This window comes from Agromyces binzhouensis (assembly GCF_042672355.1).
Classification (GTDB): Bacteria; Actinomycetota; Actinomycetes; order Actinomycetales; family Microbacteriaceae; genus Agromyces; species Agromyces binzhouensis.
The window spans coordinates 219715-276064 of record NZ_JBHXVJ010000001.1; the positions used below are offsets into that span (position 1 = coordinate 219715).

Below are 56350 nucleotides of genomic sequence, written 5' to 3' on the forward strand. Positions count from 1 at the left end.
GAGCTCGTCGACGAAGGTGATGATGCGCCCCTCGGCCTCGTTGATCTCCTTGAGCACGGCCTTGAGCCGCTCCTCGAACTGGCCGCGGTACATGGCGCCCGCGACGAGCGCCGAGATGTCGAGCGCGACGAGCTGCTTGTCCTTCAGCGAGTCGGCGACGTCGCCGGCCACGATGCGCTGGGCGAGCCCCTCGACGACGGCGGTCTTGCCGACACCGGGCTCGCCGATGAGCACGGGGTTGTTCTTGGTGCGCCGGGTGAGCACCTGGCTGACGCGGCGGATCTCGGCGTCGCGACCGATGACCGGGTCGAGCTTGCCCTGGCGGGCGATCTCGGTGAGGTTGACGCCGTACTGTTCGAGCGCCGACTTCTGCTCCTCCTGAGAGCTCGGCGCGCCCTGCATGTTGGCCACGGGGCTCCTTTCGACAAAGTTGAGTCTACTACGCTCAACTTGCGCACCGTGAGCGGCATTCCGGATGCCGCTCGCGTGCGGCCCGGGAACGGCACCGGGACGCACGGGAATCACGACGCGGACGCGCGCGTTACCGTGGAACGACACCCGAACAAGGAGGAACGGATGCCGCTCGAGGGCGACTACGCACCCAGCACGGCCAAGTGGGCACGCGACCAGGCCGAGACCTACGAGGCGACGGGAGGTCGAGAGGCGAACTCGCTGCGCGGCAGGCCCGTCATCGTGCTGACGACGGTCGGCGCGAAGAGCGGGAAGCTCCGCAAGACCGCGCTCATGCGCGTCGAGCACGACGGCGAGTACGCGGTCGTCGCGTCGCAGGGCGGCGAACCCGTCCACCCGGCGTGGTACTTCAACATGAAGCAGCAGCCGCGCGTCGAGCTCCAGGACCGCGAGGTCAAGCGCGAGTACCTGGCCCGCGAGGTCACGGGCGCCGAGAAGGAGCTGTGGTGGGGTCGCGCGACCGAGGTCTGGCCCGACTACGACGGGTACCAGGCGAAGACCGACCGCGAGATCCCGATCCTCGTGCTCACCCCGCTCGAGGCCGAGGCGACCGCGGACGACGCGGAGGACGCGGAGCACGACGGCACCGCGGCCTGACGACGGCGGGCGCCCCGGGCCTCACAGCCACTGCATGGTGAACGCCCGCCCGAGCACCCCGCGAAGCCCCGGCAGGCCGAGCACGCGCACCGCCGCGTTGCGGGTCCGCAACCGCAGGCCCGTCGCGGGTGCGCCCATGCGCATGTTGAACGCGGCCTGCCGCGTCGCGCGCAGCGCGGCCGCCCGCCGCGACCGGTCGTAGGCCGCGAACACGTCGATCGGGGCGGCCGCGGCGAGCGCGCCGGCGAGCTCCCGGTCGAGGTGCACGGCATCGCTCCATCCGAGGTTCATGCCCTGCCCGCCGATCGGGCTGATCTCGTGCGCGGCGTCGCCGACGAGCACGACACGGCCCGAGGCCATCGGGTGGGCGACGTGCTGCGCCGCCACGAACGCGGTTGGCGTGGTCGCGGCATCCGTGTCGAACGACGAGCCGGTGCGGGACTCGACGACGGTCGCGACCGCTGCGGCGTCGAGCTCGGCGGGCTCGCGTCGGACCCGCGCGACCCAGCGTCGCCGGCCGCCCGGCAACGGGAAGGACTCGACGACCCCCGCCGACTCGAAGTGCAGCAGCGCGGTCTCGGGCGCCCCCGTGTCGTCGCGCGTGTCGCACATGACGTACGACGCGCGGCCGCGACGCGGCTTCCAGTCGGCGCCGATGAGCGAGCGGATGCCGCTGCGCACGCCGTCGGCGCCGACGGCGTAGCGCGCCGGCACGTCCACCTGCGACTCGCCGTCGACCGCATGCACCACGAGGTGCGTGCCACGGTCGGTGACGCCCGTGACCTCGACGCCGCGCCGGATCGAGACGGTCCGGGCGCTGTCGATCCGCTCCTCGAGGAGGGCCTCCACCTCGAGCTGCGGCAGGGAGTGCACCAGCCCCGAGCGGGGGAACTTCAGCCGGCCGAGCGTCCGCCCGTCGCACGTGACGCGGCCGTCGCGGATCACGACGGCCCGGCGGCGCACCTCGTCGCCGATGCCCGCGGCCGCCAGGGCGCGGAGCCCGGGCGGGTGGATGCCGATGGCGCGCGAGGGCGTGGTGGCCGGGTCGGGTGCGTGCCGTCGCTCGAGGACCACCGCGTCGAGGCCGCGGCGCGCGAGGAGGCACGCGAGCAGGAGCCCCACGGCGCCGCCGCCGACCACGACCACGTCGTGCATCGGTCGCACGCCCGACTGAGGCTCACTCATCCGGGATCTCGCTGCCCCACACCAGTTCGAGCCTCGACGGGAAGCCGCGCTTGACGCGCCACCCGCGCGGGATGGCGCGCGCGAGCTCGGGCGCGGTGTGGCTGCGCCGGATCGACGTGAGCCCGTCGGGGCGGATGAACGAGCCCGCCAGCACGTTCCAGGCGAACGGCAGCGTCGCGGCCCAGAACCCCAGGTAGGCGCCGCGGCTGCGCTCGATGTCGCCGTGCACCCCGATGCCGCCCGGCGCCACGAGCCGCTCCGTGTCGGCGAGCAGCGCGCCGAGCTCCGCGGCGCCGAGGTGGTGCAGCACGTGGTTCGACCAGACCACGTCGAACGTCTCGCCCTCGGAGACGAGGTCGGCGGTCGTCGCCACGCGGGTCCGGAAGCCCGACGTCGCGAAGCGCGACGCGGCCGCCACGGCACGCTCGTCGGGGTCGATCGCCACGATCTCGAGGCGCAGGCCGTCGCGCGCGGCGAGCTGGAGGATCCGGTACGGCAGGTCCCCGCCGCCCACGCCGATGTCGAGCAGGCGAGCCCGGTGCGTGGTCCCCAGTCGCGGCCGCACCCACTCCTCGTACACGGCCGCCGGCCGCGACACGATGCGGTTCACGAGCCCGAACCGGTGGAACGTGCGCTCGAGTTCCGCGGGGTCGGCCGCCGGGTCGTCCATCAGCTCGCGCGCGTCCACGTCCCTGTGGTCGAGCGTGGCGAGCGCGTGCAGCAGCCCCGGCCCGCCGACGTCAGGTCGCGGCATCCGTCACCCCTTCACCGTCAGCAGCGCGGACTCGACGGTGAGTCCCGGTCCGAACGCCATCGCCGCGACGCGGTCGCCGTCCTCCGACGACGCGCGATCGAGGATGTTCCGCAGCACGAAGAGCACGGTGGCGCTCGACATGTTCCCGAAGTCGCGCAGCGTCTCGCGCGCGGGCTCGAGTTGCGGCTCGGTGAGCTTCAGCCGCGCCTCGACCTTGTCGAGGATGCTCCGACCGCCCGGGTGGATCGCCCAGTGGGCGACGCGCTCGCCCGCGGCATCCGTCGCGAGCCCGTCGGCGAGGTCGTCGTCGGCGGCGAACAGCGGTTCGAGCGCCCCGGTGATGTGGTCGTCGATGATCGCGGGCACCGCGTTGGAGAGCACCATCTCGAAGCCGTGGTCGCCGATCTTCCACGCCATGTCGCCCTCGCCCACGGGCGTGATGCGGGTCTCGAACCGATCGAGCGCGAACGCGCGCTCGCCGTCCTCCAGCGGGCGCGCCGTGACCACGCCGGCGCCGGCGCCGTCGGCGAACAGCGACGAGGCGACGATCGTGTCGGGGTCGTTGGAGGAGCGCAGGTGCAGCGTGCAGAGCTCGACGCTGACGACGAGGACGACCGCATCGGGGTCCGCGACGCAGAACTGCGCGGCCGTCCGCAATGCGGGCATCGAGGCGTAGCAGCCCATGAACCCGAGGTGGTAGCGCTGCACCGCAGGCCCGAGCCCGAGGTCGCGCACGAGCATGTAGTCGGGCCCCGGCGCGTAGAAGCCCGTGCACGAGACCGTCACGACGTGCGTGATGTCGGATGCCTCGATCCCGGGCGTCGCGTCGATGGCGCGCCGGCCCGCCTCGAGGTACATCTTCGTCGCCTCGACCGCGTAGATCTCGTTGCGCGCCTTCGTGCCCGGCATCAGCAGGTCGCCCGTCGTCCGGTCGAAGAACACCGGCTCGTCGTCGCGCTCGTCGAACGTGAGCTCCTCGAGCACGCTGTAGCGGCGTTCGATCCCCGACACGTCGAACGACGTCGTGATGATCCGCTGCGCGAGCCGGTTCAGGCCCGGCTGCGCGGCGAACACGTCGCGAACGGCCGGCTGCGGCAGCACGGTCGCGGGAACGGCCGTCGACAGCCCCCTGAGATGCACCCCCGCGCTCATGCCGTCGCCCTCGGATCGGTTCGTCGCTGCGGCATGGGTGCCCCCTCTCCCCGCTTGCAGACTAGCCGCGCGGGCCGCCGTCGATCCAGCGTCGCGGGCGCATCCACGGCTCGTGTTCAGCCGGATCGCGCCGCGACCCGGGCGAGCGCGTCGCGGTGCGCCGTCCGGCCCGGCTCGGGCGTGGACTCAGGCTCGTTCATCCGATGCGGGTTCCGGGGCGGATGCCGCCGCGCTCTCCGCCGTCTCGGCGTCGGGCGGCGCGGCGCCCGTGGTCGCCCCAGGCGGCACCTGGGCGGACGCGTTCCCGGAGAGCCAGCGCAGCCACCCGTTCCCGTCGCCGAGCAGCGCCTCGCGCGCCGCGAGGGTGAGCGGGATCGACAGGATGGCCCCCAGCGGGCCGATCACGAACGTCCAGAACACGACCGAGAAGAAGCTCAGCGTGAGGGAGAGATCCACCGCGTCGCTCACGAACTTCGGCTGCACCAGCACCTGCAGGACGACGTTGACGACGGAGTAGACAGCGATCACGACGAGGAGGAGCGGCACGCCTCCGACGACGAACGCGAGGACCGCGGGCGGGATGAGCCCGAGCACGAACCCGATGTTCGGGACGAAGTTCGTCACGAACGCGAGGATCGCCCACACCGCAGGGATGGGGATCCCGAGCGCCCACAGCGCGAGGCCGTCGATGATCGCGACGATCGCGCCGAACGACGCGTTCACGACGTAGTAGCGGCGGATGGACGAGTTGAGCGCGCGGATGCGCACCAGCCTGGGTCGGATGCCGGCGCCGAAGGCGGCCTCCGCACGCCGGTACCGTGCCGCGTCGGCGGCCATGAAGATCACGTAGGCGAGCACGAAGAACGCGGCGGTCAGGAACCCGAGCAGCCATCCGCCGAAGCCCTGGGCGAGGTCGACCAACGCCGACGGGTCGAGCGCGGAGGCCGTCGCGTCCGCCAGCTGGTCGCCGAGCCCGACCGATGCGAGCCACGAGGCGACGGATGCCACGGCCGCCTGCAGCTCGTCGACGACGTCGAGCACGAGGTCGGCGAACTCGACGCCGGCGAACACGAGCAGCGCCGCGAGCACCGCGAGGATCAGGTACACGACCGCGATCACCACGGTCGTCGCCGCCCACCCGGGCCACCCGCGCCGCTCCAGCGGATGCCGGATCGGATGCGCGATCACGACGAGCACGAGGGCGAGGGCGAGCGGGGCGACGAGCTCGCGCCCGAACCAGAGCGCGACGAGCACGAGCAGGGCGGCGATGACGGTAACGGCCCCGCGCAGGCTCGGGCCGCCGGAGACGCTCGGGCCGCCGGGGACGGGGAGGGGAGGCGCCTGATCGGTCACGGACCCCACGATAGGCGGCGCCTCCCCTTCCGTCGTCACGGCAGCACGATGTCGAACGACGGGTCGCCGGGCTGCAGGACCGACAGCAGCCGATCGAGCACCTCCACGTCGCCGGTGCGCTCGATACCCGGGCTCTCGCGGTCGCCGCCGAGGAGTGCGAGCATGCGCGGCTTCGACAGGGCCGTCGTCGCCTGCGCGCTCGCCTCGTCGGCCGGCTTCTCGACGTACACGAGCACGCCGTTGCGGAGCGTGACGCGGAAGTTCCGCCCGACGTCGGTGAACGTCAGGTCGAGTGCGAGGTCGAGGTCCCAGGCGCGCGGTCCGTCCACCGTGATCGCGATCGCGTCGAGCAGCTGCTCCGGCGTGAGCTGGGCGAGGATCTCGGGCGCCGCCGTCGAGGTCGGCGTGCCGAAGTTCTCGCCGCGCAGCTCCGTCGCACCCGAGAGGAAGAAGTTGCGCCAGGGCCCGTTCTCCGCCCCGTACGCGAGTTGCTCGAGCGTGTCCGCGTAGAGCGTGCGCGCCGCCGCGTGGTCGGAGTCGGCGAACACGGCGTGATCGAGCAGCGTCGCCGCCCAGCGGAAGTCGCCCTCGTCGAACGCCTGCCGGGCGAGTTCGACCACTCGGTCGACGCCCCCGATGGCCGCGACGTACCGCTCCGCGAGCGCCTTCGGCGGGTGTGGCCAGAGCCGTGCCGGGTTGCCGTCGAACCAGCCCATGTAGCGCTGGTAGATCGCCTTCACGTTGTGGCTCACCGAGCCGTAGTAGCCGCGCGCGTTCCAGGCGTTCTCGAGCGCGGGCGGCAACCGGATCTCCTCGGCGATCTCGGCGCCGGTCATTCCGCGGTTCAGCATGCGGAGCGTCTGGTCGTGCAGGTAGGCGTACAGGTCGCGCTGGAGGCCGAGGAACTCGCGGATCTCCTCCGCGCCCCAGGTGGGCCAGTGGTGCGAGGCGAAGACCACGTCGGTGCGGTCGCCGAAGCGCTCGATGGCCTCGGTGAGGTAGCGAGCCCAGACGTGCGGGTCGCGCACGAGCGCGCCGCGGAGGGTCAGCAGGTTGTGGAGGGTGTGCGTCGCGTTCTCCGCCATGCACAGCGCCCGCTTCTGGGGGAACAGGAAGTGCATCTCGGCCGGCGCCTCGGTTCCGGGCGCCATCTGGAACTCGATCTCGACCCCGTCGATGACGTGCGTCTCGCCGGTGCTTCGGATCTCGAGCGTGGGGACGAGGATGCCGGGATGCCCCTTCGAGGTCGACTGGCCGAGCCCGGCGCCGACTGCGCCTTTCGGTCCGCGCTCGAGCGCGGCGCCGTACATGTAGCCGGCCCGACGGCCCATCGCCGTTCCCGCGTACACGTTCTCGGCGACGGCTTCGCCGACGATCCCGATCGGCGCGATCACCTGCACGCCGCCGGGTCGCACGTCCTGCGGGTCCACGACGCCGAGCACGCCGCCGAAGTGGTCGATGTGGCTGTGGCTGAAGATGACGGCCGTCACCGGGCGGTCGCCGCGATGCTCGCGGTAGAGCGCGAGCGCGGCGGCCGCGGTCTCCTTCGAGATGAGGGGGTCGATGACGATGACGCCGGAGTCGCCCTCGACGAAGCTCACGTTCGAGAGGTCGAGGCCGCGCACCTGGTAGATGCCGTCGACCACCTCGAACAGCCCCTGCTTCGCCACGAGCGCCGACTGCCGCCAGAGGCTGGGGTTGACCGTGTCCGGGGCGTCGCCCGTGATGAACGCGAACTCGTTCGCGTCCCACACGACCTTCCCGTCGGCGTCGTGGATCTCGCCGGGCTCGAGCGCCCCGATGAACCCGCGGTCGACGGCCTCGATGTCGCGGCGGTCGTCGAACGGCAGGGATGACGCGAGCTCGCGCTGCTGCGCACGGATGGCCTCGGTCGCGTCGTTCTGGTGCATGGTTCCCTCTCAGGTTCTCTGACGGTCGCTACGGTGTCGCGGCAGGGCGCCGGACTCAGAAGTTGCCGACGCCCTTGCCGATCAGCACGACGCCGATCACGAGCAGGAGCACGGCCATGACGGTCGCGTTGTTGTGCACGAGCCATCCGCGCAGCCGCTCGAGCGGCGCGGCCATGCGCTCGGATGCCGCCAGGTAGGCGATCACCGGAACGGCGACGGATGCCGCGGCGATGAGCGTGAAGACGAGGAGCACGACCGCGCTCGGGCCCGCCCCGAGCTCGGCCGAGCCGATCGCGAGGCCCGCGCCGGCCCCGAGGAGGAGGTTCTTCGGGTTCACCGCGGCGAGCAGGAACCCGAGCCCCAACGCCCTGCCCGCCGTCATCGCATCGATCCCCGCCATCCACTTCGGCAGGGGCGGCTCGACGCCGGGTGCCGGGCGGCCGCGCCACTGCCGGAGGGCCAGGAACAGCAGGCCCGCCCCGAGCACGAGCTGCATGACCGCGGTGATCGGCTTCGGGTCATCCGCGTCGCCCTGCGGAAGGACCGCCGACAGCAGCGTGAACGCGGTCGCCGCGACCGCGATGCCGAGGACCCAGCCGCCGAGGAAGCCGACGCTCGTGGACCGGGCGCGCGGCGAGAGCAGCATCAGGATCGCGGCGATGATCGGGATCGGACTGATCGCGATGCCCACCGCGAGGGGCAGGATGTCACCGATGGCCGAGCCCACGGGCGGCCTCCTCGTCTGCGACCTCGGCCGCGTCGGGGACCCGATGCGGGTCCGCGATCGGGATGGGTCGGGGGCGGTCCACGTGCTCAGATCCGGATCGGGAACGTGGTGAGGATCGCGACGCCGACGATCGCGACGACGCCGGCCAAGGTGAGCAGGGTTCGCGCCACCCACGGGACGATCTCGCGCTGGGACATGGCAGTGAGGAAGAGCACGAGCGCGAACAGCACGGTGAGCAGCGAGTAGTTGTCGCCTCGCTGATTGTTCTCGAGGGCCTGGGCGAACTTCTCGTCGGCGCGGTCGTTCAGCTCCTGTGCCTCGTACGTGCCCTCGGGAACGTACTCCTCGCGCGCGAAGGGTGCTCGCTCGACCTGGCCGTCGCGGACCCATGCGCGGTAGGCCACCTCGAACTCCGGCGTGAACCGCTGGCGGATGTAGTCCGCCAGCTCGTCCTCGCCGCTCCCGGCCGCCTCGACGTAGGAGGCGTAGATGGTGAGGTCGAACGTGCGCGCCGACCTCGCCTCGCCCTCGGCGTTCGCGGCCTGGATCCGGGCGCTCGAGGCCTGGCTGAAGGCGATCGACATCTCGCCGCCCCACTTGGATGCCTGGAACCCGCACCACGCCGTCAGCACCGCCACGACCGACAGCAGGAAGACACCGACGATCTCCGTGGCGCGCTTCCAGCGGTCGCGCGTCTCGCCTTCGGTCATCGGGGCGCCGTCAGCCGAGCAGCTTGGCCTTCGCCGCGGCGAACTCGGCGTCGCTCAGGATGCCCTGCTCCTTCAGCGTCGCCAGCTTCTGCAGTTCGGCGACGACGTCGACGCCGGCGGCGGGAGCTGCCGGCGGCGGGGGCGGCGGGGGCGCCTGCATGGCCGCCTGCTGCGCGGCCGCCTGCTGGGCCTGGTACTGCTCGGCCTCCCACTGCTGCTGGGCGGCGGCCTGCTCCTCCGCCTGCTGATCCGCGTACCTGCCCTGCTGTCGACGTGCGACGCGACCGCTCACGGCGGTCGCGGTTCCGGCGACGACCGCGGTGCGCGCGGCCATCCCGATCAGGCCGGGTCGGCCCATCCGTCGAATCGGCATGACGTTCCCCCTACTCCTCGTCGCTCGCCTCGGCGAGCACCTCGTTCACGACGGTCGCCGGGATGCGCTCGACCTGCAGCACCTCGCCGCCCGATGCGGCGAACGCCGACGCGATCTTCTTCGCCCACAGCAGCTCGATGGCCATGATCGCGCCCGACGTGCCTGGCGGGATCGTGTCGGCGAGCTCGTCGATGTCCTCGTCGCCGATGACGCCGGACGCCTCGAGCTCGACGACCGTGAAGCCGGCCTCGTCCCGGAACTCCTCGTACTCGCGCACCGAGACCTCGCCGTCGCCGTCTCGCGAGACGATCAGCAGGTCGAGCAACCGGATCTCGTCGCCGACCATCAGTTCACCCAGCGCCGTCGCCGTCGCCTCGTCGAGGCGATCGCCCTCGAAGCTCACGACGTAGACGTCGACCGGACCGTACTCGAAATCAGCCATCGATTCCCCCCTGGAGAGCAGACTAGGCGCGTGCCGTACGCCAACGCCAGTCCCGATTCCAGTGCACCTCGCGGCACGCCGACGTGCCCAAGGTCCTCCCGCTCCGGACCCGCGCCGCTAGTGTGACGCTCGGGGGCGGCATCCGGCGTCCCCGTCGACGACTGGAAAGGCCCGACCCCCGTGGACTTCGCGAGCAACTTCTGGAACTTCATCTGGATCTTCTTCTGGAGCTTCGCCTTCATCGCCTACCTGTTCGCGCTGTTCGCGATCATCGGCGACCTCTTCCGCGACCACCAGCTCAACGGCTGGTGGAAGGCCGTCTGGATCATCTTCCTGATGTTCGTCCCGTTCCTCACGGCCCTGATCTACCTCATCGCCCGCGGCGACGGAATGGCGAAGCGGTCGGCCGCTGCGGCCTCCGAGGCGCAGGCCGCGACCGAGGCCTACATCCGCCAGACCGCGGGCGGCTCGGCGAGCCCGTCCGACGAGATCGCGAAGGCCAAGGCGCTGCTCGACTCCGGCACGATCTCCGCCCAGGAGTACGAGGCGATCAAGACCAAGGCGCTCGGCGCCTGACGCATCGACCGCGACGGCCGGGCACCTACGGGGCCCGGCCGTCCGCCGTCTCCGCCGTCTCCGCCGGAATCGGCCGGCTCAGGCGGTGACCGCCACGACCCGGCGGGCTCCGACCGAGCCGGTGTTGCGCAGGAACAGGATGATCCAGCTGAAGATCAGCAGGCCCGCGACGAGCTCGACCGCGGTGAGGTTGTAGTACCCGACCGCGAAGAAGACCGCGAGCACCACGATCACGCCGACGTACACCCAGCCGAGGATGACGAACACCCGCGGCATCGAGGGCAGGAAGCGCGGGAGCCCGATCACGATCACGGCGTAGACGACGGCCATGCCCGACGCGACCGTGTTGTGCAGGAGGAAGAAGTCGTCGACCGGGAAGATGCCGACGCAGGCGAGCAGGACCCCGATCAGGACGAGCCCGTACCGCACGAAGTCCCGGCCGCGCCGGTCGCGGTCCGTCGTCACCGGCAGGCCCGCGGTCGCGTACCGGGCGACGATCGTGACGATGGCGCCGGCGACGACGAGCGTCAGGTTGAACGCGAGCGCCGAGATGTCGTCGGTCATGCCGAGCGCGCTGAGGTTCATCTGCCACCAGTGGGGGTCGGTCGAGCTGAGCATCGCGGTCATGACGCCGACCACGAGGAACACGGCGAGCACGATCGACAGCAGCATCGGGGTCATGCGCACCGACGAGAGGAAGCACACGTACGCGGTCAGCGTGAGCGCGACCCCGAAGAGCACGGCGGCCGGCAGCGGGTAGACGGGGGCGTCGATGAAGCTCTGCTCGAGGACGTCGGCGAGCGCGACCCAGCCGAGCATGGCGATCACGGCGTGCGCGGCCGACAGGGCGACGACGTCGAACCACCGCAGCCGCGGCGACTCCGCGCCCCGGGGCCCGGTCGCGCTGCGCGTCGCCGCGGCATCCTCGACCGACGGATCGTCGGGCGCCGGCCCGAACCTCCGGCGCAGGAGGAGACGGCCCGCGACGAACGCGACGGCGGCGGCGATCGCCGAGCCGAGCGCGATGTACATGCCCAGGGAGTCCCGGCCCGCGATCGCGAGATCGCGACCCCAGAAGGCGATCAGGCCGATCGGCGTGGCGAGGACGAAGACGATCGCGCCGAGGATCAACGCCGACGACTCGGTCGACTCGGTCGTGCGCGTGGGCTCCCGCAGGATCCCCGCGATCGAGGACGGCTGGGACATCGCTCCTCCGCTCAGCGCCGCCCGTCGCGCCGTCGACCGGCGCAGGCGCCGGGCCCGCGGCACCAGACTGCCAGCAGCCCGGGCGCGACCGCCAGCGCCGGTCCGAAGGACCGCCTCGATGCGTGCGCTCGGAGGATCAGCGCCTCGCGGCGAGCTCCCTGCCGTGCACCGTGAGCGCGTAGATCACGAACACGTCGACGGCGATCACGATCGCCGACCACCAGGGCTGCAGGGGCAGCACCATGAGGTTCGCCAGGACGCTGAAGGCCGCGAGGATGATCGCCACGACCCTCGCCCACGACGCCCCGGCGAGCAGGGCGATGCCCACGAGCACGAGGAAGAGCCCGAGGAACAGGTGCAGCCAGCCCCAGCCCGTCGCGTTCAGGATCAGCAGCTCGCCGTCGGACGGCTTCAGGAAGTAGGTGTTGTTCGGCAGCAGGATCGCGATGAACCCGTAGATGGCGCCGATCGCGCCGGAGATGATGATCATCACCCCGGCGAACCAGCCCCATCCGACCCAGCCGGTGACGTTCGTGTCGGACATGGCGCGCCTCCATCCGGCACGCCCCCGCTGGGCGCGCCCACGCGCATCGTCCTACGATGCGCGATCGCGACCTCGGGACCTTCGGCCCGTCATCGCCCGATCGGGTCGAGCACCTCGAGCATCGAGCCCTGCACGATGCCCGCCCACTCGTAGGCGGCCCGCAGGTAGTCGTCGCGCTCGTCGTCGGCGGGCTCGGCCTCGTCCGGGTCGGTGACGCCGACGCGCTCGGCGAGGATCAGGCGCAGGTCGGTGAGGAAGGTCAGCCACCCCCAGGCCTGCGCCTGGTCGAGCTCGATCTCGACCAGGCCCGCGTCGCGCTCGGTGGCCGTGGCGTCGCGGACGGATTGGGCGGCCTGGCGCTTGCCGTCGACGAGGCTGTCGCGCGTGTAGCGCGTGAAGTCGTGCGCGGCCTCCCGGTCGTCGGGGTATGCGGACGGGAAGAGGCGCCCGAGCGCCGGGTCGTCGTCGCCGCCCAGGAGCAGGACCGAGTCGACCTGGTCGGCGAGTTCGGAGAGGAGCATGGCCTCCTCGGTCTCCAGCACGATCCGCACGCCGTCGGCGCCGCCCTCGCGTCCGGCGACGATCACGGCTCGGCCTTCGACACGGTCGCCTGGAGCCCGTAGCCGTGCATGGCGTGGACGTGCCGCTCCATGGCCTCGCGATTGCCGGATGCCACGACCGCGCGCCCCTCGTGGTGCACCTGGAGCATGAGCCGCTCGGCCTCATCGCGCGGGTAGCCGAAGTAGCTGCGGAACACGTAGGTGACGTAGGTCATGAGGTTGACGGGATCGTCCCACACGATCGTCTGCCAGGGCAGGTCGGGCCGGACGGCCTCGTCGGTGACGAGGTCGGCGTCGAGCTGCTCGATGGTGGACGTCACGATCCCAGACTGACACGCTCACGGCTCGCTCGCACGTCCCTTTCGTCGCGTCGCGACCGCCGCGGCGTCAGTCGTCCGCGGCCGGAACGGCGCGCCCGAGGGCGAAGGCGACCGCCTGCGAGAGGTCCATCGCCATGCCCGCCCGATACAGCGGCTCGAGGTCCTCGCGCGTCGGGTCGATCTCCTCGATCGAGAGACCTCGGATCCGCGTGATCTCGTGGTCGACGATCTTGGCGCCCGACGAGTTCCTGAGGCCGCGCACGGCGCCCGCGAGTCGAGCCGCCCGCTCCTCGTCGTCGGCCGCCTGCGCGAGCGCCGCCGCCAGCGACAGGAAGAGCACGACGGCCGAGACGTCGCGGTGCGGCGCGAAGAGCTCGAGTCCCTCCTCGAGGTAGTCCCACGCCGTCGCGATGTCGCCGAGCCTCGCGGAGAAGATGGCGACCTCGAACATGCCCCACCCCATGCCGAACTCGTTCCCCGCGGCGCGGTAGTGGTCGATGCTGAGGTGGAAGAGCTCGAGCGACTGCTGGACGTCGTCGTCGAGGTCGGACACGGCGAGTCCCCGGCCCCACGTGATGTTCCCGAGCCCGTTCTCGTCGCCCAGGCTCCGGAAGATCGCCTCGCCCTCGTCGTAGAGCCCGTACACCTCGGCGCGCACCTCGTCGGTGATACCCGTCGTCACGGCGGCCACGGCCTGGCCGATCGCGACGTTGTAGATCGCGTTCGCGATCTCGGCGGGGTCCCCGAGCTCCCGTTGGATCGCGAGCGCCTCGCGATAGGGCGGCACGCATCGCTCGATCTCGCCCTGCCACCAGTACACGCCGCCGAGCGCCTCGAGCGCCCGGGCCCGGTTGAGCGGCTCTCCGCCGGGGAGCGAGACGACGGTCTCCAACCGGCTCCGGCCCTCGTGGAGGTGGCCGCGCGACTGCCAGAACCGCCACGATGCGGCGGCGAGGCGGAGGGCGAGGTCGGTCTCGCCGTGCACGGCGGCCCAGTCGAGCGCGGTCCGGACGTTGTCGTGGTCGGCGTCGAACCGGTCCAACCAGGCGGATCGGTCCTCCCCCAGGACGTGCGCGGCGACGTCCTCCGCCCAGGCGACGTACGCCTCGAGGTGGCGCCTGTGCACGGCTTCGCCCGTTCCGCTCGCCTCGAGCTTCAGGAGCGCGACCTCGCGGATCACGTGGAGCGTGCGGAAGCGCGCCCGTCCGCCGGGCGCGGACACCTGTCGGAGCAGCCCCTGGTCGACGAGTTCGGCGAGGCCGGCGAGCAGGTCGACCACGATGTCGTCGCACACCCGCTCGATCTGCTCGAGGTCCGCGCCGCCGGCGAACACCCCGAGGCGCGCGAAGAGCTCCTGCACGGGAGGGTCGAGGAGGTCGTGGCTCCACTCGATCGCGCCCTCGATGGTGCGCTGCCGCTCGGGGAGGTCGATCGTCCCGGTGCCGGGCCGGGCCGGGTCGAGCCGGGCGAGGATCTCGGGCACGGGCAGCAGCCGCACGCGCGACGCGACGAGCTCGATCGCGAGCGGGAGGCCGTCGAGTCCGCGCACCAGCTCCGAGACCGCGGCCGCGTTCTCGGGCGTCACCGTGAAGTCGGGACGGACCGCCATGGCGCGATCGACGAAGAGCGCGACCGCGTCGGTGTCAGTCGCTCGGCTCACGTCGCGCCGGTCGGGGAGGTCCATGGGCTCGAGGGGCATCTCCTGTTCGGCGGCGATGCGGAGGGGCCCACGGGAGGTGACGAGGAACCGGGATCGCGGCGCGACCGACACGAGGTCGGCGACGATCGGCGCCGCGGGGATGAGCTGCTCGAAGTTGTCGAGGATGAGGAGCGCCTCGCGGTCGCCCATCCGCTCGAGCAGCGCTTCCCGGGGCGGCCGGTTGCCCGGCGACGAGTCCTCGCCGAGGGCGCGGAGGATCTGCGACGGCACGACCTCCGGATCGTCGACCGGCGCGAGGTCGACGAAGAAGACCCCGTCGCGGAACTGCGCGCCGATCTCGGAGCCGACCTGGAGGGCGAGCCGGGTCTTCCCCGTTCCCCCCGTGCCCGTGACGGTGACCACGTGCGAGGCCTCGAGCAGTTCGCGGACCCGGGCGCGTTCGCGGCGTCGCCCGACGAAGTGGGTGACCTGCGCGGGGAGGTTGTTCGGCACGGCCTCGAGCGAGCGCAGGGCGGGGAATCGGACGTCGAGCCCGGCGACGTCGAGCTGGAAGATGCCCTCGGCCTGCGACAGGTCCCTCAGGTGGTGCCGGCCGAGGTCGTGGAGCACGACGTCGACGGGCAGCTCGTGCTCCACGAGCGCCGCGGTCGATGCGGAGAGGACGATCTGCCCGCCGTGCGCCGCGGCCATGATGCGAGCGGCCCGATGGACGTCGAGCCCGATGTAGTCGTCGCCGCCCAGCAGCCCCAGCCCGGTGTGCAGTCCCATGCGGACCTTCGGCACGAGCCCCTCGGGCCAGTCGTGGCCCGCGATCCCCCGTTGCGCCGCCACCGCCGCGCTCACGGCCTCGATCGCCGAGGCGAAGGCCGCGAAGAACCCGTCGCCCTCGGTCTTGACCACCGTGCCGCCGTTGCCCGTGATGGCGTCGCGGACGAGAGCGTCGTGCTCCGCAAGCAGCGCCGGCCAGCGCTCACCGGCCGCCTCGACGAGGCGGGTCGAGCCCTCGACGTCCGTGAACAGGAAGGTGACCGTCCCCGTCGGGAGACGACGACGGCTCGTGGCAGCCGTAGTGGTCACACTCCGAGCCTGACAGGTTCGCGCCGAGACCGCACGCCCCAGTTCGCGGTGTGTCGGCCCGGCGACCCCCGGGCGCGCGCTCAGCGGCGCGTCGACGCCGTGACCGTGAACTTCGGGTTGCGTGCGATCTCCCGGGACGGACCGACGGTCCGCTCGAGCAGCGGTCGGTAGCGCAGGTGCGAGTTCCACACGCACCAGAGCTCGCCGCCGGGAGCGAGCACCCGCGCCGCCTCGCCGAACAGGTGCGTCGCGATGCCCGTGTGCACCGCGGCATCCGAGTGGAACGGCGGGTTCAGCACCACGAGCCGTTCGCTCGCGTCGGGCAGGTGCTCGAGACCGTCGGCGCGAGTCACCTCGACGCGGTCGACGACGCCGTTCGCCTCGGCGGTGAGGCGGGCGGATGACGCCGCCGCGGCGCTCCGGTCGGAGGCGCGCACCACGAGTCCCGGGCGCTCGCGCGCGAGCCAGGCGGCGACGACGCCCGAGCCGCAGGCGAGGTCCACGGCGGTGCCGGCGTCGGGCACCGCGTCACCGAGCACGCCGAGGAGGAACCTCGTGCCGATGTCGACGGTCGTGCCGGCGAAGACGCCGCCGTGCGCCACGACCTCGAGCCCGAGGGCGTCGTCGCGCGCGCTGCGCGGCCACGCCGCCGTGCGGGCCGGATCCGGCCGCGGCTCGGTCGCGACCAGCACGCGCGACTTCTGCCGGGCGTGCGTCACGTCGACGCGTGCGAACCACCGGTCGAGCACGTCGTTCATGGCGAGCGACATGTGCTTGATGCGCCCGCCTGCGAACACCCGCACGTCGGGTGCGGCGTGCCCCGCGATGAGGCCGGCGACTTCGTCGAGCCGGTCGAGCGCGCGCGGGAGCCGCATCAGCACGACTCGCGCGTCGGCGACGAGCTCGGGTGCGAGCGGGAGGCTCGTCGGGTGCTCGGCGGCCGGGACGCCCAGGCGCGCCGCGTTCCCGGCGAGCGCGCGCTCGCCCGTGATCGGGTCCTGGTGCACGCGGACGCCGCGCGCACCGGCCGCGACCGCGCCGAGCGCGAGCGCCCCGTACCCGTCGTCGATCACGACGACCGAGCCGCGCGCGGGCGCGGCGTCGGCGAGCGCGGACGCCGCCTCGTCGAGGACCAGCCGGTCCGCGGCATCCGCCGCTGCCAGCCCCGGCGCCTCGAGGTCGGGATACCGGCGGAGCGCATCGAAGTCCACGCCGGAACCCTACCCGCGCCGCGTCCGGGAATCTCCCCCGAACGGGGCGCACGGCGCCACCCGCCACAGGACTATCGTCACGGCCAAGCCTGGATGGGGGGAGCCATGGCCGCCGTCGTCGAACGTGCCTCGGCATCGTCCGTGGCAGGGCAGGCCCGCGCCGCCGACGAGCTGAAGCGGTGGGTCAAGTCCCGGCGGCCGCGCACGATGCGCGCCATCGTCGCGGTCACGGTGGCGCTCGCCGCGATCATCTCGCTCGCCGAGATCGACCGGCTCATCGCCGGCGCGCTGAGCGCCACCGGACGCAGCGCGTCGCTGAACGGCACGATCGGGCCGCTCGCACTGCTCTCCCGGGAGAGCTGGTCCGAATGGGCGTCGAGCGCGAGCCGCGGTTCGATCGGCGGATGGATCATCGCGTCGATCCTCATCGACCTGGCCCTCATCGTCGCCTACTTCTGGATGGCGAAGCGCATCATCGCCCGGATGGGCGACGAGGATCCGCGGCGGTACGCGCACACGACCCTCATCCTGCTGCTCGGCGTCGAGGCGGCCGAGTTCGTCGTGCTGCTCGCGGGAGCGCTGCTCCTCGTGTTCGGTGGGGCGCCGGTCCCGGCCGACCAGGCGGGCCTCCTGGCGCCGCTCGGTCCGATCGCGATCACCGAGGCCGCGCTCGGCACCCTCAAGTGCGCGCTCATCCTGCTGCTGGCCGTCTTCGTCGTGCGCGACGCCCTCGCTCGGCGGATCATCTGGACCGCCGTCCGCCGGCTCGCGCAGGCGCTCTGGCTGCACCGCCTCTCGGCCGTGCTCGTCCTCGCCCTCGCGGTCCTCACGTGCATCCCCACCGAAGGCGTGCTCGACCAACTTCCGGACCTGCAGCGCCGGTGGGCGGCGTTCGACGGCGCGGCCGGTCGGCACATGGCCCTCGCCCTCGTGGCGATCGCGATCGCCGTGCTGTGCGCCTGGTCGCTCGGCCGGGCGCGCACTCGCGCACTCGCCTCGGGGGTCCGGGGGTTCGACGTGACCGAGGTGACGCCCCGCCGCGTGCACGCGCTGTGGTGGCTCGCCCCGATGATCGTCTGGCTCGTGCTCTGGGTGGTGACGGGGTCGCTGACCGGCGCTTGGGTGCCCGGATGGTCGGCCATCGTGTTCCTCGTCGTGCCCGCGCTCGTCATGCTGACCTGGCTGCGCCGACCGGATGCCGCGTGGAAGATCACTCCTCGGATCGACCGCCTCGACCGCGCGCGCTGGGCGTGGCTCACGGGCGACGCCGTCGCCGTCGCCATCCCGGTCATCGCGGGACTCGGGCTCGTGCGCTCGTTCACCGCGCCCGTGTTCGCCGGGCGGCTGCCGAACGACGCCGCGGAGCGGTATCCGCTCTCCATCGTCCTGCTCCTGCTCGGGCTCGCGATGGCGGTCGCCTCGCCGTGGCTGCTGCGGTGGAAGTGGCACGTGCCGGTGCTGCTCGACCCGACCGTCCGCGTGGACGCGGACGCCGGGGCGCCGCGGCGACGGCGGATCCACGTCATCGTCATCGTGCTCGGGTTCGCCGCCGGGCTCCTGCTGCTCGCGTGGATCGGCCTCCTGCCACTGCAGACCGCCGCGCTCTTCGGGGCACCGGCGCTCGCGGTGCTGCTCCTCACCGCGTGGGGTGCGGTGCTCGGTGCCTTCACGGTCGTGCTGCAGGACCACCCGCCCGCGCCCGTCTTCCGGTTCCTGCGGCTCCGTGCGGATCCCGTCCTCACGCTCGCCATCACGATCCCGCTCATCTGGGCGATCATCGCGCCGGTGGTCGGTGCGGACGACGTCGGCCTGCACGGCGTCCGCACGGGGGCGGTCGCGTCGAAGGGCGACCCGGTCGCGGCGCGCAACGCGGATGACTCGTTCGAGGACCAGGTGGACGATCGGTTGGGCGCGCTCGCCCGCGCCGGCTGCACGGCCACCGTCGGCGATGCGGAGTTCACTCCGGCGCTCGTGGTCGCCGCCGAGGGCGGCGGCATCCGCGCCGCGTACTGGACCGCGCGGGCGCTCGACCAGCTCCGCGGTCGCGTCGACGAGCCGGACTGCATCGCCGCGTCGGTACTGCTGTCGAGCGGCGTCAGCGGCGGGTCCGTGGGACTCGCCGTCGCCGCCGCCGGTGAATCGGACGAGGTCCGTGCCGCGACGGAGCTCAAGCGGCTCGCGGGACCGAACGCCGTCGGCACCGGCGCCGCGTCGCTCATGGTGGGCGATCTCGTCGCCTCGGTGACCGGGCTGCGCCTCCCGTCGAACGTCGCCGGCGAATGGGCGTGGCGCGACCGCGCGGCCCTCATCGAGGACGTGTGGGTTGACGCCGTGAACGGACTCGAGGCCACGGTCGCGCTCGAGGCGAACGACCGCGTCGGCATCCCGGTGCTGAACTCCACCGACATCCGCTCGAAGTGCAAGGTGCTCGTCTCGAACGGGCTCACGACCGAGGCCGGGCCGACACCCGCGGCGCCGACGACGTCCGGGGCCGGCGGTGCAGCGCCCGACGACGACCCGGACGCCGCCGCCGCCGCGGTCGAGGCCGACCCGAGCATCGGATGCGAGACGCCCGCGACGGCTCCCGCGGCGAGCCTGCCCGTCGCGTCCGCGTGCTTCTCCGACATGGATTGGGCGACCGCGGCGATGCTCTCCGCGCGCTTCGCCGTGATCACGCCGGCCGCGCGCATGCCGGGCGAGAGCGTCTGCGGCAACGCGAGCATGCAACTCGTCGACGGCGGCTACGCGGAACCGTCGGGCCTCGGCACCGCCGCCGACCTGGCGCCGGTCATCGCCGACCGCATCGCGGCCTGGAACCGCGAACACCCGACCGCGGATCCGATCGTGCCGATCCTCGTGTACCTGAAGAACTCCGCCGGGTACGACCTCCGACGCAACCTCGAGGACGTGACCGCCGAGCCCCTCGTCCCGCTCGTGGGGTATCCGGCCCTGACGAAGGCCGCCACCGAGCAGGCGCTGCGACAGCGGGTGACCGCGGCGTTCGTGACGATCGGCGAGGTCGATGAACGCGACGCCACGACGGCGGACGCGGAGCCGACCGCCTCGAACGAGGGCTCCGAGAAGGCGGCTCGCGCGATCGAGGAGGTCCAGGACTGCGCGAACCCACGATGCCTGCCGGGCCTCGAGGTCATCGTCGCGCCGTCCACCGTGCCCGCGGTGATGCCGCCGCTCGGCTGGGCGCTGAGCGGCTTCAGCATCGGGAGCCTCGACCGCGCCATGCTGGTGCAGACGGAGAAGTCGACGACGGACGTGCCGAACCTCCGCACGCTGCGCTCGCTCACCGAGGACTGACGCGCCCGTCCGGGAATACGTCGGATCGTCGCGCGGAACCCGATGGCGGCGATCAGCCGCGTTTGGTAGGTTCGGCCCCCGAATGCGAGACACGGCAGGTCCACCGGGGGAGCGCCGCGCGGCGAGGGGATCGACCACGCGGCGTCCGTCGTCGGCGCCGTCGGGGCGCCGGGTCGCACCGACCGCGTCGCCCGATCGGGACGCGGCGTCCGCTCGCCGGGTTCCAACGCCGCAGCGCCGTGGTGCGGCGTCCGTCCGCCCACGTCACCGGCGGCTCGGGAATGCACTCGCGGCGACCGCCGCGATCGCCGGCATCCTCGCGACGCTCGCCCTCGCACCGCTCCCGCGCGCGAGCGCGCCGATCGCGGAGGCATACGTCACGACCGTCTCGCCGTTCTCCGGCGCTGTGCAGGAGGTCGAGGTCGACGGCGACGTCGCGCCCGCGAGCGTGTCGCGCGAGGGCTACTCGACGACGACCGGGCCGGAGACACTCGTCGACTCCGGCACGAACTACGACTGGGCGAGGCTCGTGCTCGTGTTCGGCGACTGGCCGCTCACCGACGAGAACGTGCGGCTCATGGTGGAGTGGATGCGCGAGGAGAACGGCCCCGACAACTGGTGGAACCGCAACAACCCGCTGAACAACGGGTACGGCTCCGGCGGCGGCAGCGGCCTCGGAAGCTACGACACGCTCGTGACCGCGGCCGAGTACGCGGCCTCGAACCTGAAGAAGCGCTCGTTCTACGCCGGCATCGTCGCGGGGCTCGAGGCCGGCACGTCGGCGGATGCCACGGCTCGCGCGATCTGGGCCTCGCCGTGGGCGTCGAGCCACTACGGGAACGGTGCGTGGTGGTCGACGGCGCCCGTTCCTGTGGTCACCGCACCTGCGTCGGCCTGGGGGCGCTAGCCGTCGGCGAGGAGTTGCGACATTCGGTCGAGCGCGCCCGGCACCAGCTTGTAGTACGCCCACGTGCCGCGCTTGCTGCGCTCGAGGAACCCGGCCGTGGCCAGGATCTTGAGGTGGTGCGAGACGGTCGGCTGGCTGAGGCCGACGGGCTCGATGAGGTCGCACACGCACGCCTCCTCGCCCTCGGACTTCGCGACGATCGACAGCAGCCGCAGCCGCGTGGGGTCGGAGAGCGCCTTGAACGACGCCGCGAGCTGCTCGGCGCGCCCGGCATCCATCGGCTCGGTGACGAGCGGGCTGCAGCACGCCGCACCGGTCTCGGCGGACCCGACGCCGACCGGCGTGAGTTCGAAGGTCGTCATGCGACCGATCCTACCTCGAATATTGACAAACTTCGATGTACAGGTCGAGACTGATATCGAAGAACTTCGATATCCACGAAAGGCCCGCCATGACCCTGCTCGACCTCACCCGCCCCGCGACGCGCTCCGAGCGTCTCGACACCCTCCCCGTCGCGGTCATCGGCGCCGGTCCGATCGGCCTGGCGGCCGCGGCCGAGCTGCTCGAGCGGGGCATCGACGTCGTGGTCTACGAGGCCGGCGACCGGGTCGGCGCGAGCGTGCACGAGTGGGGCCACATCCGGCTGTTCTCGCCGTGGCGCGTCCTCGTCGATCCCGCGTCGCGCCGCCTGCTCGAGGCGGCCGGATGGGAGCACCCCGACGAGGATCGACTGCCCACCGGCGCCGAGCTCGTCGAGCAGTACCTCGAGCCGCTCGCCGCCCTCGAGCCGCTCGCGTCGCGCATCCGGCTCGGCGTCGTCGTGACCGCCGTGGCCCGCGAGGGCATGGACCGGACCCGCACGGCCGGGCGCGCGGCGACGCCGTTCGTGCTGCGCGTGCGCGAGGCATCCGGCGAGGTGGAGGATGTCGCGGCGCGCGCCGTCATCGACGCGTCGGGCACCTGGCGCACGCCCAACCGGCTCGGCTCGAACGGCCTGGATCCCCTCGGGCTCGACGAGGTCGCGGACTCGGTGACGCACGCCCTCCCCGACGTGCTCGGACGCGACCGCGCCCGCTTCGCGGGCCGCCGCGTGACGGTCGTGGGCGCCGGGCACTCGGCCGCGAACACGCTGCTCGCCCTCGCCGCGCTCGCGCGGGACGAGCCGGAGACGCGGATCACCTGGGCCATCCGCAACGCCTCGGCCGTCCGCGTCACGACCTCCGACGACGACGGGCTCCCCGCCCGCGCCTCGATCGGGCGCCGCGTCGACGACCTCGTGCACGCGGGGCGCATCGAGGTGCTCGACCGGTTCGAGATCGTCCGGCTGGGCCGCGCCGCCGACGGCGGCGTACGCGTCGTCGGCTCGCGCGCCGGCGAGCTCGTCGAGCACGACGCCGACCTCATCGTGAACGCGACGGGCTTCCGCCCCGACCTCGACCTGCTCCGCGAGGTCCGGCTCGAGCTCGACGACATCGTCGAGGCGCCGAAGCGCCTGGCGCCGCTCATCGACCCGAACGTGCACACCTGCGGCACGGTCGAGCCGCACGGCTTCGCCGAGCTCCGCCAGCCCGAGGACGGCTTCTTCCTCGTCGGCATGAAGAGCTACGGGCGCGCCCCGACGTTCCTGCTCGCGACCGGCTACGAGCAGGTGCGCTCGATCTCCGCCTGGCTCGCGGGCGACGCCGCCGGAGCCGCGAAGGTGCAGCTCGAGCTGCCCGCGACCGGCGTCTGCTCGACCAGCCTCGACGGATCGAACGGCTGCTGCTGAGTCCGGGGGCGGGCCGAGACGTCCGCTCGATTGCATAGACTGTCGTCTATGCACAAGGGTGGGGCGGATGCCGCGGCCGGCGGCCTGGCGCTGATCGCCGACCCCACCCGGGCGCGGATGCTCTCGCTCATCATCGCGAGCCCCGACGGCCGCGCGACCGTGACGGAGCTCGCCGACGAGCTCGGCCTCCGGCAGCCGACCGTGTCGCACCACGCGAAGGCGCTGCTCGACGACGGGGTGCTCGTACGCCGGCCCGACGGGCGCCGTGCCTGGTACTCGGTCGCACCCGATCACCTCGATCGCGTGACCGAACTGCTCGACATGCCCACGGCCGACTCGCGCCCCGACGACGAGGCCGCGATCGAGCGCGTCGTCGACGACCTCGCGACGCGGTTCGCGGGCACGTTCGGCCGCGAGACGGTCGAGCGGTACGTCCGCGAGAGCCGCGACCTCCTCGCCGAGCGGACGGGCGTCTCGAAGCGGTTCACGTCGCGCGCCGCGGAGTTCGCCGCCGAACGGCTCGCCGCCCTCGCAGCGCAGTCGCCGGAGTCGGGCGGGACCGCGCCCGAGGTGCTCTTCGTGTGCGTGCAGAACGCCGGCCGCTCGCAGATGGCCGCGGCCATCCTGCGGCACCTCGCGGGCGACCGGGTGCACGTGCGCACGGCCGGGTCGGAGCCCGCCGACGCCGTGTCGGCCGCCGTCGTCGGCGTGCTCGACGAGATCGGCGTGCCCGTCGGCGGCGCCTACCCGAAGCCGCTCACCGACGAGGTCGTCCGCGCGGCCGACGTGGTGATCACCATGGGGTGCGGCGACGCGTGCCCCGTCTACCCGGGCAAGCGCTACGAGGACTGGGAGCTCGACGACCCGGTCGGCCGGCCGCTCGGCGACGTCCGCGGCATCCGCGACGACATCGATCGGCGGGTGCGCGAGCTCATCGCGAGCCTGGCCTGAGTGCGCGCTCGACAATGCATAGATCTCCATCTATGCTTTAGGGAGTTCGAGCGAAGCGAGGTCCCGATGTCCGACAAGCCCACCGTCCTGTTCGTCTGCGTGCACAACGCCGGACGGTCCCAGATGGCCGCAGGCTACCTGCGGGAGCTCGGCGGCGACCGCGTCGAGGTGCTTTCGGCCGGCTCGGCGCCGAAGGACCGGATCAACCCGGTCGCCGTCCAGGCGATGGCCGAAGAGGGCATCGACATCGCCGGCAACACGCCGAAGGTGCTCACCACCGAGGCCGTGCGCGAATCCGACGTCGTGATCACCATGGGCTGCGGCGACGCGTGCCCGATCTTCCCCGGCAAGCGCTACGAGGACTGGGAGCTCGACGACCCGGCCGGCCAGGGCATCGACGCCGTCCGCCCCATCCGCGACGAGATCCGCCGCCGCATCGAGGAACTGCTCGGCGAGATCCTTTCCGAAGCCGCACGCGCATGAGCACGCGCGGGGGGCAGCTCACCCTCGACGACCCGCAGTCGGTCCTGCACCGCAGCGCCGAGCGGCTCGCCTCCCACTACGACGGCATCGTGAACGCCGAGACCGTGGAGCGGACCGTGTTCGAGTCCTACACCGCGCTCGCGCGCACCGCGAAGGTCTCGGTGCACCTGCCGAGCCTCGCCACCCGGTTCGCGAACGAACGCCTCACCGCGCTCGCGCAGGCGAAGGGCGCCATCCCCAAGCCCGTGCCCGAGGTGCTCTACGTGTGCGTGCAGAACTCCGGCCGCTCCCAAATGGCGGCCGCGCTCACGCGCGAGCTCGGCGCGGGCCGCGTGCACGTCCGCTCGGCCGGGTCGGAGCCGGGCGCCGGCATCCTCCCGTCCGTCGTCGCGGTCATGGCCGAGCAGGGCATCGACCTCGGCGAGGAGTTCCCGAAGCCGCTCACCGACGACGTCGTGCGCGCGGCCGACGCCGTCATCACGATGGGGTGCGGCGACGCCTGCCCCGTCTACCCCGGCAAGCGATACCTCGACTGGCGCCTCGACGACCCCGCGGAACTCGACCAGGACGGCGTCCGACGCGTGCGCGACGAGATCCGCGCGCGCGTCGAACGGCTGCTCGGCGAGATCGCGCCGGTGCCGGCCGCTCGCGACTGATCGTCAGGCCGTCGGCGGCCGCTCGGAGGACCCGGACTCCGTCGCCGTCGCAGCGTCCGCACTCGGCGACGCCGGCTTCGGCACGATCCGGAACTCGGGCGCCCTCGAGACGAGCAGCCATGCGGGCAGGATGACCACGCAGAGCCACGGCAGGAGCGCCAGGTCGCCCGCGACGGCGGCGGCGACGAAGAGCGCGAGCCATCCGTCCCTGGCGACCACCAGCAGGATGCCGATCAGCGCGCTCGCCACGCACAACGCGATCGGCAGGGACGGGACCAGGGTGTGCGCGAGGATGCCGAGCGCGGCGCCGATGAAGGCCGCCGGGAACACCCGGCCGCCGCGGAACGCGGCGCTCGCCGCCACGATGAGCGCGACCAGCTTCACCAGGACGATCACGACGAGCTCGCCGGCGTCGTAGGCGTCGGGATCCTCGAACAGCTCGGCCATCTGGTCGAGGCCCTTGAACAGGGTGATCGGGCCGCCGATGAGGCCGAGCAGCCCGAGCACCAGGCCGCCCGCGGTCGCGATGAGCAGCGGCTGCCGGAGGGCATGGAAGAGCCGGTGCACGACGGGGAAGGCGTACGCGCCCACGAGCCCCAGCACGGCCGCGACGCACGCGATCACGATGCCGGCGAGGAGGAGCATCGGCGTCGTGGGTGCCGTCGGCAGCGTGAACTGGAGCGGCGGTGCGCCCAGGACGTGCATCGTTCCCGCGGCGGCGGCCGCGGCGGCGAGCGGCAGGAAGAGCTTGTCCCACAGGGCGCCGCCGCCGCGCACCGCGGCGAGCGTACCCGTGAAGAGCAGCGCCGCGGCGACCGGCGAGCCGAACAGCGCGCCGATCGTGCCGGCCGCGGCCATCAGCATCCCGAGTCGGGCGCCGACGCGCGGCATCATCCGTCCGAGCAGCGCGACGGTCAGGGCCACGTTGATGGCGATGATCGGGTTCTCGGGGCCGAGGCTCACCCCGCCCGCGAGCGCGAGCCCGGTGACGATGACGAGCCCGGGCAGCGTGCGGAGCTTCAGCGGCTCAGAGACGAGTTCGGTCGTGGCGGAGTCCGGTCCGCCGTGGCCCGGCAGGAACTGGAGCCCGAGGCCCACCGCGAACCCGGTCGCGGTGAGCACCACGACGATCCACCAGCCGTCGGGATCGACGCCCAGCGCGTCGGGCAGGGTCGTCCAGAGCACGCCCTGCAGCGCGCCGGCCGCGACCTCGAGCGCACGCAGCACCAGCGCACAGAGCGCGCCGATGACGAGCGCCGGGATGAGGAGCAGCAGGAGCTGTTGCGGGGTGGGCGGTGGAAGCGGCGCCACGTCAGAGTCATCCGTCATCGTCGCCTCCCCCGAAACGCACGCGCGCCCGTGCCGCCCGAGCGCTAGGCACAGCCTCGCACAGGCGCCCGCTCGGTGGCGAGCATCAGCCGGGGGGAGGGAGCCGGGAGCTCAGTCGCGCTCGAGGGGGCGCCAGACGACGACGGCGTTCTCGCGGCGCACGCGCGTGCCCGAGCGCAGCGTGACGACCTCCCCCTCGGAGCCCGCCGCGAACACGCGGCGCCCCGGACGGTTCAGCATCTCGTCGGCGAGCGCCCGCTCGAGCTCGCGCACTCGCTGGCGCAGCTCGTTCACCTCGTTCTCGAGCCCGAGCACCCGGCGGATGCCCTCGAGGCTCACGCCCTCGCTCGAGAGCTGCTGGATCTCGCGCAACTGCGCGACGTCGCGCATCGAGTAGCGGCGGGACTTGCCCGCGGTGCGCTTGGGCGAGACCAGCCCCATGCGGTCGTACTGGCGGAGCGTCTGCGGGTGCATGCCCGCCAGCTCGGCCGCGACCGAGATGACGAACAGCGGGCTCTCGCCGTCGACCTGCATCAGGCGCTCCGGGCCTTCGCGAGCAGGTCGTCGCGGGGGTTCTCGTCGGGGAGCTGCGCCGCGAACTCGCGCAGCTTCTCCTCGGCGTCCTTCGACAGGTGCGCCGGCACCGCGACCTGCACGATCGCGAGCAGGTCTCCGGTGCCCTTCTTCGTCTCGACCCCGCGGCCCTTCACGCGGAGCACGCGCCCGCTGGGCGTGCCGGGAGCGACGCGCAGCTTGACCGGTTCGCCGCCGAGGGTCGGAACCTGGATGGTCGCGCCCAGCGCGGCCTCGGCGTACGTCACCGGCACCGTGACGCGCAGGTTCAGGCCGTCGCGCTCGAACACCGGGTGCTTGCGCACCTTCACGGTGAGCACGATGTCACCGGCCTCGCCGCCGTCGGGCGACGGATGGCCCTTGCCGCGGAGCCGGATCTTCTGTCCGTCCGCGACGCCGGCGGGCACGTTGACGCTGATCTCCCGCCCCTCAGCGGTCTGCAGCGTGATCCGATCGCCCTTGGTCGCCGTGACGAAGTCGAGCGTGGTCGACGCGGCCACGTCGCGACCCTTGGTCGGGCCGCCGTAGCCCCGGTAGCCGCCGGTGGGCTGGCCGAACCGCCCACCGCCGAACAGTCCGCCGAGCAGGTCGTCGTAGTCGCCGCCTCCGCCGCCCTGGCGGAAGGTGTAGCGCGTCCCTCCGGCCCCCTGCTGACCGAACATGCCACCGAAGACGTCCTCGAAGCCTCCTGCACCGGCCCCGCCCGGCGCGGTGAAGCGCGCGCCGCCGCCCATCGCGCGGACCGCGTCGTACTCCTTGCGCTCCTCGGGATCGGAGAGCACGGAGTTCGCCTCGCTGATCTCCTTGAACTTCGCCTCGGCCGCGGCATCCCCCGGGTTCTGGTCGGGGTGGTACTTGCGCGCGAGCTTGCGGTACGCCTTCTTGATGTCGGCGTCGCTCGCGTCCTTCGAGACGCCGAGCGTGGCGTAGAAGTCCTTGTCGAACCAATCCTGGCTGGCCATCGGCGCCTCCTTCCTGCTGAATCTACTGGGAACCGTGGAGGGCCGGCCCGCGGCATCCGCTGGTGAACACGGATGCCGCGAACCGGCCCGGGAGGGTCACGCGGGGGTCTTGACGACGACCTTCGCGGCGCGCAGCAGCGTGCCGCCGAGCAGGTACCCGGTCTCGACGACGTCGGCGACCGTGTCGACCTCGACCTCGTCGGAGTGCTGCTGGAAGATCGCCTCGTGACGCTGCGGGTCGAACGGCTCGCCGACCTCGCCGAACTTCGCGAGGCCCAGCTTCTCGACCGACGCGCGCAGCTTCGCCGCGATCGTCACGAACGGGGTGTCCCCCTCGAGGTCGCCGTGCTTCTCGGCCCGGTCCAGGTCGTCGAGCACCGGCAGGAGCACCGCGACCGTCGCGCCGATCGCGCGCTCGCGCTCGACCTCGCGGTTCGCCTCGGTGCGCTTGCGGTAGTTCGCGTACTCGGCGGTGACCCGCTTGAGGTCGGCGAGGTGCTCCGCCGACGGGTCCTCGACCTCGGCCTGCGCCGCATTGAGGATGTCGTCGACCGTCAGCTCCTCGTCGCCCTCGGCGACCGTGTCGGCGTCGGCGGCGTCGGCGGCCCCCGCATCGGGGGCCTCCGCGTCGGCGGCCTCCGGGGAGGCGGATGCCGCGGCATCCGCCCCCTCGGCCTGCGGCTGGCGAACCTCACCCGTCTCGGGGTCGATCCGTCGCTTGTCGCGGATGATCGGCTCGTCGTGGTTCTGGTTCTCGTCCGTCATGGCTACTTCTTCTCGTCCTCGTCATCGATGACCTCGGCGTCGACGACGTCCTCGTCGGAGGACTCGGCACCCTCGGCGCCCGACGCGGTCGCGTCCTCGCCGGGGTTCGCGCCGGCGGCGGAGGCATCCGCCTGCTGGCCCTGTGCGTAGATCGCCTCGCCGAGCTTGCCCTGCGACTGCGAGAGCTTCTCGAACGCCGACTTCACCGCGTCGTCGTCGTCGCCCGCGAGGGCCGACTTCAGCGCGTCGACGTCGCCCTGCACCTCGGACTTCACGTCGGCGGGCAGCTTGTCCTCGTTCTCCTTGATCAGCTTCTCGACCGAGTAGGCGAGCTGCTCGGCCTGGTTGCGCGTCTCGGCGGACTCGCGGCGCTTCTTGTCCTCGGCCGCGTGCTCCTCGGCGTCGCGGACCATGCGCTCGACGTCCTCCTTGGGGAGGGCCGAGCCGCCCGAGATCGTCATCGACTGCTCCTTGCCGGTGCCCTTGTCCTTGGCGGACACGTGCACGATGCCGTTCGCGTCGATGTCGAAGGTGACCTCGATCTGCGGGATGCCGCGGGGCGCCGGGGCGATGCCCGTCAGCTCGAACGTGCCGAGCGGCTTGTTGTCGCGCGTGAACTCGCGCTCGCCCTGGAAGACCTGGATCGCGACCGACGGCTGGTTGTCGTCGGCGGTCGTGAAGGTCTCGCTGCGCTTGGTCGGGATGGCCGTGTTGCGCTCGATCAGCTTGGTCATGATGCCGCCCTTGGTCTCGATGCCGAGGCTCAGGGGGGTGACGTCGATGAGCAGCACGTCCTTGCGCTCGCCCTTGAGGACGCCCGCCTGCAGGGCGGCGCCCACGGCGACGACCTCGTCGGGGTTCACGCCCTTGTTGGGCTCCTTGCCGGTCTCCTTCTTGACGAGCTCGGAGACCGCGGGCATGCGGGTCGAACCGCCGACGAGCACGACGTGCGCGATGTCGGACAGCTTGATGCCGGCCTCGCGGATGACGTCCTCGAACGGCTTCTTGGTGCGGTCGAGCAGGTCGGAGGTCATGTTCTCGAACTGCGCGCGCGTGAGCGTCTCGTCGAGATTGGCCGGACCCGACTCGGTGAGCGAGAGGTAGGGCAGCTGGAGGCTGGTGCTCATCGAGGAGCTGAGCTCCTTCTTGGCCTGCTCCGCGGCCTCCTTGAGGCGCTGCAGGGCGATCTTGTCCTTCGAGACGTCGACGCCCGTGGTGTCCTTGAAGCGCTTGATCAGGTGCTCGACGATGCGCTGGTCCCAGTCGTCGCCGCCGAGGCGGTTGTCGCCGGCGGTCGCGCGGACCTGGATGGTCGAGAAGTCGTCGTCCTTGCCCACCTCGAGGAGCGAGACGTCGAACGTGCCGCCACCGAGGTCGAAGACGAGGATGAGCTCGTCCTCCTTGCCCTTGTCGAGGCCGTAGGCGAGCGCCGCGGCGGTGGGCTCGTTGATGATGCGCAGGACGTTGAGGCCCGCGATCTCGCCGGCCTCCTTCGTGGCCTGGCGCTCGGCGTCGTTGAAGTACGCCGGAACGGTGATGACCGCGTCGGTGACGGTGTCGCCGAGGTACTGCTCGGCGTCGCGCTTGAGCTTCTGGAGGATGCGCGCCGAGATCTCCTGCGGCGTGTACTCCTTGCCGTCGATCGCGGACGACTTCCAGTCGGTGCCCATGTGGCGCTTGACCGACGAGATGGTGCGGTCGACGTTGGTCACGGCCTGGCGCTTGGCGGTCTCGCCGACGAGCACCTCGCCGTCCTTGGTGAATGCGACCACCGAGGGGGTGGTGCGGAAGCCCTCGGCGTTCGCGATGACGACGGGCTCGCCGCCCTCCAGGACGCTGACGACCGAGTTGGTGGTGCCGAGGTCGATTCCGACTGCACGTGACATGTGTGTATCTCCTTCTGCCGAGGGGCTCGCGGAAGTGGCCCCCGGCGATCGGCCCGGCGTTCCCCGCCCGCGGCCGAAGTCAGTGATCGGCGAGACTTGAGCCTCGCCGACTCAAGTGTCGAACCCGCCCGAATCGATGTCAAGTCGAGCCCGCTGAACTTGAGCGTACTTGACTCAACTCTCGGCGCTCTCCCAGTATTCCTGCCCGCCGGTGCCCCTCCTCCCCTTCCTCCCGCCTCCCCCCTCCGCCGCCCAGCCCCGCGCTTCTCCCCCGCGCGGATTGCCGATTGCGCCGGGAACGGGGCGCGAGTTCCCGGCGGAAGTGGCACCGCGCGTCGGCCGCGGCCGCAGGGCGAGTGCTCCTCCACACCGGGGTCCGTGAGCTCGAGATTCACCGGGGCGGGCGGATGTCGCGCACGACGCGCCCACGTGGGCTGGCGTGACGGGCATGAGACCACCCGCTCCGCTCCCGCACGAGCTCCGGTCGCGACCGTTCCACGTGCGGCGCGCCGCAGAACTCGGTGTCACTCGCGGCCGCCTCGGGGCTCGCGACCTGTCCGCCCCGTTCCGCGGCGTGCGTGTCGCCGCTCGGCCGGTCGGCCTGCTCGACCTCTGTCGCGCGTACGTCGAGCGGATGCCGGAGCGCCATGTCTTCAGCCACGAGACGGCAGCAGGGCTCTGGGGCCTGCCGTTGCCGAGCCTGGGAGCGCTGCCGCTCCACGTGTCCGCGCCGGCGCCGCTCCGCCAGCCCCGCGTCGCGGGGGTCGTCGGCCATCGGCTCGGCAGCGGCATCCGCACGACGCACCTCGCCGGACTCCCGCTCGTCGCCCCTGGCGACGCATGGTGCCAGCTCGCCGCGAGCCTCGGCCACGACGACCTCGTGTCGGCCGGCGACCGGCTCGTGGGATGGCGTTCGCCGCTCGTCACGCTCGACGAGATCGACGCTGCGATCGAGCGGTTCGGGGCCCGTCACGGGGCGAGGCGTCTGCGCGCGGCGCGCGGCGACATCCGCCCCGGATCGGCGTCGCGACGGGAGACGCGCCTGCGGCTGCGGGTGGTCCGCGCGGGGTTCCCCGAGCCCGAGCTGAATGCGCCGATCCGGCTCGGCGCGGGGTGGACCGCGTACGGCGACCTCGTGTTCCGGCAGTTCGGGGTGCTGCTCGAGTACGACGGGGAGCAGCACCGGGCGGATGAGGTCCAGTTCCACCGCGACGTCGAGCGGCTCAACGACCTGGCCGCCGACGGATGGATCGTGATCCGCGTCGGCCGCCTGCTGCCGCCGGCACGGGCGCTCGACCAGCTCGAGCGCGCCCTGCGAGCCCGCGGATGGCACGGCATTCGCGTGCGGTGACCGCCGCGTTGCCACTTCCGCCGGGAATCGTCGCGGGGCACCCGGCGGAAACGGCAAGCCGACGCCCGCCGGCCCGGGCGGCGGGGGACGGCGGTGCGAGTGGGCGAGGGGTACCAGAGCAACCGGCCGCCCCCTAGAGTTCGATCACGAGTGCGAAGGGGACACGATGAGCGGGTACACGAGGAAGTGGGTGGGCGGCGTCGCCGTCGCGACATTGGCACTGGGTGCGCTGGGGGCAGCAGGAGCCTCCGCAGCACCCGGCAAGCCGGGCGAATCGCGGTACACCGCGGGCGCATCGGGCGTCGGCGACGAGTACTTCCCGTACGCGGGCAACGGCGGGTACGACGTCGAGCACTACGACCTCGACATCACGTACACGCCCCCGGCCCCCTCACCCGCCCCGGTCGAGGGCGAGTTCGAGGGCGTCGCCACGATCGACCTCGTCGCGACGCAGGACCTCGACCGGTTCAACCTCGACCTGCGCGGAATGGACGTGCACGCGCTGAGCGTGAACGGCACGCCGGCGGCATCCGTCGCCCCGCCCGTCGCGGGGGCCGAGGTCGACGGCCAGGCGTACTGGCACGTGCAGGACGACGCGGCGCGCGTCTGGGAGCTCACCGTGCAGCCGCGGCCGAAGCTCAAGGCCGGTCAGCACGTGCAGGTCGTCGTCGAGTACGGCGGCACGACGACTCGCCCCCTCGACGTCGAGGGCGCGCTCTACGGCTGGGTGACCCAGCGCGACGGTGCGATGGTCGTCAGCGAACCCGAGGGTTCGATGACGTGGTACCCGGTCAGCGACCACCAGACCGACAAGGCGACGTACTCGTTCGAGATCACGGTGCCCGAGGGCAAGGTCGCGGTCGCGAACGGTATCCAGCCGAAGCCCGAGGAGACCGCCGACGGCTGGACCACCTGGTACTGGGACGCCCCGGACCAGCAGGCCAGCTACCTGACCACGGCCTCGGTCGGCGACTTCGACCTGCGCGACGCCTACACCTCGGCGAGCGGCGTGCCGATCATCGACGCGGTCGACACCAAGCTCAGCCCGACGCGCCTCGCGACGACGAACGCGAGCCTCGGATGGCAGGCGGACATGATCGACTTCTTCGAGGAGAAGTTCGGCCCCTACCCGTTCGTGGCCTACGGCTCGATCGTCGACAACGACTCGGTCGGCTACGCCCTCGAGACGCAGACCCGGCCGGTGTACTCATCGCAGGCGAGCGAGGGGACGGTCGCGCACGAGGCCGCGCACCAGTGGTTCGGCAACGCCGTGAGCCCCGAGCGCTGGCAGGACATCTGGCTCAACGAGGGCTGGGCGACGTACGCGACCTGGATGTGGAACGAGGAGCGCGGCATCCGGACGGCGCAGCAGTCGTACGACAACTGGTATGCGCCGGCGCGCAACCAGGCGTACTGGGACTTCCAGATCGGCGACCCCGGGCCCCTCGGGCTCTTCGCCGGCCAGGTCTACAACCGGGGCGCCGCGACGCTGCACGCCCTGCGCGTCGAGATCGGCGACGAGGCGTTCTTCGAGGCGGCCCGACTCTGGGTCGAGCGCTTCGACGACTCGTCGGGCACCGCCGACGACTTCCAGGCGATCTACGAAGAGGTCTCGGGGCAGGATCTCGAGGCGTTCTTCCAGACCTGGCTGTACGACCAGCAGAAGCCGCCGGCCACCTGGACCACGCCGTAGGCGACGGGTCCCGGGCGGGTCGCTGCGCAGTCTCGTCGAGGCCGGCGAGCTGACCCGCCCCGCGCCCGGCGTCCAGCCGATGCCCGGACGTCGACGCGTACCCTTGGACCATGCCGACCGACGCGCCCGAGAGCACCATGCCCGCCGATCGGGGCCGGTCGACCCCGCCGCGCTCCACCGGGATCCGACAGGTCCGCCCGAAGACCGAGGGCTGGAAGCAGGCCAAGGACGCCGACGGCCGCCCGCTGCTGCAGTTCGCGTCGCCCAAGCGCGGCAAGCCGCCCGCCCACCTCGCCGACCTCGCTCCCGAGGAGTGGAAGGCGAAGGCCGACGAGCTCGGCGTCCCGGCGTTCCGGCTGAAGCAGGTCGCGCGACACTGGTTCACGCGCTGGACGAGCGACCCCGCCGAGATGACCGACCTCCCGGCCGAGGGTCGCGAGGAACTCGTCGCCGGCCTCCTGCCCCCGCTCCTCACCGAGGTGAAGCGACTCGAGACCGACCGCGGCGACACGATCAAGTTCCTCTGGAAGCTGCACGACGGCGCCCTCGTCGAGTCGGTGCTCATGCGCTACCCGGGCCGCATCACGCTGTGCGTCTCGAGCCAGGCCGGCTGCGGCATGAACTGCCCGTTCTGCGCGACCGGCCAGGCCGGGCTCACACGCAACATGTCGGCGGCCGAGATCCTCGCCCAGGTCGTCGAGGCGAACCGCGTGATCGCCTCCGGCGCCCTGCACGGCAAGCGCGCCGACGACGGCACGCCCGAGCGCGTCTCGAACATCGTCTTCATGGGCATGGGCGAGCCGCTGGCGAACTACGCCCGGCTCATGCGCGCGGTCCGCACGATGGCGGCGCCCGCGCCGAACGGCCTCGGCATGTCGGCCCGCAACATCACCGTCTCGACGGTCGGGCTCGTCCCCGCCATCCGCAAGCTCGCCGACGAGCACGTGCCCGTCACCTTCGCGCTCAGCCTCCACGCGCCCGACGACGGCCTGCGCGACGAGCTCATCCCCGTGAACTCGAGGTGGAAGGTCGACGAGGCGCTCGACGCCGCGCGCGAGTACTTCGAGAAGACCGGCCGACGCGTGTCGATCGAGTACGCGCTCATCAAGGACATGAACGACCACGGATGGCGCGCCGACCTGCTCGCCGAGAAGCTCAACGAGCGCGGGCGCGGCTGGGTGCACGTCAACCCGATCCCGCTGAACCCGACCCCCGGCTCCATCTGGACGGCCTCGGAGGTCGACGTGCAGCACGAGTTCGTGCGCCGCCTCTCCGACGCGGGCATCCCGACCACCATCCGCGACACCCGCGGCAAGGAGATCGACGGCGCCTGCGGGCAGCTCGTCGCGACCGAAGACGACGAAGCCGCCGCCGCGCGAGCCTGAGCCGCAGCGCGGCCCGAGCCGCGGCTCCGGCCGCGACCCCTCCCGACCCCCGACCCCGACCCCGACCCGCCCAGGAACGATGACCTCTCCGACGACCAGGGGCCGCCGCGCCCGGATCGAGCCTGTCCGGCCGTCCCGCCGGCCGCTCGGAACGATCGGGCTCACGATCGGCATCGCGGCGGTCGCGCTGTTCGCGGCGATCCGCATCGTGACGGCGGACGACCGCAGCGACGCGCTCTCCGACGCCGTCCAGGACTTCGTCACGCTCTCGGCCAGCGTCGTGATCGAGAGCCTCCCGTTCGTCTTCCTCGGCATCGTGCTCTCCATCGCCGTGCAGCTCTGGCTGCCGCCGGACTTCCTCGTGCGACGGCTGCCGACCAACGGCGTCGTGCGGCGCGCCGTCATCTCGCTCCTCGGCATCCTGTTGCCGGTCTGCGAGTGCGGGAACGTGCCGCTCGCGCGCGGGCTCCTCCAGCGCGGGCTCACGGTCGGCGAGTCGATGACCTTCCTCCTCGCGGCGCCGATCCTGAACCCGGTCACGATCATCACGACCTACCAGGCCTTCGGATGGCAGGACGGCATCCTCGTCTGGCGCATCGTCGGCGGCTTCGTCATCGCGAACCTCGTCGGTTGGGTGTTCAGCCGGCACCCCGACCCGACCTCGCTGCTCACGCCGGCGTTCCAGGCGGCATGCGCCCGCGAACATGCGGATGCCTCGGCGAAGCCGCGACGCGGCGCGCGCATGTTCGTCGATGAGACGTCGGCGATGCTCCCCGCGCTGTTCGTGGGGTCGGCGATCGCCGGGTTCATCCAGGTCGCGGTCTCGCGCGACATCCTGATCACGCTCGGCCAGAACCCGGTGCTGAGCGTGTTCGCACTCATGCTCCTCGCCTTCGTCGTCGCACTGTGCTCGAACGTCGACGCGTTCTTCGTCCTGGCGTTCGGGTCGACCTTCATGCCCGGCGCGATCGTCGCGTTCCTCGTCTTCGGACCGATGGTCGACGTGAAGATGCTGGCGCTCATGCGCACGACGTTCACCACTCGCACGCTCGTGCAGCTGACCACGATCGTCGCGCTCGCGAGCGCCGCACTCGGGCTGGCGGTGAACCTTGCTGCATAACCTCGTGTCCCGCTGGAAGGGCGTCGCGCTCACGCTCGTCTCCGTCGTCGCAACGCTGTGGCTCGCGGCCACCGGCCAGCTCGGGTTGTACATCAACCCCGACTCCTCGGGCTTCACGGTGATCATGACGCTCATCGGCGGCATCCTCGCGCTGGCCGCGCTCGCACTCGCGCCTGCACGGGACGACCACCACGACCACGACGATCACGGGCCCGACCACCGCGATCACGAGCCCGAATCGCGTGCCGTGCGCGCGGCACCCGCCCGACGGCGGACTGCCACCGCGTCGGCGATCGTCGTCGTCGCAGGGGCGACCGTCGCGCTGCTCGTCCTCCCGCCCGCGACGCTCACCGCACGCACCGCGATGGACCGCGACGTCGAGGTCACCGCCGCCGAACTCGCCGCCGACGCACCGAGCCTCGCCGGGGCGGATCCGTCGACGTTCGACCTCTCGGACTGGGCGTTGATCGCGAACCAGTTCGACGACCCGGCCGAGTTCGGCGGGATCGAGCTCGAGCTCGCCGGGTTCGTCTCCCCGGTTCCCGGCGACCCCGACGACAGCTTCTACATCACGCGGTTCAAGATCACGCACTGCGCGATCGACGCCCAGCCGGTCGGCGTTCCGGTCCACCTGCCGGGCTGGAAGGAGCGGTTCGCGGTCGACGACTGGGTCGTCGGCACCGGCGAACTCGCCGCCGATCCGGTCGACCGGGACGGCCTGGTGCTCGTCCCCGGCACGGTGGGGGCGACCGACGAACCGGAGCAGCCGTATGTCTACTGATCCCCGGCGTCCGCGCGACCCGGGCGGGTCGCGACGTGCGGGTGCAGCCCGGTTCCGTCGCGGCCTCACCGCGACGATCGGCCTGCTCGCCGGGGCATCCGTGATCCTCGGCGCCGCGTCGCTCGCGCAGGGACCGAAGGTGACGGACGCGGCCATCGACGTCGAACGTGCCACGAAGCTCGCCGGCTCGCGACTCGTGATCGAGCTCAACCAGCCCGTCGAACGGGTCACCGGACACGTCGAGGTGACGCCGAGCGAACCCGCGGCGCTCGAGATCGACGGCGACCGGCTCATCGTGTCGTTCGAGGAACCACTGCCGTACGACGAGGCGTACACGGTGACGATCGACGGCGTGGTCGGCACGGCCCAGCCGACGGCGGCGACGATCGAGTACCGGTTCACCACGGCGGACGAACCGGTGCACACCCTCGTCCGCCGCAGTCCCGAGGGGCGACCCGATGTGGTCCGGCGCTCGTACGTGGGCGACCCGACCCCGGACGACGTGCTGGAGGCGCCTCGCCTCCGGTCGTTCGCCCACACCGGCGACGTCGTCGTCGGCGTGGCGATCGAGGACGACGGCGCGAACACGCTGCGCGTCGCCGGGATCGGGGACACGACCCAGACGGTCGCGCTGCCCGAGCCGGGAACCGTGAACTCGATCGGCGGGTCGACCACCCGACCGCTCGTCGCCTTCACGTTCAACCCCGCGGACGCCGGGGCGGAGGCGGGCTCGCAGAGCGTCCTGTACACGCTCGACGTCTCCGGGGCGACTGCCGAACCCGTGCCGGTCCTCGGTCCCGACGGCGCTCCGGTGTCCGTGAGCGACTGGGTGTTCGTCCCTGGAACGACGTCGATCGTGGTGCACGACCCGGACGGCGCGGTCTTCCTCGCGGACGCGCTCGGCCTCTCGCCCGCGCAGCCGTTGGGAACCCACACCGAGCTCCGCGGCATCCTGCCCGGGACGACCGAGCTGATCCTGGCGGATCCAGACCGCGGGACGGTCCTCGAGCTCGCGACCGGCGAGACCCGCGAGAACGTCCTGCCGTCCGCCGAGCTGCCCGACCGGGCCTACCCGGGACGCGTCGTGCAGCTCGACGGCGACGGGACCCACCTGCTCGAGGTCCTCATCGTCTCCGGTGACGGTGCGGGCTCCGTGGCGACCGAGGCGCTCCTCGCCCGGGTCGACGAGGTCGAGACGGTCGTGCTCCACGCGACCGGCGGCGACAGCCGGCGGCTCGCGACCTGCCTCTCGCCGAACGGCCGCCTGGTCGCGGTGGAGACCGCGCCGGCGCGGGCGGAATCCGACGGGTATCCCAACGCACCATCCCTCCTCGGCCGGCTCACGACCGTCGTCGACGTCGAGACCGGCGAGGTCGTGCTCACCCAGAACGGCGGCTCCTCCGACTGGTGCCACTGAGAGCCTGTACGGATGCCGCGGTGCGGCGTATGCTCATGCGGGCCGCGCCACGCGGCATCCGTCGCCCGATCGGGGCGACCCACGACGCCCGCAACGGGCCGAGACCGGAGGGAGTGAAGCGATGAACACCGTTCCTGTCGCGCGTATCGCAGACACCCTTCCCTGCGAGGCCGCCCGCTAGCATCCGCGACGGTGGCCTCCACGATCTCGGAGACACCACCGTGAACATGCTGTCGTCACTCGACGATTCCGCCGCGCGATCGCGCGCGGCATCCGCTGCGCCCTTCGGCGCGGCATCCGCCTCACTCGCCTTCTCGGACGTCGAGCCGGGCGAGGACCAACGCTGGTCCACGTGGCCGGCGACCCAGCCCAGCGAGCGCGGGCCGCAGCCGCGGCCCGACTGGCTCGTCACCTCCGCCGCGGCGATCGACACCGAGCTCGGCGTCGTGAAGACGGGCAAGGAGGCCGACCTGTGGCTCATCGAGCGGGCCGTGCCCGGCGCGCCTGCCGACGTGCCCGGCAATTCGGTGCTGCTCGCCGCGAAGCGGTACCGCAGCGCGGAGAACCGGCTCTTCCATCGCTCGGCGGTCTACACCGAGGGGCGCGGCACGCGCCGCTCCCGCGACGTTCGCGCGGTCCAGCGCTCGTCGTCGTACGGGCGCGAGGTCGCGCGCGTCGAATGGGCGTACGCGGAGTTCGCCGCGCTGTCGCGCCTGACCGAGCTGGGTGCGGCCGTGCCGTACCCGGTCCAGGTGGGCGAGACCGAGGTGCTCATGGAGTTCATCGGCGACGGGCGGGTCGCCGCCCCGCGGCTCGCCCAGGTGCGGACGACGCCGGAGGGACTGCGCGACATCTTCCAGCAGGTCGCCGCATTCATGCGCACGCTCGCGCACGCCGGCCTCGCGCACGGCGACCTCTCGCCGTACAACCTGCTCGTCGACCGGGACCGGGTCGTCGCGATCGACCTGCCGCAGGTCGTCGACGTCGTCGCGAACCCGAACGGGTTCGACCTGCTGCACCGCGACTGCGTGAACGTGTGCGAGTGGTTCACCCGGCAGCGGCTCGAGTGCGACGCGGAGGAGCTCTTCGCCGAGCTCGTCGGCGACGTGACACGCTGACGAGATGGCCGATCGGGCGGGGCGGATCGCGCCCGATCGGCCCCGTCGACCGCACATGGAGCGTCCGACCAGCCGGGGGATGAGAGACTGTGGGAGTTTTGGTGAACGACCCTGGGGAGATCATGACCGACACCGGACCCGACCTGAGCGGCGACTGGGACCTCGACCCGGCTCACACGCGCATCGGCTTCTCGGCCAAGCACGCGATGGTGGCCAACGTCCGCGGCGCCTTCAACGACGTCACCGGCGCGCTGCACGTCGACTTCGACGACCCGGACGCGTCGAAGGCCGAGATCGTGCTCAAGGTCGCGAGCATCGACACGCGCAACGCGCAGCGCGACGAGCACCTGCGCAGCGCCGACTTCTTCGACGTGGAGAAGTACCCCGACATCACGTTCCGCAGCACGCGGATCGAGGAGGTCGCCGACAACGCGCTCGTGGTGTCCGGCGACCTGACGATCCGCGACGTCACGAAGCCGATCACCATCCCGATCGAGTTCACCGGCGTGGAGACCGACGCGTTCGGCGCCCTCCGAGCCGGCTTCGAGGGCACGCGGCGCATCGACCGTCGGGAGTTCGGCCTGGAGTGGAACATGGCGCTCGACTCGGGCGGATGGCTCGTGTCGGAGAAGATCACGCTCGAGTTCGAGCTGTCGGCGATCAAGCGCGAGGGCGCCGCCGAGGCGGCCGCCTGAGGCGAGCTTCCGGGGGAACCGGCGGCGCGACGGCATCCGGCTACCGCGCACCGAGCCGGAGGCGTTAGCCTGCACGGGATCGACGCGGATCGGCCCTGACCGGGCGCGCCGTCACCGCCCGTTCACCCCACGTCGGAAGACTTCGCCCATGACCGACCAGCCCCAGTCGCCCGAACCCCCGCACCCGACCCGGCCCGGCGTCGTCACGCCCCCGCTCTCGACCGCGGAACTCCGCCCCGTGACGGGCCTCGAGCTGCAGGGTGAGCGGGTCGTCCCGAAGCGACAGGTGTGGTCGTGGGCGCTGTGGGACTGGGCGACGCAGCCGTTCAACTCGGTCATCCTCACGTTCGTATTCACGGCGCTCTACCTCACGAGCGACTGGTTCCTCGACCCAGCGGTCGCGGCGCTCGGCGAGGACGACCCGGCCTACGAGCGCGCGCTCGCCGATCTCGCGAGCGGCCTCGGCTGGGCGATCACGATCGCCGGCATCCTCATCGCCGTGCTGGCACCCGTGCTCGGTCAACGAGCGGATGTCGCGGGGCGCCGGAAGCTCTGGCTCGGCGGCGCGACGGCCGCGCTCGTGGCGTGCATGCTCGGCCTCTTCTTCGTGCAGGGGACGGCGTCGTACTTCGTGCTCGGCGTCTCGCTCATCGCGGCGGGCACGGTGTTCGGCGAGATCGCGGGCGTGAACTACAACGCGATGCTCGTGCAGGTCTCGACGCCGAAGACGGTCGGAAAGGTGTCGGGACTCGGCTGGGGGCTCGGCTACCTCGGCGGGATCGTCGCACTGGTGCTCGTGGTGGTCGCGACGGCGTTCGACTGGTGGGGGATGCCGACCGAGGACGGGCTCGTCTACCGGGTCATCGCGGTCGGCTGCGCGGTGTGGACGGTCGTGTTCGCGTGGCCGGTGCTCGTCTACGTGCCCGAGGCGCCGCCGGCGGCGGGTCGGGAACGGGTCGGGTTCTTCCGCAGCTACGGCGTGCTGGTGCAGGACATCGTGCGCCTCTGGCGCGAGTCGCGGCCGACGTTCTGGTTCCTCCTCGCCAGCGCGGTGTTCCGCGACGGGCTCGCGGGCGTCTTCGCGTTCGGCGCCGTGATCGCGGCGGTCGCGTTCCGCTTCACCCCGAACGAGGTCATGATCTTCGGCATCGCCGCGAACCTGCTCGCCGGCGTCTCGACCATCGTCGCCGGCCGGTTTGATGATCGGTTCGGTCCGCGCGCGGTCATCCTCACCGCGCTCGGCGGGCTCGTGGCCGCCGGGCTCATCGTCTTCTTCCTGCACGATGCGGGCAAGCTGCCGTTCTGGATCTTCGGCCTGATCCTCACGCTGTTCGTCGGCCCCGCGCAGGCGGCCTCGCGCTCGTTCCTCGCGCGGGTCACGCCGGCCGGTCGCGAGAGCGAGATCTTCGGGCTCTACGCGACCACGGGCCGCGCTGCGAGCTTCCTCTCGCCGATGCTGTGGTCGGCGTTCATCGTGATCTTCGGCGCGACGTACTGGGGCGTGCTCGGCATCGTGCTCGTGCTCGCCGCCGGGCTGGTGCTCATGCTGTTCGTCCGCGTGCCGCAGCGGGCGACGGATGTCGCGGCCGCGGGTCCCACGTCGGGGGCGTAGCCGACGGCGCCGGGCGAAGAACGGCCCGGACACGGCGACGGCGCGTCGCCCCGGGGAGGGGAGCGACGCGCCGTCGGGTTTCCGGAGGCGGGACTACGGTCCGACCGTGACGGTCACCTCCTGCGTGGTGGTGTTGCCGCTCGGGTCGGTCGCCTCGAACAGGAACGTGTACACGGCGCCCTGGCGGGCGAGCACGCGCGCCTCGGTCGTGGAGACGACCTCGACGTCGGCCTTGTGACCCTCGCCCGTGGCCTCGACCAGTTCGACCTCGACCTCGCCGGAGTCGTCCGACGCGTCGATGTCGAACGCGACGGTCTGCCACTTGGCGTTCGGCGGGAAGACCAGCTCCGGGTCGACCGTCACCGAGAGCTCGGGCGCGATGAAGTCGAACCCGACGATCACCGGGTCGTGGTCGCTCGAGCGGTACGCGTCGGGCGCGTAGAGCGCGTCCTGTGCCGGCTTCTTGAACGTCATGTCGTAGTCGATCAGGCTCGGCTCGTCGGCGTTGATCGACCACGTCGACGCCCCGGTGACCTGCGCCACGAGGCCGGGGCCCGCGAGCGCGTGGTCGAGGTAGCCGAGCTGGCCGTCGAAGACGTACGAATAGGCGAACTCGCCCTGCTCCTGGAGCAGCAGGTCGGTGTAGCCGGCTGCCGTCAGTGCCTGGATCGGGTCCTCCTTGTCGTAGGCGTTCAGGTCGCCGATGATGAGGTCGCGGCCCGGCTCTGCACCGGTCGGGCCGGTGGCCAGCCACTCGGCGAGGGCCTCGGCCGCGCGGGTGCGCACGCCGTTGCAGTTGCCCTGGCCGTCGCCCTGGTCGGGGTCCTCGGCGCAGGCGGAGCCCTTCGACTTGAGGTGGTTCACGACGACGGTGACCTCGGCACCCGAATCGACGTCGGCGAACGTCTGGGCGAGGGCCGGCCGGTTGCGGTCGTCGTCGAAGTCGGGGTCGACGGTGCTGTCGAGCACCGCGTGGTCGCCGACCGGCTCCACCGCGCCCGGCTTGTAGATGAACGCGGTCGTGATGACGTCGGTCCCGAGGATCCCGGTGTCGATCGCGGCGTACACCTCCTCGCCGAGGGCGGCGTTGATCGCGTCCGTGAGTGCCTGGACCGCGGTGCCGTTGTTCTCGATCTCGATGAGCCCGACGACGTCGGCGTCGATCTCCGTGATCGCGCTGACGATCTTCGCCTGCTGGCGCTCGAACTCCTCGGCGGTGTCGGCACCACGTGAGCCCAGCGTCGTGAAGTAGTTCAGGACGTTGAAGCTCGAGACCGTGAAGTTGCCGCCGACCTCGGGCACGTCCGTGCGCGGGTTGACCGATTCGAACCCGGCGCCCTGCGTCGGCTGGATCGCCCAGGTGTCGAAGCGGTAGTCGAGCACGCCGGTGGCATCCGAGACGAGGTCGCCGCCGCGGAAGGTGTTCTCGAGGGTGAACTCCTCGCCGTTCGGGTGGATCGCGGGGTCCGGGTTCTCCGCGCTCCGACCGTCGTCGAGTCCGATGCGGTTGAGCTCGTTCTCCTCGGCGAGGGCGATCGCCTCTGCGCTTCCGGGTTCGTGCACCGCGGTCGGCTGCATCTGGCGATCGGTGCCGAGCATCACGGTGCCGTAGCGGCCGAACTCGAAGAACTCGAGGATCGCGAGATCCTGCGGGAGCGTCACGTGCATGCCCTCGAGGGACTCCTTCGCCTCCGGCGTGGCCGGCAGGGTCAGTTCGGCGGCGGGCGGGAGCGCGAGTCCGGACTCGCAGATCGAGTTGGACGCTGCGGTGATCTCGGTCATGCCGAAGTACTCGCTCACCGTTCCGGTGATGTGCACGAGGTCGCCCTCGGCGACGTCCAGGCCGTTCTGGACGTAGACGAAGATGCCGTCGGAGGTGGCCGGGTCGGCGTCACCGGCATCCTGCAGGTAGTAGCCGTCGAAGCCGCCGTCCTGGAAGTCGCCGACGACGACGCCCTCGATCTCGACGGACGAGCCGACCACCGGCGATGCGTCGCCTGCGCCCTGCACCGAGCCGATCGTGACCGTGGCCGCGTTGCAGTCGGCCGGCGGCAGCGGCACGACGACGACGCTCAGCGAATTCCGCGCGCCCGGGGTGTTCGCCGCCTCACCGTCGATGAGGGTGCCGGGGAACCCGGGGATGCCGGCCCGGTCGAAGTCGTTGCGGACCCAGTCGTTCGTCGAGCCCGTGTCGGTGCCGTCGGGGATCCGGGACGCGCCGCCGGGAGCGAAGGAGAGACCGTCGTAGCCGACGGTGAGGACGGTGTCGCCGTACGCGAGGTCGCCGGATCCGCCGTCGTTCACGGCAATGGAGTCGAGGATCTCGAATCCGGCCGTGTCGATGGCTCCGTCGTCGTCGGCGTCGAGGTCGTCCCCGAGCGCGCCGGTGAAGCCGCTGACGAGCAGCAACGAGATCGTGCCGTTCTCGAGCGCGTTCGCGGGCAGCCAGGTGAGCGAGCGGCCGCTGTCGTCGGCCGGCTCGAGCGCGATGACCTCGTCGATGACGCCCATCGAGGAGTTCGAGTCGCCCTCGACCTCGAGGACGCGGTAGCCGCTGACATCCGTTCCCGGCTCCACGAGGATCTCGACGTATTCGGTGTCGGTACCGGCGGTCGAGGCGGAGAACTCGTTGATCACGGACGGCTGCGGGCCGGACTCGCCACAGGCGACCGTGTGCGAGCCGAGGCCGTCGAAGGTGTTCACGGCGAATCCGGTCCACTCGATCGCCGGGTCGAACACGTCGTCCACGATGGCGTCGCCGACGCAGACGTTCGCGTTGCGTCGGATCGTGTTGTCCTGGGTCGAGGTGAGGCCGGCACCCCACTCGCTGCCCGGGTCGAATCCGACCTCGCCGAGCGAGTCGACGACGGCTCCGTCGTGCTTCAGGACGATCGCGTCGTCGCCGTTCCACAGGCTGCTCGACGTGATCTGGTCCGCATACGCGCCGAGGTCCTCGTCGGCGAAGACGAAGGCGTCGCCGGCGGCGACGGTGCCCGTCAGTGCGAAGGTGCCGCCGGACGTCGCGGTCGCGCTGCCGTTGAAGTAGACCTCGAGGGAGTAGCCCGCGAGCGGCACGTCGGCGTCGGTCGGGTTGTAGAGTTCGACCGCCTTGTTGAAGGACGACCCCTCGACGTATTCGCTGATGATGAGGTCGGTCGGGTCTCCCTCTGCGGCGATCGCGGCACCGGCCGGCACCGCGATTCCCACCCCCAGCAGGGCAGCCGCAGTGAGCCCCACGGTCAGGCGTTGGACGGGTCGTTGCATCTCGGCACCTCCGGCACACGCCAGGGGGCCACCCTGACCCCCGGACGGCGTCAGCCTATGGAGGTCCCGGTCGATCGGGAACCCCTGTCGCGAGACGTTCACGCAGTGCCCGCAAATGTGCAGATGCCGGCCACTGGCATGCTCACATGAGCAGGGTCAGGAGTGCGGCGGATGTGCTCGACGAAGGCCGTCCGCGAACCGGCCCAGCAGGTCCGCGAAGCGTGCGCGGTCCTCGTCGCTGAAACCCTCGAGCGCGGACTCGATCGCGCGACGCCGATTCGAGTTCGCCGCGTGCACCGCCTCGCGACCCTCCTCGGTGATGCGGATGCGGGTACGACGAGCATCCTCGGGATCGGCCTCGCGGACCACGAGCCCGTCGTCGACCGCCGCCTGCACGAGTCGGCTCGCCCGGGGCTGGTCGACGCCGATCGCGCCGGCGAGTTCGGTCACCGACATCGGCCGGTCCGCCGCGTCGAGCATGGCCAGGAGCCGTGCGCGGGCGACCGGGCCGACGCGGAACTCCCAGGGGCCGCGTGGACCGCCGCGACCGCCGGGCCCCCCGCGCCCGAACGGCGCACCGAACGGACCGCCGTGGCGGTGCGGCTCGTCCGCGCCGTGAGCGTGGCCGCCGCCGTGCCCGTGCGGACCGCCGCCCCACGACGGTCGGCCGCCCCTCCTGAGCGACGCGAGCGCCTGCTCGATGCGGTCGACCGCGTCGCCCCGACCGTTCGCGCCGTCCTGTTCGCTCATGCGTCCAGATTACATGTCACTTGACATGTGAAGTGACTGCATGTCATAGTGCATATTCATGTCATGCGACATGCACCGCCGGTGAGCGCATCACCGTCGCCACGAGAGGATTCCCATGAACACCCACGACAGCTACGAAGACCACGACCACCACGACCGGCGCGGCGAGGCCGACGGGGCCGACGGCGCGCACGGCGCGCACGAGCCGCCGACCGGCGGCGTCCGCCCCCTCGGCTTCTGGCTGAAGGTCGTCGAGCGGCGCATCGCCGCCGAGGTCGATGCCGCCCTCGCCGACGAGGGCGTGAGCCTGCGCGACTGGCGCCGGCTCAACCTCGTCGCCGGCGAGGTCCGCGACGAGCGACTCGCCGAACGTCTCGCCGCCCGGCCGCACAAGCTCGACGACCTCGTCGAGCGCGGCTGGATCGTCGGCGAGCCGGGCGACTGGACGCTGACCGACACCGGGCGCGACGTGCTCGACGCGCTCACCGAGCGCGTGCGGGCCGTCCGCGACCGCGTGCGCTCGAGCGTCACCGAGGAGGAGTACGCGACGATGACCGCCTCGCTCGAGGCGATCGCCCGCGAGCTCGGCTGGAACGAGTCGACGCCCGAGCCGCGTCGCCGTCGAGGCGGGCCCGGCTTCCGCCGCGGCTTCGGCGGCAGGCCGTGGATGCGGCGCGGCGCGACCGGATGGGGCGCACCGCCCTGGGCCGTCGCGGCGCCCCACGGCGGACCGATGCGGCATCCGTCGGCGCTCGACCACCGCCCCGGTGATGACGCCGATGCCTGCGAGCACGGCCACGACGTGCACCGGCGCGGGCACCGCCACGGACACGGGCACGGGCGTGGACGGCGTCGCGACGACGTCCACGTGCACGTCCACGTGCACCACGACGGCGACCGTCACCACGACGATCACGGCCCCGGTCGCGCTCGGCGTCGCGGCGGCCACGACCGCCACGACACCTGACCACCGTCGAGTCGCGCCACCGCGGCGCGGCCGGGCCTACCGCTCGGTCGCGCCGCGCGCGTTGTAGACGACCGCGTCCGACGCGCCGAACGCGCGGAACACCTCGATCGCCTCGCCGCGACGCACCCCCGAATGCACGCGGATCCCGCGCCGCTCGAACTCGCCCTTCCAGTCGGCGGGCATGGGTCCCTCGTCGAATCCCGTGAGCCGTTCGCACTCCTCGCCGTCGCCGGCGATGACGAGGCGGCGCACGCCCGACCACATGGCCGCGCCGTAGCACATCACGCACGGCGCCCAGTTGACGACGAGCTCGAGTTCGGCGCCTCCGGCGCCGAGGTCCCACCGGCCGAGCCGCCGCTGCGCGAGCGAGAGCGCCGTCACCTCGGCGTGCAGCGAGCTCAACCCGTTCGAGAGCACGAGGTTCACCCCGGCCGACACGAGTTCGCCGGATGCCGCGTCGACGACCAGCGCGGCGAACGGACCGCCGCTGCCCGCCCGCCAGTTCCGGTCCGCGAGCTCGATCGCGAGCGACATCCGCGCCGCGTCGTCGGGCAACGGTGCGGCCGCGAGCCGGGGCAGGTCGTCGACCAGCCACTCGGGCAGCGATGCGGAGAATGACGACGTCGGCGTGGCATCCATGCGCCCATTCTCCACCCGGGCGGAGGCGGAGCGTGGGGGTCGCGGCTCCGCCCCCGCGGTCAGCGGCGCTTCTGCTCGTCGCCCGACAGCCGCTGCGCGAGCCAGATCGGGATGATCGACACGAGCACGAGCACGACCGCGATGACCGAGACGATCGGCGCCTGGCTCGGCCGGAACATGTTGTTCAGGATGAAGATCGGCAACGTGGTCACGCCCGACCCGGCGGTGAACGTGGTCACGATGATCTCGTCGAACGAGAGCGCGAACGCGAGCAGGCCGCCCGCCAGCAGCGCCGATCGGAGCTGCGGGAAGGTCACGAGCCGGAAGGTGGTCCAGACGCCCGCGCCGAGGTCGGCCGACGCCTCCTCGAGCTTCGTGCCGGTGCGGCGCAGCCGCGCGATGACGTTGTTGAACACGGTCACGATGCAGAACGTGGCGTGCGCGATGATCACCGTCCAGATCGACAGTGGCACGCCCATGATCGTGCGGAAGAAGTTGTTCAGGGCGATACCGGTGATGATGCCGGGCAGCGCGATCGGCAGGATCACGAGCAGGTTCACGGTGTGGCGGCCGAAGAAGTCGAACCGCTGCAGCGCGAACGAGATGAGCGTGCCGAGCACCAGCGCGATCGCGGTCGAGATGACCGCGACGAACACGCTCGTGCCGACGGCCTCCATCGCGCCCGCGGACTGGAACGCCCGCTGCCACCACTCGAGCGTGAAGCCGGGCGGCGGCCAGCTGAGCGACGTCGAGGTCGAGAACGAGTTCACGAGCACGACGCCGAGCGGCACGTACACGATCACGAGGATGAGGCCGGCCACGACGGCGAGCGTCGTGCGCGAAAGTCGGGAGAGTCGCATCCGTCGCCCCTTAGAGGTTGTCGAGGGCACCCGTGCGACGCACGAGCGCGAGGTAGCCGAAGATGATCGCGATCGGGATGAGGGCGATCGCCGACGCGAGCGGCAGGTTGTTCGCCGCGCCCACGTTCGTGTAGACGAGGTTTCCGAGCATCTGGTTCGCGCCGCCGACGATGTTCACCGTGATGTAGTCGCCGAGCGAGAGCGAGAAGCTGAAGATGGTTCCGGCGATGATCGCGGGCAGCGCCATCGGGAAGACCACGTGGCGGATGGTCGGCCAGGTCTTGCCGCCCAGGTCGGCGGATGCCTCGAGCAGCGAGTCGGGCACGCGCTCGAGCCCCGCGAAGATCGGCAGGATCACGTACGGCAGCCACAGGTACGACAGCGTGATGACCGTGGCGGGCAGGCCGTAGCCGGGCGTGTGCAGCCCGAACGGCGCGAGCACCCACTCGAGGATGCCGTCCTGCGAGAGCACCGAACGCCAGGCGTAGGCCTTCACGAGGTAGCTCGCCCAGAGCGGCATGAGCACGGCGATGACGAGGATCCGGCGGGCGCGGGGCGAGGCGACCTTCGCCATGTAGAACGCGATGGGCAGCGCCAGTGCGACGTCGATGATCGTGACGAGGAGCGCGACGCCGATCGTCCGGAAGGTCACCGTCTGGTACAGCGAGCCGGTGAGCACCGTGATGACGTTGTCGAGCGTCCACTCGGTCGTGATCTCGCCGGTGAAGCTGTTCACCGACCAGAACGCCGTGACGAGCAGGGCGGCCAGCGCGACGACGTAGACGAGCCCGAGCCAGAAGAGCGGTGCCGCGAGGAGGAACCCGAGGCGCACCCGGGGGTGCGCGCTGAGGAACACCGACGCACGGCGTGCCGGGGTCGCCTTCGGCCGCGGGATGCCGCGCCGGGGCGCTCCACCGGGGGCGGAGCCGGCCTGAGCGGGCTCGGGCGGTCCGGATGCCTCGCCGCGAGCGGATGCCGGTGCCGTCGCGTTCATCGTCATGCTGCTTCCTGTCGGGTGGTGCCGGGACGGGGGTGTGCGGGCCGGGGAGGGAGGGAGTCTCCCCGGCCCGCGGTGGAGACCAGGTCAGCCCTTGATCTCCTGCCACGCAGCGGTCCACTGCGCGTAGTCGACGCACTCGACGTCGGTGCGGCCGTCGACGCACTCGGCGATCGGCGTCGTCCAGTACCAGATCTGCGAGGCGTACTCCTCGTCACCGGCGTGGTAGGCCTCGCAGTCGTCGCGGTACTCGCAGGCCTCCTGGCTCGAGGGCGCCTCGCCGAAGTAGGACGTCGCGGTCGCGTTCGCCTCGGGGCTGGCGATGTAGTCGAGCCACATGTAGGCGCAGTTCACGTTGGCGGCGTCGGAGGCGACCATCCAGGTGTCCGACCAGCCGGTCGCGCCCTCTTCGGGGAGGACGACCTCGGTCGGCGCACCCGAGCCGGCGAGCACGTTCTGGATGACCTGCCAGGTCGTGCCGACGACCGAGTCGCCGGTCTCGAAGGCCTGGATCTCCTTGAGGTAGTCGGACCAGTACTCGCCGACCGATTCGCGCTGCACCTTGAGCAGGTCGACCGCGGCCTGGAACTGCTCCTCGTCGAGGGCGTAGGGGTTCTCGATGCCGAGCTCGGGCTGGTGGGTCATGAGGTAGACGGCGGCGTCGGCGATGTAGATCGGCGAGTCGTAGGCGGTCACCTTGCCGGCGTTCTCGCTGGCCTTGTCGAACACGACGTCCCACGAGGTCGGGGCCTCGTCGAAGGCCTCCGTGCTGTACATGAGCAGGTTGGCGCCGTAGCCGTGCGGCACGCCGTAGCTCTGCCCGTCGACCGAGTTCCACTCCTTCTCCTTGAGGAAGTCGAAGACGCCCTCGTAGTTCGGGATGAGGTCGGTGTTGACGGGAGCCACGTCGCCGCCGGCGATGAGCCGGAGCGTGGCGTCGCCCGATGCGGCGACGACGTCGTACTCGCCGGTCTTCATGAGGTTCACGGCCTCGTCGGACGTGCCGTAGGTCTTGGACGTGACCTCGCAGCCGGTCTCCTCCTCGAAGGGCGTGACCCAGTCGACGTCCGGGCTGTTCGAGCCGTCCTCGACGTAGCCGGGCCACGCGAGGATCGAGACCTGGCCCTCGGCCTCGCCGAGCTCGGTGAGCGCGTCGTCGGTCGATGCGGAGTCGCCCGAGGTGGTGCCGCAGGCGGTCAGGGTGAGCAGGGCGATCGAGCCGATCGCCAGGCCGACGGTCGCGCCGCGGCGCGCCGTGCGCGGGGTGCGCATCATGGTTCTCTCCTGGTTCTGTGTGTTGTGGTGTGGTGCAGGCTTCATGCGGCCGGCGCGGACGAGGCATCCGCCCCGCCGAGCGCGACGACGTCGTCGTCGTGCCAGCTGACGACCACGCGGTCGCCGCGTTCGTCGTCGTGGACGCGATTGCGGTCGTTCTGCTCGAGCACGCTCACGCGAACGCCGGCGTCGAGGTCGACGACGAGGCGGATGCCGCTGCCGAGGTAGATCGTCTCGACGACGGTGCCGGGGGCGTTGCGCACGTCTGCCCCGGTCTCGCCCGAGCCGACGGCCATCTTCTCGGGGCGGACCGAGTGCACGCCGCCGCGACCGAGGAGCGCGCGCGAGACGGCGTCGTCGAAGAGGTTCGACGTGCCGACGAAGTCGGCGACGAAGCGCGAGCCGGGTCGCTCGTAGAGCTCGGCGGGCGTGCCGAGCTGCTCGATGCGCCCGTCGTTGAAGACGGCGACGCGGTCGGAGAGCGTCAGCGCCTCCTCCTGGTCGTGCGTGACGAAGATGAAGGTGATGCCGAGCTCGCGCTGGATCTCCTTCAGCTCGACCTGCATCTGCTCGCGGAGCTTCAGGTCGAGCGCGCCGAGCGGCTCGTCGAGGAGCAGGACCTTGGGCTGGACGACGGTCGCTCGGGCGAGCGCGACGCGCTGCCGCTGGCCGCCGGAGAGCTGCGACGGCTTGCGGTCGCCCATCTGCTCCAGGCGCACCGATGCGAGGGCGCGCCGGGCGCGCTCGATGCGCTCCTTCCGCCCGATGCCGCGGACGCGGAGGCCGTAGGCGACGTTCTCGAGCACGCTCATGTGCGGGAACAGCGCGTAGTCCTGGAAGACCGTGTTCACGTCGCGGTCGAACGGCGCGCGCTTCGTGACGTCGTCGCCGAAGAGCTCGATCGTGCCGCTCGTGGGCTGCTCGAAGCCGGCGATGAGCCGGAGGACGGTGGTCTTGCCGGAGCCCGAGGGTCCCAGCATGGAGAAGAACTCCCCCGCGGCGATCTCGAGATCGACGTGGTCGACGGCGGTGACGGCTCCGAACTCCTTGGTGAGTCCGGTGAGCCGGATGGCCGGCTGCGGGTCGGTCATGGGCCTCTCCTTCGATGGCGTGTGGTTAATCATATGAAGCCATATGTCATAGTCCAGAGGTTCGTGTTACGGTCGCATCACGGAATCGCCCGCGACCGTCCCCAGTCCGGGGGGTGAGGGGATCCGCGGGCGCACGATCGAGGAGGACGGATGCCGCACGCCACCGCGCGCGCCGACGCCGCCCGCGCCGTCGTCTTCTCGCCGCTCGAGGGCGCCGGAAGGGCCGAGCTGGTCGAGCAGCGCCTGACCGACGCGATCGCCTCGGGCGTGCTGCGCGACGGCGAACGCCTCCCCAGCGAGGCCGACCTCGCCAAGTTCCTCGGGGTCGCCCCCGTCACCGCGCGCGAGGCGCTCGTCGCACTCCGGCACAAGGGACTCGTGCGCACGCGCCGGGGCCGGGACGGCGGCAGCTTCGTCACCTACGACGACGACGTCTCGCTCCGACTGACCGAGGAGCGCGTCCGTGCGCTCAGCCGCATCGAGCTGCGCGACCTCTCGCTCCACTACGCCGCCATCGCCGGCATGGCGGCCGAGGTCGCGGCCGATCGCGCGAGCGACGACGACCTCCAGAGCCTCGTGGAGATCGACGCGCGAGCCGACCTCGCCACCCCCGGCGGCGCCCGCCGCGCGGTCGGCCGGTTCCAGCTCGAGGTCGCCGCGATCAGCCAGTCGCCCCGGCTCGTCCACGAGGAGCTGCGCCTGCAGGCCGAGACGGGCGCCCTGCTCTGGATGTGCCTGCGCGAACAGGAGTACCGTGACCGCACGAGGGAGCACCGCCTCGAGGTGATCGCCGCGATGCGAGCGGCGGACGGCGCATCCGCCCGCCGATCGACGACGACCCACATCGGCTCGGCGGTGGAATGGCTCATCGACGAGAAGGTGCGGCTCGAAGCGGGGCCGCCCATCGCGCACGAGGAAGGGAGCGCGTCATGACGCAGGCACTCGCCACGGGCGCCGCCGCGATCGCCCGGCGCATCGCCGACGTGATCGACCCGGTGTTCGCCCTCATCGACGGCTGGCAGCAGGGACTCCGGGCGCGGCTCGCGTCCGAGCCCGAACCCCGAGCCGCCGACCTCGACCCCGCCGTCGCTGCAACCGTCGCCGCCGAACTCGACCGACCCGGCACGCTCATCACGGGCGCCGGCTTCGTCGCCGCGCCGGGCTACCTGGCCGATGCGCCCTGGCACCTCGCCTGGTGGCTGAGCGACGGCAACCCCTTCCGCGGGGTGCCGGCACGCGGCATCCGTCGCCTCGACGCGGTGAGCGACCCCGACGCCGAGTCGTTCCGCGACTACACCACGCTCGAATGGTGGCGCGTGCCCGAGCGCACCGGCACGAGGCACCTGACCGGGCCCTACGTCGACTACCTCTGCACCGACGACTACACCGTGACCGTGACGACCCCGGTGACCGTCGACGGCGAGATGGTCGGGCTCGTCGGCGCCGACATGTACGTGGCCCGGCTGGAGCAGGCCCTCGCGCCCGTGCTGCGCGACGCCGACCGCACCCTCACGGTCGTGAACGCATCCGGTCGCATCGTCGCCTCGACCGACCCGCACCGCGCGACCGGCGCCCTCCTGCGCCTCGAAGGACTGCCCGAGGCGCTCGCACCGCTGCGCGGAGCCGAGGCCGAGGGACGCGCGACCGGCGCCGCGCGCCTGGCGAGCGGTGCGGACGTCGTGCCCTGCGGCGACACCTCGCTCGCGCTCGTCGCCGAGTAGCGGCATCCGATCGCCCCGCCTCGGGTCGCAACCCCGATGGAGCGCGCCCGAAACACGCGCCCGATAGGGTGATGGCCAGCGGAACGGGGTGCGCACGCGCCAGCGCGTGCGACTGACGAGAGGCCGGCGCTCGGCTCGTGACGACGATCAAGCAGAAGCAGGCACGCAGGCGGCGGGGACGCGCCGTCGCGTACGGTGCGGTGTCCGCGGCCTGGGCGCTGACCGTCTGGCTCAGCGCCATCCTCAGCCCACCGGACTGGCTGCACGGCGTCGCCCTGTTCGTGCACCTCGCGTCGCTCGTCGTCGGGCTCGGCGCCGTGCTCATGATCGAGTGGCACGCACTCCTCTGGGCGACCGGATGGAGCACCGTGCGCGAACTGCGCCAGGCCGACCGCACGATGATCCTGCCGGTCTGGGCCGGACTCGGCGGACTGCTCGCGAGCGGCGCGCTGCTCGAGCCCGACCTCACGTCCACGCCGACCCAGGTCAAGCTTGCCGCCGTGCTGGTGCTGAGCCTCAACGGCGTCGCGTTGACGCGCTGGACCTCGGACCTCGCGCGCCTGCCGCCGACCGCACGCTTCCGAGCGCTCCCGCGCGGCGTGCGGACGTGGTTCGTCGTGAGCGCCCTGGTGTCGCAGGCGGCGTGGTGGACGGCCGTCCTCATCGGCCTCCTCAACGCGACCGGCTGAGCCGTCGCAGGGGGTGCGTGGACGTTCCCTGCGAGGTCGCAGCCTGCTGAGCTAGGCTCACGATCGAGCCAGCCGTCCCGACTGGAGGAACGATGCCCGACGCGCCGAGCAGCGTCCCGTACCGACGCGACCGCAGCCGACTGCGCGAGGAGCGCCGTCGGCGTCGGCGACGCGGCATGTGGATGGGCATCGCCGCAGCCGTCATCGCCGTCCTCGTCATCGGCGGGGCCATCACCGCGATGGTCGTCGCGAACCAGGGCAGTGGGCCGGCGGCCGCGCCGAGCGAGGCGGCCGAGCCGGAGCCCATCGTCTTCCCCGACGACGAGCCCGCGGCGGAACCCGGCGCCGAGCCCTGCACGACGGTGTCGGTGCTGTCGTCCTTCGAGAACGCCGAGATGGTCGAACGCCTCGCCGAGGGATACAACGCCGAGCCGCGCGACGTCGACGGCTCATGCGTCACGGTCGTCGCCGCGAAGGACAAGTCGGGCATCGCGGCCGAGGAGGCCGCCGTCGGATTCACCGAGACCCCCGAGGACGAGCGGCCCGTCGTGTGGATCCCCGACGCCCGATCGTGGCTCGGCGTCGCGCGCGAAGGGGGCGGGAGCGCGAACGTCCCGGCCGAGGGGACGAGCATCGGCTCGTCCGACATCGTGCTCGCCATGCCCGAACCGCTCGCGGCGGCGATCGGCTGGGACGAGGAGCCGCCCACCTGGACCGACGTCTTCGAGACCGCCGACGACGCCGCGGTCTGGACCGACCTCGACCACCCGGAGTGGGGCGAGTTCAAGCTCGGCAAGACCAGCCCGGTCATCGCGAGCTCGGGCGAAGCCGCCATGCTCGCCTCCTACGGGGCGGCGGCGGGGTCGCTCGCCGACCTCACGGCCGCCGAGATCACCGACGACGAGATCTCCGACGAGGTGAAGCAGCACGAGCTCGCGACGAGCCACTACATGGCCACGCCCGAGCACTTCCTCTGGCACGCCAGGCAATCCGCCGACGCCGGGGGGTCGGCCGCCGACTTCCTCTCGGCCGTGATCGTCGACGAGAAGTCGGTCTGGGACTACAACCGGGGCATCACCAGCCGCGACGGAGTCACGCGCATCGAGACCGACCCGCCCGCCGAGCAGCTCGTGCCGATCTACCCGAGCGACGGCTACTACGTCGCCGACAACCCCGCCGTCGTGCTCACCGGCTCCTGGGTCGACGAGGGCGAGGCCGCCGCGGCCGAGGACTTCCTGCGCTTCACAGGCACGAAGGAGGGTCAGGCCATCGTGCGCGAGGCCGGCTATCGCGACCTCAACGGAGAGCTCGACTCCGAGGTCGAGCAGGTCGGCGCACTCGCCGAGTCGACCGATGCCGGCCTCCCCTTCCCCGAGCAGCAGGTGGTCGTGGCCATGCACGAGGCGTTCCCCGAGGTCCGCAAGCGGGCCAACGTCCTCTTCCTGCTCGATGTCTCCGGGTCGATGGGCGACCCCATCGAGACCGGCGAGTCGAAGCTCGAAGCCGCGAAGCAGGCGGTCGAGCTGTCCCTCGACCACTTCTCCGCCGGCGACAACGTCGGGCTCGCGGCGTTCTCCGAGGTCGACGCGCAGGCGCTCGCCCCCGGCGAGGTCAGCGCCGTCGCCGACATCGCCGACACGCGCGACCGGTTCGAGTCGGCGTTGGGCGGCCTGAAGCCGATCGAGTGGACGCCGCTGTACGAGGCGGTCGACACGTTCGCGAAGCAGCAGGCCGAGGACTACGACCGCGATCGCATCAACGCGATCGTGCTGCTCAGCGACGGGCGCAACGAGACCGAGGCGCCGAGCACGTCGTCGCAGCAGATGCTCGACACGCTCGAGGAGCTGCACCACTCGACCCCGGTGCTCGTCTTCACGCTCGCCTACGGCGCCGACGCCGACGTCGACACGCTCCGGGCGATCTCCGGCGCGACCGGTGCGCACTACTACGACGCGACCGACCCGACCGAGGTCGACGAGGTCCTCGGCGAGCTCGTCACGAGCTTCTGAGCGGCGGCCGTCGCTCGGTCGGCGCGTCATCCGGCGTGACAGGCGCGCGCCTCGCGCGCGAGGGTGCCAGCATGGGCGGATGACGCCTCGACGCCCGCCCGCGCTCGTCGCCGTGTCGCACGGCACCTCCTCGCCCGAGGGGCGCGCCGCGGTGCGCGGCCTGTACGACGCCGTCATCGCGGCGGTCGCCGAGCGGTGGCCGGATACCACGCCCGAGACCCGCCTCTGCCACGTCGACGTCGAGCAGCCCGACGTGCCGGCCGCGCTCGACACGCTCCCGGAGGGCGAGCCCGCCGTGATCGTCCCCCTGCTGCTGTCGGCGGGCTACCACGTGCACGTGGACCTCGCCGAGGCGGCGGCCGAGGCCCGCGACGGCGGTCGCGAGGTCGTGGTCGCCGACGCCCTCGGCCCCGACGACCGGCTGGTCGCGGTGCTGCGACGCCGGCTCGCCGAGGCCGGCGCCGCCGCCGACGACCCGGTCGTGCTCGTCGTCGCG

52 protein-coding genes (2 of these 52 running past the window's edge) are annotated in these 56350 nt (G+C 72.0%); 23 read left to right on the forward strand and 29 right to left on the reverse strand.

All coding sequences use genetic code 11. The features are described 5' to 3' along the window. Window positions 1-411 carry the 5' portion of an ATP-dependent Clp protease ATP-binding subunit gene (locus ACFVHK_RS01100; RefSeq protein ID WP_376927202.1) on the reverse strand. Its footprint begins 1809 nt before the window's first position, so 411 of the gene's 2220 nt are visible here — the first part of the coding sequence; its start codon is at window positions 409-411; the stop codon falls past the left edge of the window. A 165-nt stretch (window positions 412-576) separates the two neighbouring features. On the opposite strand from ACFVHK_RS01100, the gene ACFVHK_RS01105 reads away from it, so the two are divergent. Then, window positions 577-1068 carry a nitroreductase family deazaflavin-dependent oxidoreductase gene (locus ACFVHK_RS01105; RefSeq protein WP_376927203.1) on the forward strand — a complete coding sequence of 164 codons (492 nt, stop codon included), beginning with the start codon at window positions 577-579 and terminating at the stop codon, window positions 1066-1068. 21 nt (window positions 1069-1089) lie between these two features. Here the strand turns inward: ACFVHK_RS01105 and ACFVHK_RS01110 are convergent, their stop codons facing one another. From ACFVHK_RS01110 to ACFVHK_RS01150, 9 genes are all read right to left on the reverse strand, one after another. After that, entirely contained in the window at window positions 1090-2253 is a 1164-nt protein-coding gene (locus tag ACFVHK_RS01110; protein WP_376927204.1) for an FAD-dependent oxidoreductase, read from the reverse strand. Next, window positions 2246-3007, reverse strand: coding sequence for a methyltransferase (locus tag ACFVHK_RS01115; RefSeq protein WP_376927205.1), 762 nt, complete (start codon window positions 3005-3007; stop codon window positions 2246-2248). The genes ACFVHK_RS01110 and ACFVHK_RS01115 overlap by 8 nt, the downstream gene beginning before the upstream one ends. Window positions 3008-3010: 3 nt before the next feature. Continuing rightward, window positions 3011-4159 carry a type III polyketide synthase gene (locus ACFVHK_RS01120; RefSeq protein WP_376927206.1) on the reverse strand — a complete coding sequence of 383 codons (1149 nt, stop codon included), beginning with the start codon at window positions 4157-4159 and terminating at the stop codon, window positions 3011-3013. A 186-nt stretch (window positions 4160-4345) separates the two neighbouring features. Continuing rightward, a complete protein-coding gene (locus tag ACFVHK_RS01125; protein ID WP_376927207.1) occupies window positions 4346-5512 on the reverse strand; it encodes an AI-2E family transporter in 1167 nt (388 codons plus the stop codon). Window positions 5513-5547: 35 nt separating this feature from the next. Beyond that, window positions 5548-7422: an alkyl/aryl-sulfatase gene (locus ACFVHK_RS01130; RefSeq protein WP_376927208.1), complete on the reverse strand. Its 1875-nt coding sequence runs from the start codon at window positions 7420-7422 to the stop codon at window positions 5548-5550. 55 nt (window positions 7423-7477) lie between these two features. After that, a complete protein-coding gene (locus ACFVHK_RS01135) occupies window positions 7478-8149 on the reverse strand; it encodes a GAP family protein (RefSeq protein ID WP_376927209.1) in 672 nt (223 codons plus the stop codon). Between the two features lie 86 nt (window positions 8150-8235). Then, window positions 8236-8859 carry a hypothetical protein gene (locus ACFVHK_RS01140; RefSeq protein WP_376927210.1) on the reverse strand — a complete coding sequence of 208 codons (624 nt, stop codon included), beginning with the start codon at window positions 8857-8859 and terminating at the stop codon, window positions 8236-8238. Window positions 8860-8869: 10 nt separating this feature from the next. Next, the gene (locus ACFVHK_RS01145) at window positions 8870-9232 is read right to left on the reverse strand and encodes an SHOCT domain-containing protein (RefSeq protein WP_376927211.1); all 363 of its coding nucleotides are present in this window, start codon (window positions 9230-9232) and stop codon (window positions 8870-8872) included. A 10-nt stretch (window positions 9233-9242) separates the two neighbouring features. After that, complete coding sequence (locus ACFVHK_RS01150; protein ID WP_376927212.1) at window positions 9243-9674, reverse strand: DUF6325 family protein; 432 nt, start codon at window positions 9672-9674, stop codon at window positions 9243-9245. Between the two features lie 180 nt (window positions 9675-9854). On the opposite strand from ACFVHK_RS01150, the gene ACFVHK_RS01155 reads away from it, so the two are divergent. Beyond that, window positions 9855-10250, forward strand: coding sequence for an SHOCT domain-containing protein (locus tag ACFVHK_RS01155; protein ID WP_376927213.1), 396 nt, complete (start codon window positions 9855-9857; stop codon window positions 10248-10250). A 78-nt stretch (window positions 10251-10328) separates the two neighbouring features. On the opposite strand, the gene ACFVHK_RS01160 is transcribed toward ACFVHK_RS01155, so the two are convergent. From ACFVHK_RS01160 to ACFVHK_RS01185, 6 genes are all read right to left on the reverse strand, one after another. Beyond that, window positions 10329-11456: a hypothetical protein gene (locus tag ACFVHK_RS01160; RefSeq protein WP_376927214.1), complete on the reverse strand. Its 1128-nt coding sequence runs from the start codon at window positions 11454-11456 to the stop codon at window positions 10329-10331. 136 nt (window positions 11457-11592) lie between these two features. Then, the gene (locus ACFVHK_RS01165) at window positions 11593-12000 is read right to left on the reverse strand and encodes a DUF7144 family membrane protein (protein WP_129235219.1); all 408 of its coding nucleotides are present in this window, start codon (window positions 11998-12000) and stop codon (window positions 11593-11595) included. Between the two features lie 89 nt (window positions 12001-12089). Then, entirely contained in the window at window positions 12090-12587 is a 498-nt protein-coding gene (locus ACFVHK_RS01170; protein ID WP_129235220.1) for a DUF2017 family protein, read from the reverse strand. Further along, a complete protein-coding gene (clpS, locus tag ACFVHK_RS01175) occupies window positions 12584-12868 on the reverse strand; it encodes an ATP-dependent Clp protease adapter ClpS (protein ID WP_376927646.1) in 285 nt (94 codons plus the stop codon). Before clpS ends, ACFVHK_RS01170 begins: the two co-directional genes overlap by 4 nt. Window positions 12869-12947: 79 nt before the next feature. Next, entirely contained in the window at window positions 12948-15617 is a 2670-nt protein-coding gene (locus ACFVHK_RS01180) for an adenylate/guanylate cyclase domain-containing protein (RefSeq protein WP_376927215.1), read from the reverse strand. 80 nt (window positions 15618-15697) lie between these two features. Beyond that, window positions 15698-16828: a class I SAM-dependent methyltransferase gene (locus ACFVHK_RS01185; protein ID WP_376927216.1), complete on the reverse strand. Its 1131-nt coding sequence runs from the start codon at window positions 16826-16828 to the stop codon at window positions 15698-15700. A gap of 105 nt (window positions 16829-16933) precedes the next feature. Between ACFVHK_RS01185 and ACFVHK_RS01190 the strand changes: the two genes are divergently transcribed. Next, window positions 16934-20140, forward strand: coding sequence for a hypothetical protein (locus ACFVHK_RS01190; RefSeq protein WP_376927217.1), 3207 nt, complete (start codon window positions 16934-16936; stop codon window positions 20138-20140). An 82-nt stretch (window positions 20141-20222) separates the two neighbouring features. Further along, on the forward strand, window positions 20223-21047 hold the full coding sequence (locus tag ACFVHK_RS01195; protein WP_376927218.1) for a hypothetical protein: 825 nt from the start codon (window positions 20223-20225) through the stop codon (window positions 21045-21047). Here the strand turns inward: ACFVHK_RS01195 and ACFVHK_RS01200 are convergent. Next, complete coding sequence (locus ACFVHK_RS01200) at window positions 21044-21409, reverse strand: ArsR/SmtB family transcription factor (protein WP_376927219.1); 366 nt, start codon at window positions 21407-21409, stop codon at window positions 21044-21046. The genes ACFVHK_RS01195 and ACFVHK_RS01200 overlap by 4 nt on opposite strands. Window positions 21410-21498: 89 nt before the next feature. Here ACFVHK_RS01200 and ACFVHK_RS01205 point away from each other — a divergent pair, with 89 nt between their 5' ends. The 4 genes from ACFVHK_RS01205 (at window position 21499) to ACFVHK_RS01220 (ending at window position 24905) form a co-directional block, all read left to right on the forward strand. Further along, window positions 21499-22815 carry an FAD-dependent oxidoreductase gene (locus tag ACFVHK_RS01205; RefSeq protein WP_376927220.1) on the forward strand — a complete coding sequence of 439 codons (1317 nt, stop codon included), beginning with the start codon at window positions 21499-21501 and terminating at the stop codon, window positions 22813-22815. A 48-nt stretch (window positions 22816-22863) separates the two neighbouring features. Beyond that, window positions 22864-23766 (forward strand): metalloregulator ArsR/SmtB family transcription factor, encoded by a 903-nt coding sequence (locus ACFVHK_RS01210; RefSeq protein ID WP_376927221.1) that lies wholly within the window; start codon window positions 22864-22866, stop codon window positions 23764-23766. Window positions 23767-23832: 66 nt separating this feature from the next. Beyond that, window positions 23833-24249, forward strand: a complete 417-nt coding sequence (locus ACFVHK_RS01215; protein WP_376927222.1) for an arsenate reductase ArsC — start codon at window positions 23833-23835, stop codon at window positions 24247-24249. Next, window positions 24246-24905: an arsenate reductase ArsC gene (locus ACFVHK_RS01220; protein WP_376927223.1), complete on the forward strand. Its 660-nt coding sequence runs from the start codon at window positions 24246-24248 to the stop codon at window positions 24903-24905. Before ACFVHK_RS01215 ends, ACFVHK_RS01220 begins: the two co-directional genes overlap by 4 nt. A 3-nt stretch (window positions 24906-24908) precedes the next feature. Here the strand turns inward: ACFVHK_RS01220 and ACFVHK_RS01225 are convergent, their stop codons facing one another. From ACFVHK_RS01225 to dnaK, 5 genes are all read right to left on the reverse strand, one after another. After that, window positions 24909-26234 carry an ion channel protein gene (locus tag ACFVHK_RS01225; RefSeq protein ID WP_376927224.1) on the reverse strand — a complete coding sequence of 442 codons (1326 nt, stop codon included), beginning with the start codon at window positions 26232-26234 and terminating at the stop codon, window positions 24909-24911. A gap of 111 nt (window positions 26235-26345) precedes the next feature. Next, on the reverse strand, window positions 26346-26768 hold the full coding sequence (locus tag ACFVHK_RS01230; protein ID WP_129233784.1) for a heat shock protein transcriptional repressor HspR: 423 nt from the start codon (window positions 26766-26768) through the stop codon (window positions 26346-26348). After that, window positions 26768-27769 carry a DnaJ C-terminal domain-containing protein gene (locus tag ACFVHK_RS01235; RefSeq protein WP_129233783.1) on the reverse strand — a complete coding sequence of 334 codons (1002 nt, stop codon included), beginning with the start codon at window positions 27767-27769 and terminating at the stop codon, window positions 26768-26770. The genes ACFVHK_RS01230 and ACFVHK_RS01235 overlap by 1 nt, the downstream gene beginning before the upstream one ends. Before the next feature lie 96 nt (window positions 27770-27865). Then, on the reverse strand, window positions 27866-28534 hold the full coding sequence (locus ACFVHK_RS01240) for a nucleotide exchange factor GrpE (RefSeq protein WP_376927225.1): 669 nt from the start codon (window positions 28532-28534) through the stop codon (window positions 27866-27868). Between the two features lie 2 nt (window positions 28535-28536). Then, a complete protein-coding gene (gene dnaK, locus ACFVHK_RS01245) occupies window positions 28537-30420 on the reverse strand; it encodes a molecular chaperone DnaK (protein ID WP_376927226.1) in 1884 nt (627 codons plus the stop codon). Between the two features lie 448 nt (window positions 30421-30868). On the opposite strand from dnaK, the gene ACFVHK_RS01250 reads away from it, so the two are divergent. From ACFVHK_RS01250 to ACFVHK_RS01290, 9 genes are all read left to right on the forward strand, one after another. Beyond that, window positions 30869-31771 (forward strand): hypothetical protein, encoded by a 903-nt coding sequence (locus tag ACFVHK_RS01250; protein WP_376927227.1) that lies wholly within the window; start codon window positions 30869-30871, stop codon window positions 31769-31771. Between the two features lie 166 nt (window positions 31772-31937). Further along, window positions 31938-33464: a M1 family metallopeptidase gene (locus tag ACFVHK_RS01255; RefSeq protein WP_376927228.1), complete on the forward strand. Its 1527-nt coding sequence runs from the start codon at window positions 31938-31940 to the stop codon at window positions 33462-33464. A gap of 110 nt (window positions 33465-33574) precedes the next feature. Beyond that, window positions 33575-34849 (forward strand): 23S rRNA (adenine(2503)-C(2))-methyltransferase RlmN, encoded by a 1275-nt coding sequence (rlmN, locus tag ACFVHK_RS01260; protein ID WP_376927229.1) that lies wholly within the window; start codon window positions 33575-33577, stop codon window positions 34847-34849. A gap of 79 nt (window positions 34850-34928) precedes the next feature. Next, window positions 34929-35969: a permease gene (locus ACFVHK_RS01265; RefSeq protein ID WP_376927230.1), complete on the forward strand. Its 1041-nt coding sequence runs from the start codon at window positions 34929-34931 to the stop codon at window positions 35967-35969. A 4-nt stretch (window positions 35970-35973) separates the two neighbouring features. Next, a complete protein-coding gene (locus ACFVHK_RS01270) occupies window positions 35974-36750 on the forward strand; it encodes a TIGR03943 family putative permease subunit (RefSeq protein ID WP_376927231.1) in 777 nt (258 codons plus the stop codon). Beyond that, entirely contained in the window at window positions 36740-38167 is a 1428-nt protein-coding gene (locus tag ACFVHK_RS01275) for a hypothetical protein (RefSeq protein ID WP_376927232.1), read from the forward strand. Before ACFVHK_RS01270 ends, ACFVHK_RS01275 begins: the two co-directional genes overlap by 11 nt. 227 nt (window positions 38168-38394) lie before the next feature. Continuing rightward, a complete protein-coding gene (locus tag ACFVHK_RS01280; protein WP_376927233.1) occupies window positions 38395-39285 on the forward strand; it encodes a serine protein kinase RIO in 891 nt (296 codons plus the stop codon). 122 nt (window positions 39286-39407) lie between these two features. Continuing rightward, window positions 39408-39980 (forward strand): YceI family protein, encoded by a 573-nt coding sequence (locus ACFVHK_RS01285; protein ID WP_376927234.1) that lies wholly within the window; start codon window positions 39408-39410, stop codon window positions 39978-39980. Between the two features lie 148 nt (window positions 39981-40128). After that, window positions 40129-41592 (forward strand): MFS transporter, encoded by a 1464-nt coding sequence (locus tag ACFVHK_RS01290; RefSeq protein WP_376927235.1) that lies wholly within the window; start codon window positions 40129-40131, stop codon window positions 41590-41592. A 93-nt stretch (window positions 41593-41685) separates the two neighbouring features. On the opposite strand, the gene ACFVHK_RS01295 is transcribed toward ACFVHK_RS01290, so the two are convergent. Then, window positions 41686-44856: an ExeM/NucH family extracellular endonuclease gene (locus tag ACFVHK_RS01295; RefSeq protein ID WP_376927236.1), complete on the reverse strand. Its 3171-nt coding sequence runs from the start codon at window positions 44854-44856 to the stop codon at window positions 41686-41688. A gap of 156 nt (window positions 44857-45012) precedes the next feature. After that, on the reverse strand, window positions 45013-45606 hold the full coding sequence (locus ACFVHK_RS01300; protein ID WP_376927237.1) for a MarR family winged helix-turn-helix transcriptional regulator: 594 nt from the start codon (window positions 45604-45606) through the stop codon (window positions 45013-45015). Between the two features lie 115 nt (window positions 45607-45721). Between ACFVHK_RS01300 and ACFVHK_RS01305 the strand changes: the two genes are divergently transcribed. After that, window positions 45722-46573, forward strand: a complete 852-nt coding sequence (locus tag ACFVHK_RS01305) for a MarR family winged helix-turn-helix transcriptional regulator (RefSeq protein WP_376927238.1) — start codon at window positions 45722-45724, stop codon at window positions 46571-46573. A 36-nt stretch (window positions 46574-46609) separates the two neighbouring features. On the opposite strand, the gene ACFVHK_RS01310 is transcribed toward ACFVHK_RS01305, so the two are convergent. From ACFVHK_RS01310 to ACFVHK_RS01330, 5 genes are all read right to left on the reverse strand, one after another. Continuing rightward, window positions 46610-47212 carry a nucleoside deaminase gene (locus ACFVHK_RS01310; RefSeq protein WP_376927239.1) on the reverse strand — a complete coding sequence of 201 codons (603 nt, stop codon included), beginning with the start codon at window positions 47210-47212 and terminating at the stop codon, window positions 46610-46612. Window positions 47213-47271: 59 nt separating this feature from the next. Beyond that, on the reverse strand, window positions 47272-48072 hold the full coding sequence (locus tag ACFVHK_RS01315; RefSeq protein ID WP_129234572.1) for an ABC transporter permease: 801 nt from the start codon (window positions 48070-48072) through the stop codon (window positions 47272-47274). A 10-nt stretch (window positions 48073-48082) separates the two neighbouring features. Further along, window positions 48083-49072, reverse strand: coding sequence for an ABC transporter permease (locus ACFVHK_RS01320; RefSeq protein ID WP_376927240.1), 990 nt, complete (start codon window positions 49070-49072; stop codon window positions 48083-48085). A gap of 84 nt (window positions 49073-49156) precedes the next feature. After that, window positions 49157-50344, reverse strand: a complete 1188-nt coding sequence (locus tag ACFVHK_RS01325; protein WP_129234570.1) for an ABC transporter substrate-binding protein — start codon at window positions 50342-50344, stop codon at window positions 49157-49159. A 41-nt stretch (window positions 50345-50385) separates the two neighbouring features. Further along, window positions 50386-51435, reverse strand: coding sequence for an ABC transporter ATP-binding protein (locus ACFVHK_RS01330; protein ID WP_376927241.1), 1050 nt, complete (start codon window positions 51433-51435; stop codon window positions 50386-50388). Between the two features lie 150 nt (window positions 51436-51585). Here ACFVHK_RS01330 and ACFVHK_RS01335 point away from each other — a divergent pair, with 150 nt between their 5' ends. From ACFVHK_RS01335 to ACFVHK_RS01355, 5 genes are all read left to right on the forward strand, one after another. Beyond that, a complete protein-coding gene (locus ACFVHK_RS01335; protein ID WP_376927242.1) occupies window positions 51586-52368 on the forward strand; it encodes a FadR/GntR family transcriptional regulator in 783 nt (260 codons plus the stop codon). Then, complete coding sequence (locus ACFVHK_RS01340; protein WP_376927243.1) at window positions 52365-53156, forward strand: PDC sensor domain-containing protein; 792 nt, start codon at window positions 52365-52367, stop codon at window positions 53154-53156. The genes ACFVHK_RS01335 and ACFVHK_RS01340 overlap by 4 nt, the downstream gene beginning before the upstream one ends. A gap of 137 nt (window positions 53157-53293) precedes the next feature. Continuing rightward, window positions 53294-53845 carry a hypothetical protein gene (locus ACFVHK_RS01345; RefSeq protein WP_129235628.1) on the forward strand — a complete coding sequence of 184 codons (552 nt, stop codon included), beginning with the start codon at window positions 53294-53296 and terminating at the stop codon, window positions 53843-53845. A gap of 92 nt (window positions 53846-53937) precedes the next feature. Beyond that, complete coding sequence (locus tag ACFVHK_RS01350; protein WP_376927244.1) at window positions 53938-55854, forward strand: vWA domain-containing protein; 1917 nt, start codon at window positions 53938-53940, stop codon at window positions 55852-55854. A gap of 79 nt (window positions 55855-55933) precedes the next feature. Beyond that, on the forward strand, window positions 55934-56350 hold the 5' portion of the coding sequence (locus tag ACFVHK_RS01355; protein ID WP_376927245.1) for a sirohydrochlorin chelatase. Its footprint extends 333 nt past the window's final position; 417 of the gene's 750 nt are visible here — the first part of the coding sequence; its start codon is at window positions 55934-55936; its stop codon lies beyond the right edge, outside the window.

Excerpts from the sequence above, each read along its gene's own strand:
- ACFVHK_RS01105 (WP_376927203.1), top strand. The coding sequence starts at position 577 with ATGCCGCTCGAGGGCGACTACGCACCCAGCACGGCCAAGTGGGCACGC.
- ACFVHK_RS01110 (WP_376927204.1), bottom strand. The coding sequence starts at position 2,253 with ATGAGTGAGCCTCAGTCGGGCGTGCGACCGATGCACGACGTGGTCGTG.
- ACFVHK_RS01115 (WP_376927205.1), bottom strand. The coding sequence starts at position 3,007 with ATGCCGCGACCTGACGTCGGCGGGCCGGGGCTGCTGCACGCGCTCGCC.
- ACFVHK_RS01120 (WP_376927206.1), bottom strand. The coding sequence starts at position 4,159 with ATGAGCGCGGGGGTGCATCTCAGGGGGCTGTCGACGGCCGTTCCCGCG.
- ACFVHK_RS01130 (WP_376927208.1), bottom strand. The coding sequence starts at position 7,422 with ATGCACCAGAACGACGCGACCGAGGCCATCCGTGCGCAGCAGCGCGAG.
- ACFVHK_RS01140 (WP_376927210.1), bottom strand. The coding sequence starts at position 8,859 with ATGACCGAAGGCGAGACGCGCGACCGCTGGAAGCGCGCCACGGAGATC.
- ACFVHK_RS01145 (WP_376927211.1), bottom strand. The coding sequence starts at position 9,232 with ATGCCGATTCGACGGATGGGCCGACCCGGCCTGATCGGGATGGCCGCG.
- ACFVHK_RS01150 (WP_376927212.1), bottom strand. The coding sequence starts at position 9,674 with ATGGCTGATTTCGAGTACGGTCCGGTCGACGTCTACGTCGTGAGCTTC.
- ACFVHK_RS01160 (WP_376927214.1), bottom strand. The coding sequence starts at position 11,456 with ATGTCCCAGCCGTCCTCGATCGCGGGGATCCTGCGGGAGCCCACGCGC.
- ACFVHK_RS01165 (WP_129235219.1), bottom strand. The coding sequence starts at position 12,000 with ATGTCCGACACGAACGTCACCGGCTGGGTCGGATGGGGCTGGTTCGCC.
- ACFVHK_RS01190 (WP_376927217.1), top strand. The coding sequence starts at position 16,934 with ATGGCCGCCGTCGTCGAACGTGCCTCGGCATCGTCCGTGGCAGGGCAG.
- ACFVHK_RS01195 (WP_376927218.1), top strand. The coding sequence starts at position 20,223 with ATGCGAGACACGGCAGGTCCACCGGGGGAGCGCCGCGCGGCGAGGGGA.
- ACFVHK_RS01200 (WP_376927219.1), bottom strand. The coding sequence starts at position 21,409 with ATGACGACCTTCGAACTCACGCCGGTCGGCGTCGGGTCCGCCGAGACC.
- ACFVHK_RS01205 (WP_376927220.1), top strand. The coding sequence starts at position 21,499 with ATGACCCTGCTCGACCTCACCCGCCCCGCGACGCGCTCCGAGCGTCTC.
- ACFVHK_RS01210 (WP_376927221.1), top strand. The coding sequence starts at position 22,864 with ATGCACAAGGGTGGGGCGGATGCCGCGGCCGGCGGCCTGGCGCTGATC.
- ACFVHK_RS01215 (WP_376927222.1), top strand. The coding sequence starts at position 23,833 with ATGTCCGACAAGCCCACCGTCCTGTTCGTCTGCGTGCACAACGCCGGA.
- ACFVHK_RS01220 (WP_376927223.1), top strand. The coding sequence starts at position 24,246 with ATGAGCACGCGCGGGGGGCAGCTCACCCTCGACGACCCGCAGTCGGTC.
- ACFVHK_RS01225 (WP_376927224.1), bottom strand. The coding sequence starts at position 26,234 with ATGACGGATGACTCTGACGTGGCGCCGCTTCCACCGCCCACCCCGCAA.
- ACFVHK_RS01230 (WP_129233784.1), bottom strand. The coding sequence starts at position 26,768 with ATGCAGGTCGACGGCGAGAGCCCGCTGTTCGTCATCTCGGTCGCGGCC.
- ACFVHK_RS01235 (WP_129233783.1), bottom strand. The coding sequence starts at position 27,769 with ATGGCCAGCCAGGATTGGTTCGACAAGGACTTCTACGCCACGCTCGGC.
- ACFVHK_RS01240 (WP_376927225.1), bottom strand. The coding sequence starts at position 28,534 with ATGACGGACGAGAACCAGAACCACGACGAGCCGATCATCCGCGACAAG.
- dnaK (WP_376927226.1), bottom strand. The coding sequence starts at position 30,420 with ATGTCACGTGCAGTCGGAATCGACCTCGGCACCACCAACTCGGTCGTC.
- ACFVHK_RS01250 (WP_376927227.1), top strand. The coding sequence starts at position 30,869 with ATGAGACCACCCGCTCCGCTCCCGCACGAGCTCCGGTCGCGACCGTTC.
- ACFVHK_RS01255 (WP_376927228.1), top strand. The coding sequence starts at position 31,938 with ATGAGCGGGTACACGAGGAAGTGGGTGGGCGGCGTCGCCGTCGCGACA.
- rlmN (WP_376927229.1), top strand. The coding sequence starts at position 33,575 with ATGCCGACCGACGCGCCCGAGAGCACCATGCCCGCCGATCGGGGCCGG.
- ACFVHK_RS01265 (WP_376927230.1), top strand. The coding sequence starts at position 34,929 with ATGACCTCTCCGACGACCAGGGGCCGCCGCGCCCGGATCGAGCCTGTC.
- ACFVHK_RS01275 (WP_376927232.1), top strand. The coding sequence starts at position 36,740 with ATGTCTACTGATCCCCGGCGTCCGCGCGACCCGGGCGGGTCGCGACGT.
- ACFVHK_RS01280 (WP_376927233.1), top strand. The coding sequence starts at position 38,395 with ATGCTGTCGTCACTCGACGATTCCGCCGCGCGATCGCGCGCGGCATCC.
- ACFVHK_RS01285 (WP_376927234.1), top strand. The coding sequence starts at position 39,408 with ATGACCGACACCGGACCCGACCTGAGCGGCGACTGGGACCTCGACCCG.
- ACFVHK_RS01290 (WP_376927235.1), top strand. The coding sequence starts at position 40,129 with ATGACCGACCAGCCCCAGTCGCCCGAACCCCCGCACCCGACCCGGCCC.
- ACFVHK_RS01295 (WP_376927236.1), bottom strand. The coding sequence starts at position 44,856 with ATGCAACGACCCGTCCAACGCCTGACCGTGGGGCTCACTGCGGCTGCC.
- ACFVHK_RS01300 (WP_376927237.1), bottom strand. The coding sequence starts at position 45,606 with ATGAGCGAACAGGACGGCGCGAACGGTCGGGGCGACGCGGTCGACCGC.
- ACFVHK_RS01305 (WP_376927238.1), top strand. The coding sequence starts at position 45,722 with ATGAACACCCACGACAGCTACGAAGACCACGACCACCACGACCGGCGC.
- ACFVHK_RS01310 (WP_376927239.1), bottom strand. The coding sequence starts at position 47,212 with ATGGATGCCACGCCGACGTCGTCATTCTCCGCATCGCTGCCCGAGTGG.
- ACFVHK_RS01315 (WP_129234572.1), bottom strand. The coding sequence starts at position 48,072 with ATGCGACTCTCCCGACTTTCGCGCACGACGCTCGCCGTCGTGGCCGGC.
- ACFVHK_RS01320 (WP_376927240.1), bottom strand. The coding sequence starts at position 49,072 with ATGACGATGAACGCGACGGCACCGGCATCCGCTCGCGGCGAGGCATCC.
- ACFVHK_RS01325 (WP_129234570.1), bottom strand. The coding sequence starts at position 50,344 with ATGATGCGCACCCCGCGCACGGCGCGCCGCGGCGCGACCGTCGGCCTG.
- ACFVHK_RS01330 (WP_376927241.1), bottom strand. The coding sequence starts at position 51,435 with ATGACCGACCCGCAGCCGGCCATCCGGCTCACCGGACTCACCAAGGAG.
- ACFVHK_RS01335 (WP_376927242.1), top strand. The coding sequence starts at position 51,586 with ATGCCGCACGCCACCGCGCGCGCCGACGCCGCCCGCGCCGTCGTCTTC.
- ACFVHK_RS01340 (WP_376927243.1), top strand. The coding sequence starts at position 52,365 with ATGACGCAGGCACTCGCCACGGGCGCCGCCGCGATCGCCCGGCGCATC.
- ACFVHK_RS01350 (WP_376927244.1), top strand. The coding sequence starts at position 53,938 with ATGCCCGACGCGCCGAGCAGCGTCCCGTACCGACGCGACCGCAGCCGA.